The organism is Streptomyces chryseus, from assembly GCF_014650755.1.
In the GTDB taxonomy this organism is placed as follows: Bacteria; Actinomycetota; Actinomycetes; order Streptomycetales; family Streptomycetaceae; genus Streptomyces; species Streptomyces chryseus.
Genome location: NZ_BMVO01000014.1, coordinates 114,057 through 170,361, shown reverse-complemented (window position 1 = coordinate 170,361; position 56,305 = coordinate 114,057). Strand labels below are relative to the sequence as shown.

At 72.4% G+C, this 56,305-nt stretch carries 53 protein-coding genes and 1 riboswitch (2 of these 54 only partly in view); of the genes, 27 read left to right on the top strand and 26 right to left on the bottom strand.

The genetic code is table 11. The features are described from left to right. A protein-coding gene (cdgB, locus tag IE185_RS21430) for a diguanylate cyclase CdgB (RefSeq protein ID WP_138896237.1) crosses the window boundary here: on the top strand, positions 1-1,040 show its 3' portion. It extends 628 nt beyond the left edge of the window; 1,040 of the gene's 1,668 nt are visible here — the last part of the coding sequence; its start codon lies off the left edge, out of view; the stop codon is at positions 1,038-1,040. 110 nt (positions 1,041-1,150) lie between these two features. Then, the gene (locus IE185_RS21425; protein WP_138896238.1) at positions 1,151-2,155 is read left to right on the top strand and encodes a CBM35 domain-containing protein; all 1,005 of its coding nucleotides are present in this window, start codon (positions 1,151-1,153) and stop codon (positions 2,153-2,155) included. Between the two features lie 64 nt (positions 2,156-2,219). On the opposite strand, the gene IE185_RS21420 is transcribed toward IE185_RS21425, so the two are convergent. The 5 genes from IE185_RS21420 to IE185_RS21400 form a co-directional block, all read right to left on the bottom strand. After that, entirely contained in the window at positions 2,220-2,630 is a 411-nt protein-coding gene (locus tag IE185_RS21420) for a hypothetical protein (protein WP_138896239.1), read from the bottom strand. 81 nt (positions 2,631-2,711) lie between these two features. Then, entirely contained in the window at positions 2,712-3,560 is an 849-nt protein-coding gene (locus IE185_RS21415; RefSeq protein WP_138896240.1) for a class II fructose-bisphosphate aldolase, read from the bottom strand. A gap of 34 nt (positions 3,561-3,594) precedes the next feature. Then, on the bottom strand, positions 3,595-4,521 hold the full coding sequence (locus IE185_RS21410; protein WP_138896241.1) for a 1-phosphofructokinase family hexose kinase: 927 nt from the start codon (positions 4,519-4,521) through the stop codon (positions 3,595-3,597). A 169-nt stretch (positions 4,522-4,690) separates the two neighbouring features. Further along, positions 4,691-5,836, bottom strand: coding sequence for an N-acetylglucosamine-6-phosphate deacetylase (nagA, locus tag IE185_RS21405; protein ID WP_138896242.1), 1,146 nt, complete (start codon positions 5,834-5,836; stop codon positions 4,691-4,693). Continuing rightward, the gene (locus IE185_RS21400) at positions 5,836-6,807 is read right to left on the bottom strand and encodes an ROK family protein (protein ID WP_138896243.1); all 972 of its coding nucleotides are present in this window, start codon (positions 6,805-6,807) and stop codon (positions 5,836-5,838) included. Before IE185_RS21400 ends, nagA begins: the two co-directional genes overlap by 1 nt. A 249-nt stretch (positions 6,808-7,056) precedes the next feature. On the opposite strand from IE185_RS21400, the gene IE185_RS21395 reads away from it, so the two are divergent. The 3 genes from IE185_RS21395 (at position 7,057) to otsB (ending at position 9,513) form a co-directional block, all read left to right on the top strand. Beyond that, positions 7,057-8,271 (top strand): ABC transporter substrate-binding protein, encoded by a 1,215-nt coding sequence (locus IE185_RS21395; RefSeq protein ID WP_138896244.1) that lies wholly within the window; start codon positions 7,057-7,059, stop codon positions 8,269-8,271. Positions 8,272-8,301: 30 nt separating this feature from the next. Beyond that, positions 8,302-8,565 (top strand): DUF3263 domain-containing protein, encoded by a 264-nt coding sequence (locus IE185_RS21390; RefSeq protein ID WP_138907166.1) that lies wholly within the window; start codon positions 8,302-8,304, stop codon positions 8,563-8,565. A gap of 78 nt (positions 8,566-8,643) precedes the next feature. Continuing rightward, positions 8,644-9,513, top strand: coding sequence for a trehalose-phosphatase (otsB, locus tag IE185_RS21385; RefSeq protein ID WP_189715758.1), 870 nt, complete (start codon positions 8,644-8,646; stop codon positions 9,511-9,513). A 59-nt stretch (positions 9,514-9,572) separates the two neighbouring features. On the opposite strand, the gene IE185_RS21380 is transcribed toward otsB, so the two are convergent. Together IE185_RS21380 and IE185_RS21375 are read right to left on the bottom strand one after the other, a co-directional pair. Continuing rightward, on the bottom strand, positions 9,573-10,967 hold the full coding sequence (locus IE185_RS21380) for an alpha,alpha-trehalose-phosphate synthase (UDP-forming) (protein WP_138895609.1): 1,395 nt from the start codon (positions 10,965-10,967) through the stop codon (positions 9,573-9,575). Between the two features lie 67 nt (positions 10,968-11,034). Then, a complete protein-coding gene (locus tag IE185_RS21375) occupies positions 11,035-11,985 on the bottom strand; it encodes a glucosyl-3-phosphoglycerate synthase (RefSeq protein ID WP_138895610.1) in 951 nt (316 codons plus the stop codon). 176 nt (positions 11,986-12,161) lie between these two features. After that, positions 12,162-12,289: riboswitch (SAM riboswitch) on the top strand. Between the two features lie 17 nt (positions 12,290-12,306). Between IE185_RS21375 and thrC the strand changes: the two genes are divergently transcribed. From thrC to IE185_RS21350, 5 genes are all read left to right on the top strand, one after another. Then, entirely contained in the window at positions 12,307-13,605 is a 1,299-nt protein-coding gene (gene thrC / locus IE185_RS21370) for a threonine synthase (protein WP_138895611.1), read from the top strand. Continuing rightward, entirely contained in the window at positions 13,602-13,877 is a 276-nt protein-coding gene (locus IE185_RS21365) for a MoaD/ThiS family protein (RefSeq protein WP_138895612.1), read from the top strand. The genes thrC and IE185_RS21365 overlap by 4 nt, the downstream gene beginning before the upstream one ends. A 410-nt stretch (positions 13,878-14,287) precedes the next feature. Then, a complete protein-coding gene (locus tag IE185_RS21360) occupies positions 14,288-14,491 on the top strand; it encodes a cold-shock protein (RefSeq protein ID WP_005315736.1) in 204 nt (67 codons plus the stop codon). 317 nt (positions 14,492-14,808) lie between these two features. Beyond that, entirely contained in the window at positions 14,809-16,431 is a 1,623-nt protein-coding gene (gene groL, locus IE185_RS21355; RefSeq protein WP_138895613.1) for a chaperonin GroEL, read from the top strand. A gap of 195 nt (positions 16,432-16,626) precedes the next feature. Further along, positions 16,627-17,799 carry a S8 family peptidase gene (locus IE185_RS21350; protein ID WP_138895614.1) on the top strand — a complete coding sequence of 391 codons (1,173 nt, stop codon included), beginning with the start codon at positions 16,627-16,629 and terminating at the stop codon, positions 17,797-17,799. Positions 17,800-17,871: 72 nt separating this feature from the next. Here the strand turns inward: IE185_RS21350 and IE185_RS21345 are convergent, their stop codons facing one another. After that, positions 17,872-18,132, bottom strand: coding sequence for a DUF397 domain-containing protein (locus IE185_RS21345; protein WP_138895615.1), 261 nt, complete (start codon positions 18,130-18,132; stop codon positions 17,872-17,874). After that, a complete protein-coding gene (locus tag IE185_RS21340) occupies positions 18,116-18,955 on the bottom strand; it encodes a helix-turn-helix domain-containing protein (RefSeq protein WP_138895616.1) in 840 nt (279 codons plus the stop codon). The genes IE185_RS21345 and IE185_RS21340 overlap by 17 nt, the downstream gene beginning before the upstream one ends. 115 nt (positions 18,956-19,070) lie before the next feature. Here IE185_RS21340 and IE185_RS21335 point away from each other — a divergent pair, with 115 nt between their 5' ends. Both IE185_RS21335 and IE185_RS21330 read left to right on the top strand, forming a co-directional pair. Beyond that, positions 19,071-19,286 (top strand): hypothetical protein, encoded by a 216-nt coding sequence (locus IE185_RS21335; protein ID WP_138895617.1) that lies wholly within the window; start codon positions 19,071-19,073, stop codon positions 19,284-19,286. Then, positions 19,283-19,504, top strand: a complete 222-nt coding sequence (locus IE185_RS21330) for a hypothetical protein (protein ID WP_138895618.1) — start codon at positions 19,283-19,285, stop codon at positions 19,502-19,504. Before IE185_RS21335 ends, IE185_RS21330 begins: the two co-directional genes overlap by 4 nt. An 84-nt stretch (positions 19,505-19,588) precedes the next feature. Here the strand turns inward: IE185_RS21330 and IE185_RS21325 are convergent, their stop codons facing one another. From IE185_RS21325 to IE185_RS21305, 5 genes are all read right to left on the bottom strand, one after another. After that, the gene (locus IE185_RS21325) at positions 19,589-21,274 is read right to left on the bottom strand and encodes an Ig-like domain-containing protein (protein WP_138895619.1); all 1,686 of its coding nucleotides are present in this window, start codon (positions 21,272-21,274) and stop codon (positions 19,589-19,591) included. Beyond that, entirely contained in the window at positions 21,264-22,943 is a 1,680-nt protein-coding gene (locus IE185_RS21320) for a hypothetical protein (RefSeq protein ID WP_138895620.1), read from the bottom strand. Before IE185_RS21320 ends, IE185_RS21325 begins: the two co-directional genes overlap by 11 nt. Before the next feature lie 159 nt (positions 22,944-23,102). Beyond that, positions 23,103-24,635 (bottom strand): PTS transporter subunit EIIC, encoded by a 1,533-nt coding sequence (locus IE185_RS21315; RefSeq protein ID WP_189715751.1) that lies wholly within the window; start codon positions 24,633-24,635, stop codon positions 23,103-23,105. 41 nt (positions 24,636-24,676) lie between these two features. Then, a complete protein-coding gene (gene murQ / locus IE185_RS21310) occupies positions 24,677-25,624 on the bottom strand; it encodes an N-acetylmuramic acid 6-phosphate etherase (RefSeq protein ID WP_138899305.1) in 948 nt (315 codons plus the stop codon). 72 nt (positions 25,625-25,696) lie between these two features. Next, on the bottom strand, positions 25,697-26,623 hold the full coding sequence (locus tag IE185_RS21305; RefSeq protein ID WP_189715749.1) for a MurR/RpiR family transcriptional regulator: 927 nt from the start codon (positions 26,621-26,623) through the stop codon (positions 25,697-25,699). A 96-nt stretch (positions 26,624-26,719) separates the two neighbouring features. On the opposite strand from IE185_RS21305, the gene IE185_RS21300 reads away from it, so the two are divergent. After that, positions 26,720-27,079 carry a DUF8819 family protein gene (locus IE185_RS21300; protein ID WP_138898906.1) on the top strand — a complete coding sequence of 120 codons (360 nt, stop codon included), beginning with the start codon at positions 26,720-26,722 and terminating at the stop codon, positions 27,077-27,079. Further along, complete coding sequence (locus IE185_RS21295) at positions 27,076-27,342, top strand: DUF4031 domain-containing protein (RefSeq protein WP_138898907.1); 267 nt, start codon at positions 27,076-27,078, stop codon at positions 27,340-27,342. Before IE185_RS21300 ends, IE185_RS21295 begins: the two co-directional genes overlap by 4 nt. A gap of 30 nt (positions 27,343-27,372) precedes the next feature. Here the strand turns inward: IE185_RS21295 and IE185_RS33725 are convergent, their stop codons facing one another. The 4 genes from IE185_RS33725 to IE185_RS21275 form a co-directional block, all read right to left on the bottom strand. After that, on the bottom strand, positions 27,373-27,618 hold the full coding sequence (locus IE185_RS33725; RefSeq protein WP_268246671.1) for a PDDEXK family nuclease: 246 nt from the start codon (positions 27,616-27,618) through the stop codon (positions 27,373-27,375). Between the two features lie 488 nt (positions 27,619-28,106). After that, on the bottom strand, positions 28,107-29,324 hold the full coding sequence (locus IE185_RS21285) for a Cmx/CmrA family chloramphenicol efflux MFS transporter (RefSeq protein ID WP_170198421.1): 1,218 nt from the start codon (positions 29,322-29,324) through the stop codon (positions 28,107-28,109). A 75-nt stretch (positions 29,325-29,399) separates the two neighbouring features. Continuing rightward, entirely contained in the window at positions 29,400-30,065 is a 666-nt protein-coding gene (locus tag IE185_RS21280; RefSeq protein WP_138909362.1) for an HD domain-containing protein, read from the bottom strand. Positions 30,066-30,205: 140 nt separating this feature from the next. Beyond that, positions 30,206-32,500, bottom strand: a complete 2,295-nt coding sequence (locus IE185_RS21275; RefSeq protein WP_189715748.1) for a heavy metal translocating P-type ATPase — start codon at positions 32,498-32,500, stop codon at positions 30,206-30,208. A gap of 197 nt (positions 32,501-32,697) precedes the next feature. Here IE185_RS21275 and IE185_RS21270 point away from each other — a divergent pair, with 197 nt between their 5' ends. Further along, positions 32,698-33,393, top strand: a complete 696-nt coding sequence (locus tag IE185_RS21270) for a copper homeostasis protein CutC (RefSeq protein WP_189715746.1) — start codon at positions 32,698-32,700, stop codon at positions 33,391-33,393. A gap of 217 nt (positions 33,394-33,610) precedes the next feature. Here the strand turns inward: IE185_RS21270 and IE185_RS21265 are convergent, their stop codons facing one another. Next, entirely contained in the window at positions 33,611-35,701 is a 2,091-nt protein-coding gene (locus IE185_RS21265) for a HelD family protein (RefSeq protein WP_189715770.1), read from the bottom strand. 347 nt (positions 35,702-36,048) lie between these two features. Between IE185_RS21265 and IE185_RS21260 the strand changes: the two genes are divergently transcribed. Both IE185_RS21260 and IE185_RS21255 read left to right on the top strand, forming a co-directional pair. Further along, positions 36,049-36,246: a hypothetical protein gene (locus IE185_RS21260; RefSeq protein WP_189715744.1), complete on the top strand. Its 198-nt coding sequence runs from the start codon at positions 36,049-36,051 to the stop codon at positions 36,244-36,246. 80 nt (positions 36,247-36,326) lie between these two features. Further along, a complete protein-coding gene (locus IE185_RS21255) occupies positions 36,327-37,538 on the top strand; it encodes a glycosyltransferase 87 family protein (protein ID WP_189715768.1) in 1,212 nt (403 codons plus the stop codon). A 46-nt stretch (positions 37,539-37,584) separates the two neighbouring features. On the opposite strand, the gene IE185_RS21250 is transcribed toward IE185_RS21255, so the two are convergent. Further along, positions 37,585-39,240 carry a DNA repair helicase XPB gene (locus tag IE185_RS21250; protein ID WP_138898300.1) on the bottom strand — a complete coding sequence of 552 codons (1,656 nt, stop codon included), beginning with the start codon at positions 39,238-39,240 and terminating at the stop codon, positions 37,585-37,587. A 166-nt stretch (positions 39,241-39,406) separates the two neighbouring features. On the opposite strand from IE185_RS21250, the gene IE185_RS21245 reads away from it, so the two are divergent. Beyond that, on the top strand, positions 39,407-39,880 hold the full coding sequence (locus tag IE185_RS21245) for a VanZ family protein (protein WP_308432786.1): 474 nt from the start codon (positions 39,407-39,409) through the stop codon (positions 39,878-39,880). Positions 39,881-39,981: 101 nt separating this feature from the next. Next, positions 39,982-40,320 (top strand): hypothetical protein, encoded by a 339-nt coding sequence (locus IE185_RS21240; RefSeq protein WP_138898298.1) that lies wholly within the window; start codon positions 39,982-39,984, stop codon positions 40,318-40,320. 30 nt (positions 40,321-40,350) lie between these two features. Here the strand turns inward: IE185_RS21240 and IE185_RS21235 are convergent, their stop codons facing one another. Next, complete coding sequence (locus IE185_RS21235) at positions 40,351-42,888, bottom strand: helicase C-terminal domain-containing protein (RefSeq protein WP_189715742.1); 2,538 nt, start codon at positions 42,886-42,888, stop codon at positions 40,351-40,353. Between the two features lie 70 nt (positions 42,889-42,958). Here IE185_RS21235 and IE185_RS21230 point away from each other — a divergent pair, with 70 nt between their 5' ends. Both IE185_RS21230 and IE185_RS21225 read left to right on the top strand, forming a co-directional pair. Beyond that, complete coding sequence (locus IE185_RS21230) at positions 42,959-44,008, top strand: hypothetical protein (protein ID WP_189715740.1); 1,050 nt, start codon at positions 42,959-42,961, stop codon at positions 44,006-44,008. 102 nt (positions 44,009-44,110) lie between these two features. After that, entirely contained in the window at positions 44,111-44,773 is a 663-nt protein-coding gene (locus IE185_RS21225; protein WP_138897276.1) for an HAD family hydrolase, read from the top strand. Here IE185_RS21225 and IE185_RS21220 read toward each other — a convergent pair. After that, a complete protein-coding gene (locus IE185_RS21220; protein WP_138897277.1) occupies positions 44,743-44,997 on the bottom strand; it encodes a hypothetical protein in 255 nt (84 codons plus the stop codon). The two genes, IE185_RS21225 and IE185_RS21220, sit on opposite strands and share 31 nt — an antisense overlap. A gap of 191 nt (positions 44,998-45,188) precedes the next feature. Between IE185_RS21220 and IE185_RS33865 the strand changes: the two genes are divergently transcribed. Further along, the gene (locus IE185_RS33865) at positions 45,189-45,572 is read left to right on the top strand and encodes a cold-shock protein (protein WP_028811088.1); all 384 of its coding nucleotides are present in this window, start codon (positions 45,189-45,191) and stop codon (positions 45,570-45,572) included. A 7-nt stretch (positions 45,573-45,579) separates the two neighbouring features. Here IE185_RS33865 and IE185_RS21210 read toward each other — a convergent pair whose 3' ends face one another. From IE185_RS21210 to IE185_RS21195, 4 genes are read right to left on the bottom strand one after another with little or no spacing between them, the layout of a single operon-like run. Further along, a complete protein-coding gene (locus IE185_RS21210) occupies positions 45,580-46,428 on the bottom strand; it encodes a 1,4-dihydroxy-6-naphtoate synthase (RefSeq protein WP_138897278.1) in 849 nt (282 codons plus the stop codon). Then, a complete protein-coding gene (locus IE185_RS21205; RefSeq protein ID WP_138897279.1) occupies positions 46,418-47,080 on the bottom strand; it encodes a futalosine hydrolase in 663 nt (220 codons plus the stop codon). Before IE185_RS21205 ends, IE185_RS21210 begins: the two co-directional genes overlap by 11 nt. A gap of 2 nt (positions 47,081-47,082) precedes the next feature. After that, positions 47,083-47,577 carry a DUF2771 domain-containing protein gene (locus tag IE185_RS21200; protein WP_138897280.1) on the bottom strand — a complete coding sequence of 165 codons (495 nt, stop codon included), beginning with the start codon at positions 47,575-47,577 and terminating at the stop codon, positions 47,083-47,085. 27 nt (positions 47,578-47,604) lie between these two features. Beyond that, a complete protein-coding gene (locus tag IE185_RS21195) occupies positions 47,605-49,047 on the bottom strand; it encodes an MFS transporter (protein ID WP_138897281.1) in 1,443 nt (480 codons plus the stop codon). Between the two features lie 431 nt (positions 49,048-49,478). On the opposite strand from IE185_RS21195, the gene IE185_RS21190 reads away from it, so the two are divergent. From IE185_RS21190 to IE185_RS21170, 5 genes are all read left to right on the top strand, one after another. Further along, positions 49,479-50,402 (top strand): DUF3027 domain-containing protein, encoded by a 924-nt coding sequence (locus tag IE185_RS21190; protein WP_138897282.1) that lies wholly within the window; start codon positions 49,479-49,481, stop codon positions 50,400-50,402. A gap of 243 nt (positions 50,403-50,645) precedes the next feature. Continuing rightward, on the top strand, positions 50,646-53,777 hold the full coding sequence (locus tag IE185_RS21185; protein WP_189715738.1) for a sacsin N-terminal ATP-binding-like domain-containing protein: 3,132 nt from the start codon (positions 50,646-50,648) through the stop codon (positions 53,775-53,777). Positions 53,778-53,884: 107 nt separating this feature from the next. Then, the gene (locus tag IE185_RS21180) at positions 53,885-54,715 is read left to right on the top strand and encodes a DUF5707 domain-containing protein (protein ID WP_138898368.1); all 831 of its coding nucleotides are present in this window, start codon (positions 53,885-53,887) and stop codon (positions 54,713-54,715) included. Positions 54,716-54,910: 195 nt separating this feature from the next. Further along, on the top strand, positions 54,911-55,654 hold the full coding sequence (locus IE185_RS21175; RefSeq protein ID WP_138898367.1) for a calcium-binding protein: 744 nt from the start codon (positions 54,911-54,913) through the stop codon (positions 55,652-55,654). Positions 55,655-55,752: 98 nt separating this feature from the next. Beyond that, positions 55,753-56,305, top strand: partial view of a calcium-binding protein gene (locus IE185_RS21170; protein ID WP_138898366.1) — the 5' portion only. The gene runs 281 nt beyond the window's last position; 553 of the gene's 834 nt are visible here — the first part of the coding sequence; it begins with the start codon at positions 55,753-55,755; the stop codon falls past the right edge of the window.

Here is a 56,305-nt window from a genome sequence, read left to right as displayed (position 1 = left end):
GTGAGGAATCCTTCCGCCAGGCCTTCGAGTACGCCCCCAGCGGCATGGCCATCGCGGAGATGGGCGGCGACCAGCACGGCCGCCTGCTGCGGACGAACGACGCGCTGTGCCGGCTCCTGGGCCGTCCCGCCTCCGCGATGCGCCGCTACTCCTTCGCCGACCTCGTCCACCCCGAGGACATCGGCACCCTGCTGCGTACGTCGGCCGAGGGCGGCCGCGCCGAGCTGCGGCTGGCGCGCCGCGACGGGACGTACGTCTGGGTGTCGTTGCGCAACTCCGTCGTCGCGGACACGACCGACGGGCCGCGTTTCCTGCTCACGCACGTCGAGGACATCGAGGAGCGCAAGCGCCACGAGCTGCACCTGGCCCACCGCGCCTCGCACGACTCGCTGACCGGCCTGCCCAACAGCGCCGAGCTGCGCTCGCGCCTCGCAGCCCGGCTGTGCCGCCGGCCGCACTCCGTGCGCGCCACGGCGGTGGAGGCCCTGGACGCGGCGTACGGCGAACCGTCCGCGGCGGCGGTGCCCGAGCACGACTTCGACTACAACCCGCACACCGACGCGGGCTCCTTCGACCACCACGTCCACATGGTCGCGCCCACCTCGGAGGGCGCGGGCCAGGGCGCGGGCGTCGACGACGGCACGAAGGGGCTCGCCGTCCTCTTCTGCGACCTGGACGGCTTCAAGTCGATCAACGACCGCTTCGGGCACCACACCGGGGACGCCGTCCTGATCGAGGTCGCCCGCCGTCTGACGACGTGCGTGCGGGACGGGGACACGGTCGCCCGGCTCGGAGGTGACGAATTCGTCGTTCTCGCCGACGGTCTCGGCAGCGCGGACGCCGCCGACCTCGCCGTACGCTTGCGAAACGCCATCATTCCGCCCATCCGGGTCGACGGCCGGGCGGTCCGCGTCGGCGCGAGCTTCGGCATCGGCTGGGCGAGCTGCGGGATGTCGGCGGACGAGGTGTTGCAGTCCGCTGACCAGCGGATGTACGTGGAGAAGCGCTCCCGCGCCAAGGTTCACAGGCGTGCGGGCTGAGAGACCCCTCACTACCGCACTGTGGTCCACGCCAAACCTTCGGGTTGCCCGTTCGGGGTAGGCTCGCCGGGTCGGCGACGGCTGGCGAACATGGTGAGGAGTGACCAGGGATGACTGCCGCGAACAACGGCACGAGCACGCCTGAGGACGACGATCCGTTCGGCTACCTCTACGAGGACGGGCAGGCGGCGGGCGCTGTTCCGCCCCGCTCGGGCGGCTACGGCTACCCGGGTCCGGCCTCGCAGCCCGGGGTGCCCAGAACGTCGTACAACCAGGTGCGTACGGTCGGTGAGCGGCAGTACGGGCAGCAGCAGCACGGCCAGTACCAGCAGCAGTACGGCCAGCAGGTGCCCCAGCAGCAGGCGCACGGCCAGCAGAACCACAACCGGCCCAACGCCCACTACGCGGCCCCCGAGACGCAGCCCGGCGGCGCGCCCACCCGCCCGGTGGCGCACTCGCACTCCGGCGGCGTCGGCGGACGCGGTGGCGGCCCCAACACCAAGGGTCTGCTGATCGGCGCGGTCGCCGTGGTGGCAGTCGTCGTCATAGGCATCGGCATCGCCCTGCTGACCAGCAACAACGACGACGACAAGGGCGCCCAGGCCGGTGACACGGGCGGCGGCGGTTCCAGCGTCGGCCAGACGGGCAAGCCGAGCGAGGACCCGACCAAGAAGCCCGAGAAGCCTGAGGTCAGGCTGCCCAAGCAGGACGCCGCGACGCTTCAGCTCGGCGGCACGGCGACCACCGACAAGACGATCAAGGGAGCCGAGGGGCCAGACGGCCTGTACATCAACGGCTTCAACGCGGTCGGCTCGTCCATCACCTGGCAGGCGAACATCGACAAGCCCGGCGATTACCGCTTCTACATGCGGTACTCGATCCCGGCCAAGGACGCGAACGCCACCCTGACGGTCAACGGCAAGCCGAACAGCCAGCCTGTCGGACTGAAGAACTTCATCCACTCGTCCGACCCGAACTTCGCGAAGAACTGGCAGACCACCTGGGCGCCGGTGACTCTGACCCAGGGGCAGAACACGATCAAGCTCTCCTGCGAGGAGGGCAACCAGTGCGATGCGCTGCTCGACTGGGTCGAGATCCGGAAAGCGGGGCGCTGATTCTATAGGAGCAGAGTGGGCTATACCGGACCCATGGTGCCGGTATAGCCCATCCTCGGGCCGGTTAGACCCAGTCCGTGCACGAGTTCAGCATCGAATTGCCTTCGAAGCGGCCGACCTGGATTCCCCAGCCGAAGATTCCTGAGTCGTTGATTGCGTACGACGAGTAAGTCTTGTTGCCATTATTGGCGCCGTCCGTGTCGCTATGCCAAGACCAATTCTTTCTTGTGCCGTTGACGTCGGTCGTGACGAGGCGTACTCGCATGTGATGCCCATCGGCCAACGTATCGCCGTAGGTCATCTTGAAGTCGATCCGGTCGTCAGCTCCCCACCAGTCAGCGACCACTTGCCCCCACGCGCCGGTCGTGCTGCACGCGGCCATCTCATCTACGTCGGCTTGGGCGGAGTTCGATGTCGTCAGCACAAGGGCAATGCTTGCTGTGCTAATTCCGGCCATCCGGATTATGCGGGCCATTGGAGAATGTGTCATGTGCATGATTCTACGCTAGTTTGATCTTTTGTAAGCCACTTTCCAGACTCCCGGCCAACATGCACCTCAGCCCATCAGCCCCAGGAAGTGCGCCACCGTCCCGGTCATCGCCTCGCGAGCCGGGACGATGTACTTCCTGGGGTCGACCGCTCGCGGGTTCGCGGTCAGGTACGCGCGCACCGCGCCCGTGAAGGCGGTGTTCAGGGCCGTGCCGACGTTGATCTTGACCATGCCGGCCGTGAGGGCCCGCCGGATCTCCTCGTCCGGTACGCCCGACGAGCCGTGCAGCACCAGCGGCACCGGTACGGACTCGCGCAGCGTGGCGATCAGGCCGTGGTCCAGGGCCGCCGTGCGGTCCGTCATCGCGTGCGAGGAGCCGACGGCCACGGCGAGGGCGTCCACACCGGTGTCCGCCACGTAGGCCGCCGCCTCGGCGGGGTCGGTCCGTACGCCGGGGGCGTGGGCGTCGAGCGGGGGCTCGCCCTCCTTGCCGCCGACCTTGCCGAGCTCCGCCTCGATCCAGATGCCGCGCTCGTGGCCCCAGCGGACCGCTTCGGCGGTGGCCTTCACGTTGTCGCCGTACGACAGCTTCGAGGCGTCGAACATCGCCGAGCTGAAGCCCGCCGGGTGCGCCGCGCGCAGCAGTTCCACCGACTCGACGTGGTCGAGGTGGAGCGAGAGCGGGGCGGACGAGGCGCGGGCGACGGCCGTGGCCGCCGCCGCGACGGCGGTGAGATCGCCGCCGTGGAATTTCACCGCGTTCTCGGAGATCTGGAGGACGGCGGGTGCTCCGGCCCGTTCCGCGCCGGCCGCGATGGCCTCCGCGTGCTCCAGCGTGATGACGTTGAAGGCGGCCAGGCCGTGGCCCGATTCCCGGGCGGTGGTGACGAGTTCGCCGGTGCTGACGAGTGGCATGCGATCCCCTGGTGCTGGTGGTGGGAGTGCTCGGTTACGCCGCCGTGGCCTGCGCGGTGACTTCGACCCGTGACAGCAGGTCTTCGTACGTCGCCGCGTCGAACTCGCCCGCCGCCGGGGCCAGTACGGTCGCCGCCGACAGCGCCACCGCCCGCGCCAGGCGCTGCGGCCAGGGGAGCCCCTCGACCAGCCCGGAGAGCAGCCCGGCCACGGCCGAGTCGCCCGCGCCCGTCGGGTTGCCCCGCACCTTGGCGGGCGGGGCGGCCCGCCACAGGCCGTCGGGGGTGGCGGCGAGCATGCCGTCCGGGCCGAGCGAGGCGACCACGGTGTGCGCGCCCCGGCGGCGGGCGTCGTACGCGGCGCGCAGCGGGTCGCGGGAGCCGGTGAGCCGGGCGAGTTCGTCGGCGTTGGGCTTGACCAGATCCGGGCGGGCGGCGATGCCCCGGCGCAGGGGTTCGCCGCTGGTGTCGAGCAGCACGGGGACGCCGGCGGTGCGCGCGCGGCGGATCAGTTCCGCGTACGCGCCGACGTGGATGCCGGGGGGCAGGCTGCCGCAGAGGGCCACCGCGTCGGCGTCGCCGAGGAGTTCGGCGTACGTGGTGAGGAAGGCGGCCCACTCCTCGGGGGTGACCGCCGGTCCGGGTTCGTTGAGCTGGGTCGTGTCGCCGGTGGCGGCGTCGACGACGGCGACGGTGCGCCGGGTGCGGCCGGCGACGGGGACGAGCGCGTCGACGGGGGGCAGGGGGGCGAGCAGGTCGCGCAGGACCGCGCCGCAGGGGCCGCCGGCGAAGCCTGTCACCACGGTTTCGTGACCGAGGGCCGCCAGCACGCGGGCGACGTTCAGGCCCTTGCCGCCGGGGCGTTCGGCGACGTCGGTCACCCGGTGGGAGGCGTGCGGGGCGAGGGCCGGGACGCGGTAGGTGATGTCGAGTGCGGTGTTCAGCGTGACCGTCAGGATCACCTGTGCCACCCCCGGGGAAAGGCGCCTTGGGAAAGCGCCTACCGTCTGCCGTCTGTCGTCTGTCGGGGCGATCATGCCAAAAAGAAAGCGGTTGGCCCAGGGCTCCGGGCCAACCGCTCCGTGTCGCTTTGATATCAACTGATGGTGAAATCACCCCACTTGGGGCTACTTAGGGTTCAATCACCCAGGCCCCCTTGCGCATCACGCCCTTGAGGGTGAAGTCCGCGTCCAGTACCACCAGGTCCGCGTCCTTGCCCGGCTCCAGCGAGCCGACTCGGTCGTCGACGCCGAGGAGGCGGGCGGGGTTGGCGGAGACGGACCGTACGACGTCCTCGACCGGGAGGCGGTCGATCGTCACCGCGCGCTTGAAGGCCGTGTCGAGCGTGAGTGTGGAGCCCGCGATGGAGCCGCCGTCGACGAGGCGCGCGACGCCGTCCCTGACCTCGACGGCGAGCGGTCCGAGGTCGTACATGCCGTCGCCGAAGCCCGCCGCGTCCATCGCGTCCGTGATGAAGGCGACCCGGTCCGCGCCCGCCCGGTGGTACGCCAGCTCCAGCGCGGCCGGGTGCAGGTGGGTGCCGTCGTTGATCAGCTCGACGGTGATCCGCTCGTCCTCCAGGAGCGCGGCGATCGGGCCGGGCGTGCGGTGGCCGAGGGCGGGCATCGCGTTGTAGAGGTGCGTGGCGACGGTCGCGCCCGCGTCGATGGCCTCGACCGTCTGCTCGTACGTCGCGTCCGTGTGGCCGATCGCGGCGATCACGCCGTGCTCGGCGAGCAGCCGCACCGAGTCGATGCCGCCGGGCAGCTCGGTCGCCAGCGTGACCATCCTCGCCGTGCCGTGCGCGGCGTCGATCAGCTTGCGGACCTCCGCCGGGTCGGGGTCGCGCAGCAGGTCCTCGCTGTGCGCGCCCTTGCGGCACGGCGAGATGAAGGGGCCCTCGAAGTGGATGCCGGCCAGGTCGCCCTGCTGGACCAGTTCGGAGAGCAGCGCGGCCTGCCGGGCGAGCACGTCCATCTCGCCGGTGACGGTGGAGGCGGCGATGGTGGTCGTGCCGTGCTCGCGGTGCGTCCGTACGCCCCGGAGCACGTCCTCGGCGGTGCCGGAGGTGAAGGAGGCGCCGCCGCCGCCGTGCACGTGCATGTCGACGAAGCCGGGCACGATCCAGTGGCCGGACAGGTCCACGGACGGGGCGTCCGCCGGGGCGGCGCCGGCGATGCGGCCGCCCTCGACGATGACCCGGCCGTTGTCCACGGTCCCGGTCGGCAGCACCACCCGGGCGCCGGAGAGAACCTTGCTTGCAGCGCGTCCGGCCATCAGGCGGGTACCTCCGTGGCTTCTTCTGTGGCGTGCGGGGGGTCCGCGGCGTTGGTGGCGAGAAGGTCCCAGGCGAGGAGCCCCGCGCCCAGGCATCCGGCGGTGTCCCCGAGGGCCGCCGGAACGATGAGGGGCAGCTTCTGGAACGTGACGCGCTCCGCGACGGCCGCCCGCAGGGGTGTGAACAAGGTTTCCCCGGCCTCGGCCAGTCCGCCACCGATGATCAGCGTGCGGGGGTCCAGGAGGGTGAGCGCGGTGACGAGCCCGTCGGCGAGCGCGCCGATGGCGTCCAGCCACACCGCGCGGGCCCGGGGGTCGCCCGACTCGACGGCCTTCGCGCAGGCGGCGGCGTCGGCGTCCGGGTCGCCGCAGGCGGCGGCCCAGGCGGCGGACACGGCGGAGGCGGAGGCCAGGCGCTCCAGGCAGCCGCGCTGGCCGCAGCCGCACGGGATGCCGCCGGGGCGTACGACGATGTGGCCGATCTCGCCGGCGTAGCCGTGGGCGCCGGACTCGATGACGCCGTTGATGCCGATGGCGCCGGCGATCCCGGTGCCGAGCGGTACGAACAGGAACCGGTCCGCGCCCCTGCCCGCCCCGATCCGGCCCTCGGCGAGGCCGCCGGTGCGTACGTCGTGGCCGAGGGCGACCGGCACGCCGTGCAGCCGCTCGCCGAGCAGGGCACGCAGGGGTACGTCGCGCCAGCCGAGGTTGGCGGCGTACACCGCGATGCCGTTCTCGGCGTCGACGATGCCGGGCACGGCCACACCGGCGGCCGAGGCGCTCTCGCCGTACCGCTCCTCGCCGTACGCCCGCAGCTCGGCGGCGAAGCCGGTGATCGTCTCGACGACGGCCTCGGGCCCCCGCTCCCTGCCGGTGGCCCGGCGGGCCTCGTGCAGCAGTGCGCCGTCCGCGCCGACCAGCGCGGCCTTCATCCCGGTGCCGCCCACATCGAGGGCGATGACGTGTTTCACGGGAACAGTCTCGCGCGTCGACCCTGGAAAGGTCTAGTCCACTCGCGGGTCCTGTCGCGTCCGTGTCGTCACCCCGCCGTCGCGCGGGCGTTGAACGGCGTTGCACAAGTGAGACCGCACTGGTGTAGACCGCTCACCGCGGCCTGGGGGAAAATCACAGCTCATACGTATGTAGGACAACGAATCGGGTGGGAAAGAGCTGTGCACCGGCGTTTCTTGGGTTTGACCGCGACAGTGGTAGCACTGGGCATGACAGTGGCCCTGGCGGGTTGCTCGAGCTCGGACGGCGGTGACGTCACACTCAAGTTCGTCGCGGCGGACTACGACCCCGAGGGCGGCGACAGCACCCAGCGGCACTGGGACGGTGTCGCCGAGGCTTTCGAGGCCGAGAACAAGGGCATCAAGGTCGACGTCACCATCCACGACTGGAAGGACGTCGACCGCGAGGTCGCCGAGATGGTCGAGGCCGGCCAGGCCCCCGACATCGCCCAGATCGGTGCGTACGCCGACTACGCGGCCGACGGCAAGCTGTACTCGGTCGACGAGATGCTCTCCATCCCCGTCCAGGCCAACATGCTCGCCCCGCTGGCCGAGGCGGGCGAGGTCGGCCGGGTCCAGTACGGCATACCGTTCGTCGCCAGCACCCGCCTGCTCTTCTACAACGAGAAGCTCTTCACCCAGGCCGGCCTCGAACCCCCCAAGACGTGGGACGGGATCGAGAACGCCGCCAAGGCGCTCAAGGAGCGCGGCGTGAAGTACCCGTTCGCGCTGCCCCTCGGCAACGAGGAGGCGCAGGCCGAGACCATGATGTGGATGCTCAGCAACGGCGGCGGCTACACCGACTCGGTCGGTACGTACACGATCGACTCCGAGCAGAACGTCGAGGCCTTCAGCTGGCTGAAGGACACCCTCGTGGGGGAGGGGCTGACCGGCCCCGTCGCCCCCGCGAAGCTCGACCGCAAGCCCGCCTTCACCGCGTTCGCCAACGGCGAGGTCGGCATGCTCAACGGCCACCCCTCGCTCCTCCAGCAGGCCGGGAAGAAGGGCGTGGAGGTCGGGATGGTGCCGCTGCCCGGACCCAAGGGCAAGGCGCGGTCGAGCATGGGCGTCGCCGACTGGATGATGGGCTTCAAGCAGAACGGCCACGCCGGTCAGATCGGCAAGTTCCTCGACTTCGCGTACAGCGACGAGAACGTGCTGAAGTTCGCCGACGAGTACGACCTGCTGCCCGTCACCGTCTCCGCCTCCGAGGCGATGAGCGCGGACCCCGCGCACAAGAACCTGTGGCCGTTCCTGGACGCGCTGCCCGAGTCGACCCTCTACCCGGTCGGCAAGACGTCATGGGCGAAGGTCAGCGAGAGCGTCAAGAAGCAGATCGGCACGGCCGTCGGCCCCGACGGCGACCCGACCGGGACGCTGACGGCGATCGGCCGCGAGGCGTCGGCGCTGGAGAACGCCGAGTAGGGCGTTCCGGCGCCGCTCTAGACTGCTGATATGTCTTACGCCCCGGACGAGCCCACCGACACCCCCGCCGGCGGGCTCGGCGAGCGGGATCGTGCCGTGCTCGCCGTGGAGCGGCGGTCGTGGCCGGGGCCCGGGGCCAAGGAGCGGGCGGTACGCGAACAGCTCGGCATCTCGCCCACCCGCTACTACCAGCTCCTCAACGCCCTGCTCGACGATCCCCGCGCCCTGGCCCACGACCCCGTCACGGTCAACCGCCTGCGCCGGGTCCGCGACGCCCGCCGCGAGCGCCGCTGAGCGGTGGCCGGCGGGCGCGCGGCCGGTGGTCGCGGGGCCCGGTGCCGAGCGGAGCCGCCGCAGGTAGGGTCAGGGGGCATGGGCAGCCAACCGCAACCGCAACCGCACCCCCTGCCGACCGCGTTCACGCCCGCGACCCCCGCCGGCCGTGAGGGCCTCGCCGCGCTGCTGGCCGCGCCGGACCGGGCACTGATCGCCCTCGACTTCGACGGCACGCTGGCCGACATCGTCCCCGACCCGGAGCAGTCCCGCGCCCATCCCGGCGCGGTGGAGGCGCTCGCCGCCCTCGCTCCCCGGGTGGCCTCCGTCGCCGTCATCACCGGCCGGCCGGCCGGTGTGGCGGTCCGCTACGGCGGCTTCGCCGGAGTCCCGGGGCTCGAACACCTCGTCGTACTCGGCCATTACGGCGCCGAGCGCTGGGACGCCGTCAGCGGGACGGTCCGCGCGCCCGCCGCGCACCCCGGCGTGCAGGCCGCACGCGCCGAACTCCCCGGATTCCTCGACGGCATCGGCGCGTGGCGCGGCTCGTGGATCGAGGAGAAGGGGCAGGCCGTCGCCGTGCACACGCGCCGCGCGGAGGACCCGGTGCGGGCGTTCGAGTCGCTTCGCCTGCCGCTCGGGGAACTGGCGGCCCGCCACGGCCTGATCGTGGAACCCGGCCGTCTGGTACTGGAGTTGCGCCCGCCCGGCGTCGACAAGGGTGTGGCGCTCGCGGAGTACGTACGGGAGGTGGGGGCGGGCTCGGTCCTGTACGCGGGGGACGACCTGGGGGACGTCGCCGCCTTCTCGGCGGTCGAGAAGCTGCGTACCGAGGGGATCCCGGGCCTGCTGGTGTGCAGCGGGAACGAGGTCCCGGCGCTGGCGGACCGCGCGGACCTGGTGGTGGACGGCCCGGCGGGAGTCGTCGCGCTCCTGTCGGCACTGGCGTCGCCCCCGGCCGGCGGCTGACGGCGGGGGCGCCGGACGGCTGGGAGGGGGTCGCTCACCGGATGAAGCGGCCCCCGCGCCTACGCCTGCCTCAGCGCCGCGAGCTGGTCCAGGAACCACGCCGTCGGAGGCAGCGCCGTGGACGCCGCGGCCAGGCGCTTCGTGCGCTGTGAGCGTTCGGCGGGGTCCATCGTCAGCGCCTCGTGCAGCGCCGCCGCCGTCGCCGTCACGTCGTACGGGTTCACGACGAGCGCGTCGGCGCCGAGCTCCTCGTACGCCCCCGCCTCCCGCGACAGCACCAGCGCGCACCCCGCGTCCGAGACGACCGGCACTTCCTTGGCCACCAGGTTCATGCCGTCCCGGATCGGGTTGACCAGCGCCACGTCGGCCATCCGGTACGCCGCGAGCGAGCGCCCGAAGTCGTCGTCGAGCTCCATCAGCACCGGCAGCCAGTCGTCCGTCCCGTACTCCGCGTTGATCTCGTCGGCGAGCCGCCGCACCGCGGCCGTGTACGCGCGGTACACCTCCAGGTCCTGCCGCGAGGGGTAGGCGAAGGCGATGTGCACGACCTGCCCGCGCCACTCGGGCCGGTCCGCCAGCAGCTGCCGGTACGCGAGCAGGCCGCGGACGATGTTCTTGGACAGTTCCGTACGGTCCACCCGCACCACGGTCCTGCGCCCGTCACCGACCCGCTCCCGCAGCCGGACCATCCACTCGTTCACGTCCTCCTGGTGCGCCCGCTCCCGCAGGAAGTCCGCGTCCGCGCCCAGGCCGTGCACCCCCACCGCCGTACCGTCCAGCGCGTCCGCGCCCAGCACGTCCACCGCGCACGCGGCGAACGCGTCCGCCCAGCGGCGGGTCAGGAACGCCACCCGGTCCGCGCCGAGCAGCCCCCGCAGGAGCTGTCGCGCGATGTCGTCCGGCAGCAGGCGGAAGTAGTCGACCGGCGCCCACGGCGTGTGCGTGAAGTGGCCGATCCGCAGGTCGGGGCGCAGCTCGCGCAGCATGCCCGGCACCAGGCACAGGTGGTAGTCCTGCACCAGCACCGCCGCGCCCGGCGCCGCCTCGGCGGCCAGCGCGTCGGCGAAGGCGCGGTTGTACGTCTCGTACGCCGCCCACTGCCGCCGGAACTCCGCGTCGAAGGCCGGCTCCAGCGGCGTCTGGTACAGCATGTGGTGGACGAACCACAGCACGGAGTTCGCGATGCCGTTGTACGCGTCGGCGTGCACCCCGGCGTCGATGTCGAGCATCCGTACGCCCGCGGTGCCCGTCCCGCGCCGCACCGCCTCCCGGTCGCCGTCGCCGAGCGCCGCGCACACCCACAGCGAGTCGGCGTCCGACCCGATCGCCGAGAGGCCCGAGACGAGCCCGCCGCCGCCGCGCTTGGCGGCCAGCGTGCCGTCCTCCTGGAGCGTGTACGAAACCGGGCCGCGATTGGAAGCGACGAGAACCTGTGCAGCGCGCTCGGAGACCATGTGGCGAACCTAGCCCGTCCGGGAAGCCCTCAAACGTGCGTACGGCTCACACCGGCCACAGCGGCGCTCACGCCACCCGCCGTGTCGCGTACTCGTCGATCTCGCACATCGGCGGCCGCTCCTCCGTGTCGACCGCGTGCGTCCGCGGTACGAAGCCGAGCCCGTCCGAGCTCCGCTCGAACTGCGTCAGCGCCGGCCGCACCAGGTTGCCGCGCGAAAGGCGCAGGTGGGCCGTCCGGTAGATGGTGGCGGCCATCCGCCCCAGGGCCTGCCCGTCCTGGTGGCGGTGTTTGCGTACGCCGACGTCGACCTGGGCCAGCGCGTCGAGGCCGACCGTGTGGAGGGAGTCGACGAGCAGCCCCAGTTCCACTCCGTAACCGACCGGGAAGGGCAGGCGTTCGAGCAGCGAGCGGCGTACGGCGTACTCGCCGCCCAGCGGCTGGACGAAGCCGGCCAGCTGTGGCCAGTGCAGGTTGAGGATCGGGCGCGCCACCAGTTCCGTCACCCGCCCGCCCTGACCTGTGGCCTCGCCCAGCGGCCGGTCGTACATCGCCTTCACGAAGTGCACGTCGGGCTCGGTCAGGAGCGGTCCGACGATGCCCGAGACGAAGGAGGCGGAGAAGTCCTTCAGGTCCGAGTCGATGAAGCACACGATGTCACCGTCCGTGACGAACAGTGACCGCCACAGCACCTCGCCCTTGCCGGGCAGGGCCGGTATCCGGGTCAGTACGGCGTCCCGGTGCACGACCCGCGCCCCCGCGGCCGTCGCGACCTGCGCCGTGCGGTCCTTCGAGCCGGAGTCGAGGACGACCAGCTCGTCCACCAGGGGCACGGCCTCCATCAGCTCGTGGCGTATCGCCGCGACGATGTCGCCGACCGTCTCCTCCTCGTCGAGGGCGGGCAGCACCACGCTGACGGTGAGGCCACGCCGCGCCTTGGCCGCGACCAGCCGGTCCAGCGGCCGGTCGGCCGTGGACCAGGACCGCAGGTCCAGCCAGCGTTCCACCTCTTCCAGCACGAGCTTTCTCCCTCGTCCGGCGAGCCGTGGCACGACCCGTCTGTGATCCATCTCGCGGTGCGGACGACTGTCTCAACCGTCCGGGGGTTCGGTTACAGTCTTGAACAACGCGGAGGACCCTCGCATCTCGGGGGGCCCGCGGGACAAACGCGCCGGGTCCAGATCCGGTGCCACAGCGCTCATCCAGAGGGACAGAGGGAACGGCCCGTTGAAGTCCCGGCAACCATTCCGCCGACCGCGAGGTAACGGTGGGGACGGTGCCAATTCCGTCTCACGGCGAAACGCGCCGTGGGGAAGATGAGGAGAAAGGGCCTCGCCACCATGGCTGTGCAGTCTGCTGAAGCCGATGCAAGCACCACTAATTCTCTGCCCGTAGACCTGGGTCCCGCCACCGCGCTGTCCTGTCGCGAGTGCGGAGAACGATTCGAACTCGGCCCGATCTTCGCGTGTTCTTCCTGTTTCGGCCCTCTTGAGGTGGCCTACGAGCTGCCCCTCGGCGACGCCGAGCGCCTGCGCAAGCAGATCGAGGCCGGACCGGACAACATCTGGCGCTACGCGCCGCTGCTGCCCGTGCCCGCCGACGTGGCCTCCAAGCCGAGCCTGAACCCGGGCTTCACCAAGCTCGTCAAGGCCGACAACCTGGCCCGCGAGCTGGGCGTCACCGGTGCTCTGTACGTCAAGGACGACTCCGGCAACCCGACGCACTCCTTCAAGGACCGTGTCGTCGCGATCGCCGTCGAGGCCGCCCGCGCGTTCGGCTTCACGACGCTCTCCTGCTCCTCCACCGGCAACCTGGCGGGCGCGGTCGGCGCCGCCGCCGCGCGCGCCGGTTTCCGCTCGTGCGTGTTCATCCCGCACGACCTGGAGCAGGGCAAGGTCGTCATGGCCTCCGTCTACGGTGGCGACCTGGTCGGCATCGAGGGCAACTACGACGACGTCAACCGCTTCTGCTCGGAGCTCATCGGCGACCCGCTGGGCGAGGGCTGGGGCTTCGTCAACGTCAACCTGCGCCCGTACTACGGCGAGGGCTCCAAGACCCTGGCGTACGAGATCTGCGAGCAGCTCGGCTGGGAGATCCCGGACCAGCTCGTCATCCCGATCGCCTCGGGCTCGCAGCTCACGAAGATCGACAAGGGTCTGAAGGAGCTCATCGCCCTGGGCCTCGTCGAGGACAAGCCGTACAAGATCTTCGGCGCCCAGGCCGAGGGCTGCTCGCCGGTGTCGGCGGCCTTCAAGGCCGGGCACGACGTCGTACGGCCGCAGAAGCCGAACACGATCGCCAAGTCGCTCGCGATCGGCAACCCGGCCGACGGCCCGTACGTCCTGGACATCGCCCGCCGCACCGGTGGCGCGGTCGAGGACGTCGACGACGTGCAGGTCGTGGAGTCGATCAAGCTGCTGGCCGAGACGGAGGGCATCTTCGCGGAGACCGCGGGCGGTGTGACCGTCGGCGTGACGAGGAAGCTCATCGAGGCCGGGCTGCTCGACCCCTCCCTGACCACCGTCGTGCTCAACACGGGCGACGGTCTGAAGACCCTTGAGGCGGTCGCCCCGACCACGGGCCAGTCCGCCGTCATCCGCCCCAACCTGGAGTCTTTCCGAGAGGCTGGCCTCGCATGAGCGTCAACGTCCGCATCCCGACGATTCTCCGTACGTACACGGAGGGCAAGGCCGAGGTCGCGGCCGAGGGCGCGACCCTCGCCGAGGTCATCGCCGATCTGGAGAAGAACCACGCGGGCATCGCGGCCCGTGTCCTGGACGACCAGGGCAAGCTGCGCCGCTTCGTCAACGTCTACGTGAACGACGACGACGTGCGCTTCGAGCAGGGCCTGGAGACCGCCACGCCGGACGGCGCCGGCGTCTCCATCATCCCGGCCGTCGCCGGAGGCTGACCGCGCGTCACGCCGATTGCCCCCTCCGCCATAGAAGCGGAGGGGGCAATTCTGCATGGTTGAGCGCGGTACAGTTGGGGAAGCCCCCTCCACTGCCTGTGCCGCGCGCATATGAGAATGCGGCGCCGCGCGACGAGAAGCAGTCAAAGTACCGGACCGAATTGCCCGCCCATGTGTGGCTTGTCCGGACCGACTTGCCCGGGAAAGCTGAGAGTTATTCGCTTTCGCGCCTTCCTCCACGCCCAGATTTCTCGTCGGATTGACCTGTTGCAGAGGGCAGTTGGGCAGATACATTCAGCGGCGGTCGACGCGTTCCGGCGCACGCCCTCTCCTGTCGGAGGGCGGAGGAGTCTGACCCAGGACCTGCGAAGTGCGGTTCTGTGCAAGGGCCAGTAATAGGGGAGTTAGGCATGGCTCAGGGCACCGTCAAGTGGTTCAACGCGGAGAAGGGGTACGGCTTCATCGCGGTCGACGGTGGTGCGGATGTTTTCGTCCACTACAGCGCGATCCAGATGGACGGGTACCGCACCCTTGAAGAAGGTCAGCGAGTCGAATTCGAGATCTCGCAGGGCCAGAAGGGTCCGCAGGCGGACATGGTCAAGCTCGCCGTCTGATCTCGGCGCGACCGGCCACCGACGCACTCACGCATGAAGGGTCTGTACCCCGCACCGGGTACAGGCCCTTCGTGCGTGCCCCGGGCGGGCAGCGGTCTTGTGTCCACATCCGAGGGGGACGCTTGCACTCGAAGGGGTCGAGTGCTAATCATTGGCGGTAGCACTGTTAGCACTCTCCCAGTGAGAGTGACAGAAGGACCGGGCCGGTGAGGCCCGCAGGCCGGGTGGGACAAGGAAAACCACCAGGCAGGCAGGCCGTCCGTCGCGGGCGCCACTCGGTCCGGAGAATCCACCCCAGTCCGGGAGGACCACTTCACATGGCCAAGATCATCGCGTTCGACGAGGAGGCACGGCGCGGTCTCGAGCGCGGGATGAACCAGCTCGCCGACGCCGTCAAGGTCACCCTCGGCCCGAAGGGCCGTAACGTCGTCCTCGAGAAGAAGTGGGGCGCCCCCACGATCACCAACGATGGTGTTTCCATCGCCAAGGAGATCGAGCTCGAGGACCCGTACGAGAAGATCGGCGCCGAGCTGGTCAAGGAAGTCGCGAAGAAGACCGACGACGTAGCCGGTGACGGCACGACGACCGCGACTGTCCTCGCCCAGGCTCTGGTCCGCGAGGGCCTGCGCAACGTCGCCGCCGGCGCCAACCCGATGGCCCTCAAGCGCGGCATCGAGAAGGCCGTCGAGGCCGTCTCCGCCGCTCTCCTCGAGCAGGCCAAGGACGTGGAGACCAAGGAGCAGATCGCTTCGACGGCCTCCATCTCCGCCGCCGACACCCAGATCGGCGAGCTCATCGCCGAGGCGATGGACAAGGTCGGCAAGGAAGGCGTCATCACCGTCGAGGAGTCGCAGACCTTCGGTCTGGAGCTTGAGCTCACCGAGGGCATGCGCTTCGACAAGGGCTACATCTCGGCGTACTTCGCCACCGACATGGAGCGCATGGAGTCGTCGCTCGACGACCCGTACATCCTGATCGTCAACTCCAAGATCTCCAACGTGAAGGACCTCCTTCCGCTGCTGGAGAAGGTCATGCAGTCGGGCAAGCCGCTGCTGATCATCGCGGAGGACGTCGAGGGCGAGGCGCTGTCCACGCTCGTCGTCAACAAGATCCGTGGCACCTTCAAGTCCGTCGCCGTCAAGGCTCCGGGCTTCGGTGACCGCCGCAAGGCCATGCTCGGCGACATCGCCATCCTCACCGGTGGCACCGTCATCTCCGAGGAGGTCGGCCTCAAGCTGGAGAACGCCGGTCTCGACCTGCTCGGCCGCGCCCGCAAGGTCGTCATCACCAAGGACGAGACCACGATCGTCGACGGCGCCGGTGAGAGCGACCAGGTCCAGGGTCGCGTCAACCAGATCCGTGCCGAGATCGAGAACTCCGACTCGGACTACGACCGCGAGAAGCTCCAGGAGCGTCTGGCGAAGCTGGCCGGCGGCGTGGCCGTCATCAAGGCCGGTGCCGCCACGGAGGTCGAGCTCAAGGAGCGCAAGCACCGCATCGAGGACGCCGTTCGCAACGCGAAGGCGGCCGTCGAAGAGGGCATCGTCGCCGGTGGTGGCGTGGCGCTGCTGCAGGCCACGGCCGTCTTCGAGAAGCTCGAGCTCCAGGGCGACGAGGCGACCGGCGCCAACGCCGTGAAGCTCGCGCTGGAGGCCCCGCTCAAGCAGATCGCCGTCAACGGTGGTCTCGAGGGTGGCGTCATCGTCGAGAAGGTGCGCAACCTGCCGCTCGGCCACGGTCTGAACGCCGCGACCGGCGAGTACGTCGACATGATCGCCGAAGGCATCATCGACCCGGCGAAGGTCACGCGCTCCGCTCTGCAGAACGCCGCGTCCATCGCCGCGCTGTTCCTCACCACCGAGGCCGTCATCGCCGACAAGCCGGAGAAGGCGTCCGCGCCTGCCGGTGGCGGCATGCCGGGCGGTGACATGGACTTCTGATCCGTCAACAGGATCAGCGGTTCCATCGCCGTACTGACGTACGGACCGAGGGCGGCACTCCCACTGCGGGGGTGCCGCCCTCGGGCGTTCGCGTTCGCCCACTTCGGTGCAATTGCTCAAGGTGCTCAAACCACCACACCGAGTGATTGCGCTTGATCGTTTCTGCGTGGTGCCATCAGGACCATGCCACATCCCATGAGGATCGCCCTCGCGGCCGCCGTCACGGCCGTCCTGGCGACCGTAGGCCCCTTGTCCGCCTCGGCAGCGCCGTCCGCCCCGGCGGAGCGTTCCGACATCGCCCCCCTGCACCTCTCGGATCAACCCGTACCCGGCCAGTACCTCGTGTCCGTGAAACCGGCGGCGGACGTCGCCAGTGCGGCGAGCCAGGTCGGCGTCACCCCGCTCTACAGCTTCAAGAAAGTGATGAACGGCTTCGTCGCCAAGCTCAGCGAGGCCCAGCTCGCCAAGGTCCGCGCGGACCCGAACGTCGCGGCGGTGGAGCAGGACGCCAAGGTCACGGTGTCCGGGCCGGCCGCGTCCTGGGGCCTGGATCGCATCGACCAGGAAGACCTGCCGCTCGACGGCCGGTTCAACGTCACCGCGACCGGTGCCGGAGGCGTCGCGTACATCCTCGACACCGGTGTCGACTACGCCCACAGCGAGTTCGTGGGGCGGGCCAGGTTCGGGTTCGACGCGTTCCCGGAGGAAGGGCTCTTCGGCAGGGACTGCCAGGGCCACGGCACCCACGTGGCGGGCACCGTCGGCGGCCGGACGTACGGCGTGGCACGCCAGGCCGAGCTCTACAGCGTCCGGGTCCTCAACTGCGAGGGCACGGGCAGCAACGCCACGATGGTGGCCGGGCTCGAATGGGCCGCCTCGCACGCCGCGCGCGACCCCGCGAAGCCGGCCGTGCTCAACGGATCCCTCGGCGGCCCCAAGTCGCCCATGGTGAACGCCGCCGCCAACACGCTCGCGGCCAGTGGCGTACTCCCCGTCATGGCGGCGGGCAACGACTCGAAGGACGCGTGCGACGTCTCCCCGGCGTCGGCGGAGCGCGTGGTCACGGTCGCCGCTTCGGACCAGTCGGACGTGGAGGCGCCCTTCTCCAACCACGGCTCCTGCGTCGAGCTGTACGCCCCGGGGACGGCCATCGTCTCGGCGCGGTTCGGCGGCGGCAGCGTCGCCCTGAACGGCACGTCCATGGCCGCTCCCCACGTGGCCGGCACCGCCCTGCTCTACAACACCACCAACCCCGCGGCCACGTCGGAGGAGCTCGCGGCCTGGCTCGACACCACGTCCACCAAGAACACGCTGTCGGGCGTCACCCCGGGCACGCCCAACAAGCTCCTGTTCACGGGCGGTCTCTGACCCCCCGGACGGCGCTCTGCCCCTTCACCCCGGTCCGGGGGTGGAGGGGCAGACGTTCTCGTGTGCGTGCCGCTACCGCTGGAGATCCGTGACGAATACGGCCCATGCGGCGGTCGGGAAGACCAGGACCGGGCCGGTGGGGTTCTTGGAGTCACGGACGGGGACGATGCCGGGGTGGTCGTCGGAGACTTCGAGGCAGTTGCCGCCCTCGCCGCCGCTGTGCGTGGACTTGCGCCAGGTGGCGACCTCCAGGCAGTTGCCGCCGCTGCCGTCGCTGTAGCTGGACTTGTGCCAGGTTGCCGCGCTCAGGTCGTACTCAGGGCTGCTCTTCATACGCGTAATCCTCCGCCACTGATTCGATCAAGGCCAGGGATTCCTTGGGTGACAGTGCCATGGCCCTGACCAGATCGTAGGACAGTTCGTAGCGTGCGACCGTGGCTGGATCGTCCTCCAATCGCCCAGCCCCCAGGACTTCCAGGTAGGCGAGCGCGGGTGCGTCCTCGAAGGCCATCAGTTTGAGGGCGCCGTTCATGGCTGCGTGAGCGCCCGCCCCGAACGGCAGCACCTGAACGATGACTCTGTGGCAGCGGACCATCGCCGCCACATGGTGCAGCGCCCCCGCCATCTCCACCCGCTCACCCACCGTCCGGCGCAGTACCGCCTCGTCCAGAACCACCCACAACAACGGCTTTGTTGGGTCGTCCAGCAGGTGCGCCCGCTCCAGCCTCGCCGCCACCAGCCCGTCGATCACCTCATCCGTCGCGGTCGGCTGGTACGCGCGGAAGATCGACCGCGCGTACGGTTCCGTCTGCAGCAGGCCCGGGATCAACAGCGGCGCGTACTCCTTGATGGCCGTCGCGATCGCTTCGGCCTCGGCCGCTTCCGCGAAGTGGTCCGGGTACTTCGACTTCGTCGACGCCTGGCAGTTCCGCGCGAAGAATCCGCCCGTCTCCAGGATCTCGTCTATCTTCACGGCGTACTCCGGCATCATCCGCCGCGTACCCGCCTCCAGCTGGCCGATGAACGAGCCGCTCACGAAGAGCGGCTGGCCGAGTTCCTCCTGGGTGAGACCCACCTTCTCGCGCGCGTGGCGCAGTTCCGCGCCCAGCAGCGCGCGGGGAGAGGACGAGGGATCGAGATCCTTTGGACCGGGCATGGCAACTCCCTGTCGTACATATGGGGTTGTTGGGCCGTCTTCGCCCCCAGATTAGTGCGCGATCGGACACTCTGTGTGAGGGAAGTGAACACTCAGCGTGTGGAGGTGCCTGGACATGGTGGTGCGATCGCCGGAGCGGCTGCGGGCTGCGGAAGAAGTGGTGGCCCAGTTGCGCAAGGGCCTCGGAGTGGTCGACGTGACGCTGCCGTCGCTGCGGGTGGACGTGGTGTCGCTGGCGAGCGAGGCCCCGTATCCGCTGGTTGACCTGGGGCGTTGCAACCTGGACACCGCGATGCGGCTGGCCGCCCTCCTCCAGGCGTTGAAGCCGTGAGCCGGGAGGAGCCGCCGGAGCCGGGGGCATACGCCGTGGACGTCCGGGACGGGCGCGTGGGCCGGGTCATGGGCCGGGTGGGCACTTACGTACAGCTACGACCGCCCGGCGGCGGCAAGGAGTGGGACTGTCCGCCGGACGACGTGCGGCCGGTCGCGCTCGGGGAGGTGCTGAGAGCGCGGGTGAGAGAGATCAACGCGGAGGGGCGACTGCCGTGAGACGCGACGCACAAGAGCGGCACCCCCTGGTCCGGGGTGCCGCCCTCGACGCGGTGCGGTGCGGTGCGCGATGCGGTGGACGGGTCAGCGCACGTCGACGTAGTCGGTGCCCGACGTGCTGTTGAAGTGCTTGCTGTCGCCGACGTGACGGAAGGTCCAGGTGCCGTCCTTGACGGCCTTGGTCTTCAGGGTGATCTTGCCGTTCGACGCCGGCCTGCCCCACGTGACGTACGACCACTTCGTGGAGCCCTTGGCCTGGAAGTACAGGTCGACGGCCTTCCCCCGGTACGCCTTCCACCCGCTCCCGGACTTCTCCTGGAGCACGCCCGTCACCGTGACCGTCTTGCCCTTCGTCACCGGCTCCGGACCGGCGTTGACCGAGGTGACCCGGGTCGCGGTGCGGGTGAGGTGGTGGGCCGGGCCGAAGCTCTCGGCGTACGCGTCGGTGACCGGGTGGTGCACGCGGTAGTAGCCGCCGTCGCTGCCCTTGGCCGACAGGGAGAACTCCCCGCTGTAGTACGCCGTCTTCGCCGAGGCGACCTTCGTCCAGCCGGTCCGGCCGTCCTTGGAGTGCTGCAGTTGTACGGGCTCCTCGGCGAAGCGGGCCTCGCGGTCGTAGACGGCCGCGACCGATCCGGTGACGGTCACCTTGTGGTCGGCCGCGAGGGTGGAACGGACACCGCGCAGCGCGGACTCGACCGGTACGGCGAGCGCCCCGGTCGCCTCCCCGCTGACGTAGAACTCGGCGGGCTGTGCGCTCCAGCCGCTGAGGCTGAGGCCGGTGGCGCCGGTGAGCGTGGCGGTGAAGCGGCCGTCGGCGTCGGTCCTGACCGTCTTGGGGGCGGTGGGGCCGCTGCCGCCGCCGTACCGGAAGCCGACGGAGATGTCGGTGCCCTCGACCGGGGTGTTCGCGGCGCCGTGCGTCACGCGGCCGGTGACGGTGGCCGCGTCTCCGGGCAGCAGGCGCGCCCGGTCGGCCCTGGCGGTCACCTTCACGGTGTACGGCGTGATGCTCAGACCCGCGTGGACCGCCGCGGAGCCGTGGGCCGTGGCGGTGTTCGCGGTGTGCGCGGCCCTGAGGTTCGCCCAGCCCCGGATTTCGATCTCGGGGCTGGTGACCGCGCCCGAGGCGTCCGTCACGGCGGTCACCGAGGCGGCGGGCTCCGGCTTGTCCCCGGTGTACGTACGGAAGAAGGTGACCGTGGCGTTGTCGAGGGGCACCAGATCGCCGCTGCCGGGCTGCTCGCCCATGAGGGTCGTCCGCAGCCGCAGCCGGGGGTTCTCGCGGTTCGGGTTGTTCTCCTGCTTCAGCTCGCCGAACCTCGGGGTGAGAGTGAAGTCGAGTACGCCCGCGTCCTGCCGGGTGGTGGTGTTGCCCTTGCTGTCCTTCGCGGTCACGTCGATCGCGTACCGGCCGAGGGCGGGAATGGCGCCCCGGTCCTCGGTCAGCTTGAGCATCGCGCTCTCGGGGACCCGGAAGCGGCCCTTGTCCCAGGACTGTTCGGTCAGGGCGGGGACCTCGGTGACGACGTCGGCGCCGCTGCGGATGCGCGCGGAGACGGAGACGATGTCGGCCCCGGTGGCGTCGGTCCAGGCGCTGACCGAGAACAGGCCGCGCCGGTCGCTGTCGGTGACGGCGCGGCCGATGCCGACCGGTGCGGCGTCGGCGGCGTGGGCGGTGCCCGGGCCGAGGGTGACCGTGCCCAGGGCGAGCAGCGCGGTGGTGGTGAGCAGCGTGAGGCCGCGGGTGGCTGTGCGCTCAGCGGACATTGACGTACACCTTCTTGGACTCGGTGTAGAAGTGCTTGGCGTCGGGTTCGAGGACGACGACCCAGTCGCCGTCCGCGTAACCGGCGCCCTTGAGGCTGTACTTGCCGCCGCTGGTGGTCTTGCCCTTGGAGACCCAGTACCACTGGTTCTCGCTCTTGGGCTTGAAGACCAGGGTGACCTTGGCTCCGCCGTATCCCCGCCACTTGCCGTCGGTGTACCGCTGGAGCGTGCCGGAGGCGGTGAAGGAGGCGTTCTTGGCCGGGCGGGTGTTGCTGATCTTGAACGACGCGAACTTGGTGGCGGTACGGCAGACCCGCACGGGCGTGGAGGTGCCGCCGACGAAGCGGTCGGTCTCGGCGTGCGCGACGCGGTAGTGCGCGTTGACGAAGCCGCCGGTCTCCAGCGTGAAGGAGCAGCCGCTGCCGTTGCCGTCGTACTGGGTCGTGCCCTTCTTGAGTTCGGCCCAGCCGTCGCGGCCGTTCGCGGAGGACTGGAGGACGACCTTCTCGTTCTCGCAGTACGCCGCGGCGAACTTGCCGGTGGCCTTGAGGGCGCCGTACGCGTCGATGGAGATCTTGACGCCGGTGAACTTGAACTTCTGGGGCACGGCGACCGAGCCGAGGGCCGACGGGGCCTCCTGGAGGAAGGCGCTCGGCTTCAGGAAGGTGTGCACCTCGGTCGTGCGGGTCGCCTTCGCTCCGTAGCCGAAGGTGCCGTCGGCGGCGGTCTTCGCGCTGCCCATGAGGCCGGGGACGGTGGGCGTGTAGTGGTCCGGGGCCTGGGAGGCGGACACCACGGTCTCGCCCGCGAAGGGCTTCCAGCCGTCGGCGGTCAGCCGCTCGGCGCGCCCGGTGACCCGGACGGAGTCGCCGGACTGGACGCGCTTGCTGCCGAGCTTGGCGGTGATGCGGTACTTGGTCCGCTCGATCGGGAGCGCGTCGATGTCGAGGGCGTTGTCCGGGTCGGTGTCGGCGGCCGGCTGCACGACGGTCGCTTCGACGCCGGTCATGGGTGCGACCGGGGTGGCGGTCAGCGAGAACGCGCCGGCGGCGTCGGTCATGACGATCGACGTGACCGTCTTGTAGACGCCGTTGCCGTTCAGCGCGTACTGGATCGCCACCCTGGTGCCGGCGCGGGCCGGGGTGCGCTCACCGGTGCGCGGGTCGTAGGTGGTGGCCGTGCCGCTGAGCACGGCGGTGCGGTGGTCGTAGTCGAGCGACGCGCGGTCGAAGGCGGCCTTCTCGACTCCGGTGCGGAGCTTGTAGCTGTACGTACCGTCCGGGGCCTGCCAGCGCTGGACCTTGCCGCCGGGCAGTCGGTAGGTGACGGCCACCGGGTAGTCGCCGAGGGCGGTTCCCTCGGGCAGGGCGGGCGCGTCGGTGGTGGCCCAGCCGTAGGTGGAGCCGGTCGATTCCCAGGTGAGGTCGTCGGTCGAGGCGAGCACCTCGGCGCCGGGCTGCTCCGACGCCAGGATGTCGACCTTGACCCACAACGCCTGGGCGGCCAGGGCGACGTTGAGCCGTCCGTCGTCGAAGGTGGTGACGCCGGCGACGTCCGCAGCGGGTGCGGCATGGGCGGCTGGAGCCGTCACCAGGGCGGGAACGGTCAGGCCCGCCGCGAGGGTGAAGACCGCTGCCGCGCGTACGGCGGCATGCGAAAGAGGGCGCACTGGGCGCATGTACGGGACCCCCCACAGGTCACATGGCGGCGTCGGAAGCCGGAAGAAGTGGCGACGGCCGCGAAGACGATCGAGTGATCGTGTCAGCGCAGAATAACGGGCCACTCCCCAAAAGGGGAGCGACCCGTGTGAATTGTGGTGAGGAAGTGATCAGAGCGATGCGGGTGTCTTCTCCGGGGCGCCCGGAGCGGGCGGGGTGGGGCCGCCGGAGGCGGCGATCAGGCCGGTGCCGGTGTCGTCGTCCGCGTTCAGGTCGGTCAGCATCTGCCTGCTGAAGCCGAAGAAGTACGTGGCGAGGAACCCGGCGGCGTAACCGACGGCCAGCCCGGCGGCGTACACCGCGACCATCACGCCCATGCCCTGGTTGCCGGCCAGGAGGGGGAACAGGGCCCAGCCGGACGGGCCGATGGCGGTGGAGCCGACCGAGTCCCCGAGCTGGTTGAACAGGCCGACGAAGCCGCCGCCGAACGCGCCGCCGACGCACGCGGTGACGAACGGGCGCCCGAGGGGCAGCGAGACGCCGTAGATGAGGGGCTCGCCCACGCCGAGGAAACCGGCGGGGAGCGCGGACTTGATGGTGCGTCGGACCGAACCGTTGCGGGGGAGGCGGACGTACACGGCGGCGGCCGCGCCGACCTGGCCCGCGCCGGCCATGGCGAGGATCGGCAGGAGGACCGTGAAGCCCTGCTGCTCGATGAGGGTGGTGTGGATCGGGATGAGGGCCTGGTGCAGGCCGAGCATGACCAGGGGCAGGAACAGGCCGCCGAGCACGAAGCCGGCCGCCGCGCCGCCGGTCGCCAGCAACCAGTCCGCGAAGTCGCCGATGGCGGTGGAGATCTCACCGGCCACGAACATCAGGCCGAAGACGGTGACGAGGCCGGAGACCAGGACGGTGAGGGTCGGCGTGACGAGGACGTCGAGGGCCTCCGGGACCCACCGGCGGCACCACTTCTCGACGTACACCGCGAGGACCGCCGCGCCGAGCGCGCCGAGGACGCCGCCCTGGCCGGGCGAGAGCGACTGGCCGAACGCGTCGATCTTGGTGACGCCCGGGAAGACGATGATGGCGGCGACCGCGCCGCCCAGGATCGGCGTACCGCCGAACTCCTTCGCGGTGTTGAGGCCGACGAAGACGGCGATCAGGGCCATGAAGCCGGTGGCGATGGCGGCGAGGGCGGGGGTGACGGCGGGGAGCCATCCGAGGTTGACCATCAGGCCGTTGAAACCGGCGATGATGCCGCAGCCGATGAGGGCGGGGATCAGCGGGACGAAGATGTTCGCGATCCTGCGCAGGAAGAGCTTGAAGGGGGTGGCGTTCCTGGCCTTCCGCTCGGCCCTGATCGCCGCCCCCTGCGCGGCGAGCCCGTCGGCGGTGAGTCCGTCGGCGGTGAGGGGGGCGGGTGGCGCGGCCGGGGCCGCCGCGCGTTCCTCCGCGACCAGGGCCTCGAACTCCGGGGTGACCCGGGCGACCGTGCCGGGGCCGAGGACGATCTGGTACGTGGTGTCCTCGACCACGCCCAGGACGGCGGGGAGGGCCGCCAGCCGCTCGTCCTGGACCAGGGAGCGGTCGCGCAGGCCGAGACGCAGGCGGGTCATGCAGTGGGCGATGGAGGTGACGTTCCCCGCGCCTCCGACGAGCGGAAGGATCGCGGCGGCGGTGGCGCGGTTCTTGTTCTCTGTCATGGTGCGTGGTGCCTTGCTGTGCGGGGGTGGTACGTCCCAGTTCAGGGCGTACGGGCCGCCGCGGCGCGGAGCGCCACGCGCAAGTGGCCGCGCGCTTCGTCGAGGAGTGTGGCGGCGGTGGGGCCGTCGACCGCCCCGAGGATCACCAGGATGGCGTTCTTCACCTCTCCGCCGGTGGCGGCGAGCGCGGCCTCGATCTCCGGGTCGGGCGCGCCCGTGGCGAGCGCGACGATGCGGCGGGAGCGGGCGCGCAGCTTCTCGTTGGAGGCGCGTACGTCGACCATGAGGTTTCCGTACGTCTTGCCGAGCCGGATCATCGTGATCGTCGAGATCATGTTCAGGACGAGCTTCTGGGCCGTGCCGGCCTTGAGGCGGGTGGAGCCGGTGAGCAGTTCGGGGCCGACGACGATCTCCAGGCCGTGCTCGGCGGCGGCCCCCAGCGCGCTGTCCTCGTTGCACGACAGGCCGATGGTGAGGGCGCCGGCGCGACGGGCGTGCTCGACGGCGCCGATCGCGTACGGGGTGCGGCCGGAGGCCGAGATGCCGACGACGGTGTCGTCGGCGGTCAGGCCGAGTGCGTCCAGGTCGGCCGCCGCGAGCTCCTTGGAGTCCTCCGCGCCTTCCACCGCCTTGATCATCGCGGAGGGTCCGCCGGCGATCAGGCCGACGACCTCGGCGGGGTCGGTGTTGAAGGTCGGCGGGCACTCGCTCGCGTCCAGCACGCCGAGCCGTCCCGCCGTTCCGGCGCCCAGGTAGATCAGCCGGCCGCCGCGGGCCATCCGCGCGGCGGTGGCGTCGATGGCGGCGGCGATCTGCGGGAGCCGGGCGGCGACGGCCTCGGGGACGGAGCGGTCCTCGCCGTTCATGATGCGGGCGATCTCGGCGGTCGGAAGCCGGTCGATGTCGGCGAGCTCGGGACGGAAGGCCTCGGTGGTGAGGGTGGCGAGCTGGGCGCGCAGTGCGCCGTACGTCGGAGAGGTGGAGGTCATGAGGAGTGCGGCTCTTTCTCGTCTACTGCGGATCGCGGGTCCGTACTGCTTCGCGTGCCCGAGGACGCTGGGCTAGCGGCTGGTGCCGCGGGGCGTGTGGCGGTGGGCCAGCGCCTCGTAGGAGGCGGCGAGGGCGGGGGCCGCCGTCTCGTACGTGCGCTGGGCCACGCCTATGAACAGGCAGTCCACGACGAGCAGTTGGCTCGTACGGCTGGACATGGCCGCCGGGCGCAATTCGCTCTCGCGGGCGGTCGACGTGGTGAGGACGTGGTCGGCGTACTGCGACACGGGCCCGTCCGGGCGGCCCGTGATCGCGACCGTGGTGGCGCCCCGGTCGAAGGCGACGCGCAGCGGCTCGATGGCGTCGCCGGTCGAACCGGAGTGCGTGATGGCTATCGCCACGTCGCCGGAGCGGAGCTGGACGGCGTTGGTGACGGCGAGGTGCGGGTCGGTGTGGGCGTGTGCGATCAGGCCGATGCGCAGCAGCTTCTGGGCGAGGTCCATGCCGACGAGGGAGGAGGCGCCGACGCCGTAGATGTCGATGCGGCGGGCTGCGGCCAGGGCGGTGACGGCCGCGCCGAGCTGGACGGTGTCGAGGCCGGCGGCGGTGTCGGCGAGGGTCTGCTGCTCGTCGTACGCCAGCTTCGCCACGACGTCCGCGATCGGGTCGTCGACGGCGATGTCGGCGGTCACGGCGGGCGCGCGGCCGGACTGCTGCTGGGCGGCGAGTCCGGCGAGCGCCAGGCGCAGGTCACGGTAGCCGGGGTAGCCGAGGAGGCGGGCGGTGCGGACGACGGTGGCCTCGCTGGTGCCGGTGAGCTCCGCGAGGCCGGTGACCGTGAGGGCGGCGCAGCCGGCCGGGTCGGCGGCGACGGCTTCCGCGACGCGCTGCATGGAGCGGGTCATGGAGGGGGCCAGGGTCCGGACCTTGGCCGCGAGGGCGGCGGGGGCGGGCGGGGCGGAGGCGCTGGTGAAACTTTCCTTCACGGGGTTGGTCACAGGTGAAAGATATTTTCGGCTGGCGCGGGCAGTCAACCCCGTGTTCCGTGCGGTACGGGCCGAGGGCGCCCGGGTGCGGCGCGCGACAATGGCTGTATGGACCCGATTCCCTCCCCCACGGAGCAGGCGCTGCACGTCGCCCGAGCCCTGGTCATGGCCGACCTCACGGCCCGTGACGTGGCCCGGGCGGACGTCGTGTCGCTGGTCGAGGACGCGATAGTGCACCGCCGCTGGTGGGTGGAGCAGTGGCCCGCGGGGGTCGCGTTCGTCACGGGCCTGATCGCCCAGGACGTACAGGACGCCCTGCTGGAGAAGTACGGCCGCTGGCCGATCTGCCCCGTGTGCACCGACGCGGAGCCGCACGCGCTCGCGGTCGAGCCGGAGCTGGGGCCCGATCCGCACTGGGTGTGCTCGAAGGCGGCCGTGATCGTGGCGCCGGTCGGCAGCCTGCGGTGACGGTCTACATCGACCCGCCGACGTGGCCGGGACACGGCCGGATGTGGTCGCATCTGGTGAGTGACGTCTCGTTCGAGGAGCTGCACGCGTTCGCGGCCGCCATCGGGTGCCCGCCGCGCGCCTTCGAACGCGACCACTACGACGTGCCCGACGTGCGGTACGCCGACGCGGTGGCCGCCGGTGCGGTGGAGGTGGGCTCGAAGGAACTCGTACGCCGGATCACGGCGGCGGGACTGCGACGGCCGAAGGGACGGCCGGCGTAGGGCGGCCGCACCCGGAACGGACGGTCTGTCTCAGACGACGAAGCCTGCGGTGTCCAGCTCGCTACCGAAGGGCTCGGGCAGGGCGACGGGTTCCCCGAACGGCTTGCGCAGGCCGGTCCGGTACATGCCGTTGCGTGGATCGGAGAAGAGGGTGACCGCCGGACCGCCTTCGTCGTAGCGATCGATCAGCAGGTACAGCGGGACATCCCCCTTGGCGTACGCCTTCTGCTTGGCCGACCGGTCGTGCGAGGCGTTGCCCTTCGAGGTGATCTGCACCGCCAGTGCCGCCTCTGCCGAGGCCAGCGGGGGCCTTCTCCTTCTTCTTCGCGCGTTCCACGATCAGTTTTGTCGGGACTACGACGAGGTCCGGGATGTAGAGCCGCTCCTGGCGGTAGATGAACAGACCGAGGGTCTGGAAGACCTCCCAGTCGTCGGGCAAGGTGCTGCGCAGCGCCCAGTGCACCCGCGCCGCGATGAGATTGTGTCCGTCGTCCGGCGGCGGCACCAAGGTGATCAGCCCCTCGTCGATCTCGGCACGCCACCCCTCCGGCACGTCCAACTCCTGCCACGTTTCCAGCAGGTAGTCCCACGACGGCGTGTCATCCGACGGCATGTCATCCTCCGACAGCTCGGGCTCGACCAGTGCGGCGGTCATCGTGAGGTCCCCCTTCTGTGGCCCTGTCAGGGCGAACGCAGGGCGCGGGGACCACGCGCGCGGCCGGCTTGCCTCAGCGTCCCACGATCGGGTGAGCGACGCACCGGTCTCAGAGCCGTTCGGCGCGTGCCGTCTCCGGGGCGTGCGCCTCCGAGCCCGTCACCACGCGCGAGCCGGCGCCCACCCTGCGGTGCAGCCGCAGCGAGAACGCCACCGCCACCAGCGCCAGTACCGTCATCGCCGCGCCCGCCCACGCCGTCGCGGCGAAACCGAAGCCCGCGTCGATCACCGTGCCGCCGAGCCACGGGCCGCCCGTGTTGCCCAGGTTGAACGCCGCCGTGGTCGTCGCCCCGGCCAGGGTCGGCGCCACGCCCGCGACGTTGAACATCCGGGCGTTGAGCGCCGGCGCCGTGTAGAACGCCGAGAGGCCGAGCAGGAACGACAGGGCGACCGCCACCACCGCGCTGGAGGCGAAGAGGGCCAGTACGACGAGGAAGACGGTCGACGCCGCGATACCGCTGATCAGTACGCCGAAGAGGTGCGCGTCCGCGACCCGGCCGCCCAGCGTCGTCCCCACCAGCGCACCGATGCCGAACAGCGCCAGAACCGTCGGCACCCAGCCCGCGTCGAGGCCCGCCACGTCCGTCAGCAGCGGCGCGAGGTAGCTGAACGCGCAGAAGACGCCGCCCGCCGCCAGCGCCGTGATCGTGATCGCCAGCCAGACCTGGCCGTCGCGGTAGATCGCCAGCTCCCGCTTGAGCCGCGGCTTCTCCGCGGGGAGCGGGATGCGCGGGATCATCGTCATGACGCCCACCAGCGCGAGCGCCGAGGCCGCGCCGACCGCCCAGAACGCCGACCGCCAGCCGAGGTGCTCGCCGAGGAACGCCCCGGCCGGCACGCCCAGCACGTTCGCGATGCTCAGCCCGCCGATCATGACGGCCATCGCCCGCGCCCGCGCGTCCACCGGCACCATCGCGATGGCGACCGCCGCCCCCACCGCCCAGAACCCGGCGCACGCGAACGCGCTCACGACGCGCGAGGCGAACAGCAGCTCGTACGAGGGGGCCAGCGCGCCGACGACCTGCCCGAGGCCGAAGACCGTGATCAGGGTGATCAGGGTCGTACGGCGGGGCAGGCGCAGCGTCGCGACGGCCAGCAGGGGCGCGCCGATCACCATGCCGATGGCGAAGGCCGAGATCAGGAGCCCGGCCTGCGGGATCGAGACGTCCATGTCGGCGGCGATCGGCGGCAGCAGCCCGGACAGCATGAATTCGCTGGTGCCGAGGGCGAAGACCGCCAGGCCGAGGATGTAGACGGCCAGGGGCATACGGGTGCGTCGGTCGGCGGAGTCAGGCATGACAGGCAAGAACACCGCCGCCGGCGCTCGCATTCCCCCCCTGTCTCAGACGGTGAGCAGGTCCAGTTCCGCCGCCAGGTTCTGCCGCGCCCGCGCCTCCCACTCGGCCTGCCCATGCGGCGTACGGAACAGGGCCGGCAGCTCCAGGAGCTGGCGCAGCACCGCCGCACGGCCTTCGCGGAACGCGTCGTCGGGCACGAAGCCGTACTCCTCGCGGACCGCCGCCGCGTAGGCGGCGTACGACGCCGGGGCCGAGGCCAGGATCGCGAGGTCCGCGTCGCACAGGGCCTCGCCGTTGGCGTCGTGCGGGGCGGGGTCGTGGCCGGCGGTGAGGCGGACCAGGCGGGCGACCTCGGCCGTACGGGCCTCGTCGAGACCCAGCTCGGCCAGCGCGCGCTCGGCGAGGAGGGCGCTGCGCTCCTCGTTCTCGGAGCGGTCGGGGCGGTAGACCGCGTCGTGGAACCAGGCGGCGAGGCGGACGGCCGCCGGGTCGTCGGCGTGCCCGGCCAGCGTGTCGAGGTGGCCGAGGACCGCGACCAGGTGGTCGGTCGAGTGGTAGCGGCGCTGCGGCTCGGCCCAGCGGGCGAGGAGGTTCTCGGCGTACGGGCGGGGGTCGGCGGACAGCTCGCCGGCGGCCGGGAGCGTGTCCAGCCAGCGGCGGACCAGGTCGTCGTGCCCGGGGTGCGGCGGGGTTGCGGCCGTGGCGTTCATGGACGTCATTGTGCCGCGTGGCGCGGCCGGGCCGGTGGGGTCCGGGCATCCCGTGGCCCGCGCACGCGCCGAACCGCCCCGGTGCGAAGGCCGGTGGCATGCCGGGGCTTCGTACGGGGGCGGTGCGGGGGCCCGGGTCCTCAGCCGGTGGCGGCCTTGAAACCGCGCAGGCGCAGCGAGTTGCCGACGACGAAGACCGACGAGAAGGCCATGGCCGCTCCGGCGATCATCGGGTTGAGGAGGCCGGCCGCGGCCAGGGGGAGGGCGGCGACGTTGTAGGCGAACGCCCAGAAGAGGTTGGACCTGATGGTGCCCAGCGTCCTGCGGGACAGGCGGATCGCGTCGGCCGCGGCGAGCAGGTCGCCCCGTACCAGCGTCAGGTCGCCCGCTTCGATCGCGGCGTCGGTACCGGTCCCCATGGCCAGCCCGAGATCGGCCTGGGCGAGTGCGGCGGCGTCGTTGACGCCGTCGCCGACCATGGCCACGCTCCGCCCCTCGGCCTGGAGCCTCTTCACGACGTCCACCTTGTCCTCGGGCATGACCTCCGCGAAGACCTCGTCGATGCCCACCTCGCGGGCCACCGACTCGGCGACGGCCCGGTTGTCGCCGGTCAGCAGGATGGGCGTCAGGCCGAGCGCGCGCAGCCTGCGGACCGCCTCGGCGCTGGTGTCCTTGACCGCGTCCGCGACCTCCAGCACCGCGCGGGCCTCGCCGTCCCAGGCCACCGCGATCGCGGTACGGCCCGCCGCCTCCGCGTCGGCCCTGGCCCGCTCCAGCGCCACGGGCAGCTCCATCGCCCACTCGGCGAGCAGCCTGGTGCGGCCGACCAGGACCGCGTGGCCCTCGACGACGCCCTGGACGCCGAGTCCCGGCACGTTCGCGAAGTCCTCGGGGGTGGGCAGGGGGCCGCCCGTCCGCTCGACGGCGCCCGCCGCCACGGCCCGGGCGATCGGGTGCTCGGAGGCGTGCTCCAGGGCGCCCGCCAGGCGCAGTACCTCCGTCTCGGTGGTGGTGGGGGCCGTGTGGACGGCGAGGAGGGTCATCCGGCCGGTGGTGACGGTCCCGGTCTTGTCGAGGACGATCGTGTCGGCCCTGCGGGTGCTCTCCAGTACTTCGGGGCCCTTGATCAGGATGCCGAGCTGTGCGCCGCGACCGGTGCCGACCATGAGGGCGGTCGGGGTGGCCAGGCCCAGTGCGCACGGGCAGGCGATGATCAGCACCGCCACGGCGGCGGTGAACGCGGCGGTCAGTCCGGCTCCGGTGCCGAGCCAGAAGCCGAGGGTGCCGAGCGCCAGGGCGATGACGACGGGGACGAAGACGGCGGAGATCCTGTCGGCCAGGCGCTGGGCGGCGGCCTTGCCGTTCTGGGCGTCCTCCACGAGCTTGGCGATGCGGGCGAGCTGGGTGTCGGCGCCGACCCGGGTCGCCTCGACGACCAGGCGGCCGCCGGCGTTGAGGGTGGCGCCGGTGACGGTGTCGCCGGGGGCGACCTCGACCGGCACGGACTCGCCGGTGAGCAGGGCGGCGTCGACGGCGGAGGTGCCTTCGACGACCGTGCCGTCGGTGGCGATCTTCTCGCCCGGGCGGACCAGGAAGCGGTCGCCGACGGCCAGCCGGTCGGTGGGGATCGTCTCCTGCCGGTTGCCGCCGTCGCGCAGTACGGTCACGCTCTTGGCGCCCAGCTCCAGCAGCGCCTTCAGGGCCGCGCCGGCCTTGCGCTTGGAGCGCGCCTCGAAGTAGCGCCCGGCCAGGATGAACGCGGTGACGCCGGCCGCCGCCTCCAGGTAGATGTTCCCTGCCCCGTCACCGCGCGAGACGGTCAGCTCGAAGGGGTGCGTCATGCCGGGGGTGCCGGCGGTCCCGAAGAACAGGGCCCACACGGACCACAGGAAGGCGGCCGACGTGCCGACCGAGATCAGGGTGTCCATCGTGGCCGCGCCGTGCTTGGCGTTGGTCCACGCGGCGCGGTGGAAGGGCCAGGCCGCGTACGTCACGACAGGGGCGGCCAGCGTCAGGGACAGCCACTGCCAGTACTCGATCTGGAGGGCGGGGACCATCGCCATCGCGACCACCGGGACGGCGAGAAGGGTCGCGGTGAGCAGCCGCCGGCGGAGGGGCAGGAGTTCGTCGTCGGCGGCCGGTTCCCGTGCGGGGCCGCCGGGCGGGGGATCCGTGCGTACGGGGGGCGGCTCCTTGGCGGTGTAGCCGGTGGCTTCCACTGCCGCGACCAGGTCCGCCACGGTGACGTCCGTGCCCCGGTAGGTGACCTTGGCCTTCTCGGTGGCGTAGTTGACGGTGGCTTCCACGCCGTCCATCCGGTTCAGCTTCTTCTCGACGCGCGCGGCGCAGGAGGCGCAGGTCATGCCGCCGATGGCGAGTTCCACCTCGGTTTCGGGGCTGGTGCGGGCGGCGGGGGCGGCTGGCGTGGTGGGCATGTGCGCTCCTCGGACTGTGGGCTACTTATACCCCCCGGGGGTATCTGTTCATCCTATGTATACCTCCGGCGCCGGGTCCGCGCAAGGCGTCCGGTGGGGTGGTTGCCGCGCCGTGTTGATGCGCCGGCGGGGTCCGGGCCCTAGGGTGGGAGATTGGACTAGACCTGTAGTCGCCGCTTCTCGAGGAATGGGGTCCTATGAACAACCGTGCGGTCCTGGAGGTGATCGCCCTCGACGCGGAGGACGCGATCGCGGCCCGGTCGGGAGGGGCGGACCGGCTGGAGCTGGTCACCGACATGGCTGCGGACGGCCTGACTCCGTCCCGCGAGACCTTCGGGCGGATCCGTGCGGCGGTGGACATCCCGCTGCGCGTGATGCTGAGGCTGGCGGACGGATTCCTCGCGGGGGACATCGAGGAGCTGGTGCTGGCGGCCCAGGGGATGCGCGCGGAGGGGGCCGACGAGTTCGTACTCGGGTTCCTCGACGCGGAGGGGAACCCCGATCTCGTCGCCGTCGAGCGCGTGGTGGCGGAGATCGAGGGCTGCCGGTGGACGTTCCACCGGGCGATCGACCGGGCGGCGGACCGCGACGCGCTCCGCAAGCGGCTCGCGGAGCTGCCGGGGCTGGACACGTACCTGACCGCCGGCGCGCCTCAGGGCGTGGACGCGGGGCTGCCGGTGCTGGTGGCCGAGGCGGCGGCTGGGAGGCGGGGGGCGCCGGGGTACCTGCCGCAGCTGCTGGTCGGCGGCGGGCTCCGCCTGGACCACCTTCCGGCGCTGCGGGCCGCCGGGATCGACGCGTTCCACATCGGTGGCGCGGCTCGGCCGGGAGGCTGGGCGACGCCGGTTTCCGCCGACGCGGTACGGGAGTGGCGGACGACGCTGGACGGGTAGGGGGGCGGGGGTGGGGCGGGCTGGGTGGGGTGAGGTGCGGGTGGCGCGACGCCGCTGCGCGGGGCCTTTCCCCACCCCGCCCCTTCCCGAACCGGGGCAAGCCCCGGCCCCCGAACGCCCTACGGGCGTGTCCTCAAACGCCGGACGGGCTGGCTCCGGTGCCGATCGGTGGCCCCGTTCGGTCCTCGGGCGGCGCTGAGCGATACGGAGGTGGGTGTCAGGTCAGGGCCGTGGGCAACGGGGCCGCGTGGACGACCGCGAGGCCCGAGACCGCACGGGTCAGCGCCACGTACAGGCGGCGCAACCCGGTCCGCTCGTCCGGCTCGCCCGACACCACCGCCGCCGGTTCGTCCAGTACCACGTAGTCGTACTCCAGGCCCTTCGCCAGCGACGCCGGCACCAGCGTCAGGCGGGACTCCGCGGTCGTCTCCTCGCCGGGCGAGAGGTACGCGTGGCCCGCCGCCGTCAGGGCCGCCGCCAGTTCCCCGATGCGCGCGTCCGCCGCGATCAGGCCCGTCGACCCCTCGTTGCGCAGCGCCTCGGCGCACGCCTCCACCACCGCGCCGGGCAGGTCGGCGGCAGTCACCTGACGTACCGCCAGCGCCCCCGCGCTCTCCCGTACCGACGACACCGGCGCCAGCCCCGGCGAGATCACCGGCAGCAGCCGTGACGCGTACGCGATGACGTCGCGCGGCACGCGGAAGCCCGCCGTCAGCTCCTCGACCGCCGCCTCCGGCTTGCCCAGGTGCCGCAGCGCCTCCGCCCAGCTCGCCGTGGCCCACGGCGTCGTCCCCTGGGCCAGGTCGCCCAGTACCGTCGCCGAACCCGTCGTGCAGCGGCGGCCCACCGCCCGGTACTGCATCGGTGACAGGTCCTGGGCCTCGTCGAGCACGACATGCCCGAGCGAGTGCGTACGAGAGATCAGGTCCGCCGCCTCGTCCAGCAGCACCACGTCCGCCGCCGACCACTTCGCCGACTTCACCGACCGGGCCGGCTTCGCCCACAGGATCCGCTTCTGCTCCTCCGCCGACAGCACCCCCTGCGCGTGCTCCGCCAGGAAGTCCGCGTCGGACAGCAGCCGCAGCACCAGCTTCGCCGGGTCCACCGCCGGCCAGATCGCCTTGACGGCCGCCTTCACCGCCGGATTCCGCGCCACCGCGTCCTGCACGCGGTCGTCCGGCGCCTCGCCGGCCTGCTCCATCCGGACGAGCACCGCGTGCGCGATGCGCTGCGGCAGGGCGTCGCGGGCGGCCCCGTAGCGGATGTCGCGGGCCAGCAACTCGCCGACCATCTCCTCCAGTTCGTACGCCGGGACCCGCCACCTGCGCGACCCGCGCACCACCATCACGGGCTCGGTGAGCACGGCCGTGACGTGCGAGCGCAGCGCCCTGCGCAGCACCTCCGCCATCCGCGCGTCGCCCTTGATGACGGCCGCGTCCGCCTCGTCCGCGCCGCGCACCTCGCCGTGCACCGCCACCAGGTCGTCGACCGTCGCCTGCCTGACCTCCAGCTCGCCGAGCGCGGGCAGGACCTGCTCGATGTAGTGGAGGAAGGACTTGTTGGGGCCGATGACCAGCGTTCCGGTACGGGCCAGCCGGTCCCGGTGCGCGTAGAGGAGGTACGCGACGCGGTGCAGGCCCACCGCCGTCTTCCCGGTGCCGGGACCCCCCTGAACGCAGACGCTGCCGGACAGGCCCGACCGTACGATCTCGTCCTGCTCGGGCTGGATCGTCGCCACGATGTCCCGCATCGGGCCGACGCGCGGGCGCTCGATCTCCGCCTGGAGCAGCTTGCTGGTCCGCTCCGCCTCCGCCGGGTCGGACAGGTGCTCGTCCTCGTACGCCGTGAGCTCGCCGCCCGTGTAGCCGAAGCGGCGGCGCAGGCCGACGCCCAGCGGGTCCTTCTTGGACGCGCGGTAGAACGGCTGGGAGACGGGGGCGCGCCAGTCGATGACCATGGGGTCGCCGTCGGCGTCGTGGACGTGGCGGCGGCCGATGTAGAAGCGCTCGCCCTCCGCGCCCTCGGCCTCTTCGGCGCCGACGACGTGCAGGTAGTCGAGGCGGCCGAAGAAGAGCGGCGTGTGGGAGAGGTCGGCGAGCGACTTGATGCGGTCCTCGATCTGGGCGCCGAGGACGACGGCGTTCACCCAGTTCGCGGTGACGTCGCGGATGTCGAGGGCCTCCGCGTCCTCGCGCATGGCGCGCAGCGCGGCGCGCGAGGCGGTGAGGTGGGCGCGTTCGCGGCCGAGGGGGCCGGTGGAGTCGGCGGGGGCGTCGCTGGGGGACGTGGCGGGGTCGGGCGCGGGCACGGTCTTGCCTCCGGAGGGGTTCACGTGGGTGTCGCGCGGGATCACGTACGGGATCACGGCGTGGCCGGCCGGTTTCCGTCCGGGCGGCGGCGCTCCGAAGAGGGAGGCGGGAAGACCGGGGATTGTAGTCGCGGGGGCGGGGAGGGGGCCAATGGTTTTCTCGCGGCCGACGGTTCCCAGCGCCGAGGCGGATGCGGACGGCAGCAGGGCCGGACGCGTCCGCCACCGGTGGCCCGTCCCCCGAGATCGTCTCGGGGTTCCGGGTAGGTCCCCGGGAGGAGACCGGCGGCCGGAAGTTCAGACCGCAGGCCGTTGTGTGTGGAATGCCCGGAATTCATCATGGAGGTATGACTTCACTGACGTTCACCCCAGGCCCGTCCGCCCCCCGCCCCTCCCCACCCGTCGCCGGCGCCACCGCCATGGAGGGGCGGCCCCGCCCCCGGCTCGGAGAAGCCCTGCGCGCCGCCAAGGTGTTCGTGGGCGCCGCGTTCCGCGTGGCCGTCCTCGGGGAGTACGCACAGGAGGCGGGCGTGAAGCGCCGCTGACCCACGCGCCCTGATCCACTAGGGTCGCGGCCGTGGAACAACGGAGCGTGACCCCTCGATCACCGGCCGTACCGGCCCGGATGCCCGCCGGCGTCCTGCTCGCCGTATCGCTGGCCGCGCTGGCCACGCTGTGCGTACTCCAGCACATCCCCATGGCCGACACCCTCGTCTACCGGGCGGAAGGTGCGGCCGTCGCGAACGGCACCGACCTGTACGGGTTCACCGTCACCCAGTGGCAACTGCCCGCCACCTACCCGCCGTTCGCCGCGATCCTGTTCGTGCCGACGACCTGGCTGCCGCTCGGCGCGCTCAAGGTCGCCTTCGCCGTCGGCAACACCGCGCTCCTCGCGCTCCTCGTGCATCTCTCCTGCCGTTTCGCCCGGCTGCCGGCCGGACCCGCCCTCGTCGTCGCGGCCACGGCGCTCGGCGTGTGGCTCGAACCCGTCTTCCAGACGATCGTTTTCGGTCAGATCAACCTGGCTCTCGCCTGCCTCGTCCTGTGGGACCTGACCCGTACGGACGACGCGCTCGGCAAGGGTTTCGCGCTCGGGGTCGCGGCGGGCGTCAAGCTCACGCCCGCGATCTTCATCGTCTACCTGCTGCTGACGGGCCGGGTGCGCGCCGGGCTCACCGCCGTCGCCTCGCTGACCGGCACGGTGCTGCTCGGCGCGCTCGTACTGCCGCATGCCAGCGTGGACTTCTGGACCCGGCGGATCTTCGAGACGGGACGGGTCGGCAAGCCGTGGATCGTCGACAACCAGTCGCTGCAAGGGCTGTTGGCCCGCCTCCTGCACCGGCCCGAGCCGGGCGCGGTGTGGCTCGCGGTGGCGGCGCTCGTCGCGGCGGCCGGGCTGTGGGCCGCGCGCCGGGCGGCGGGCGAGGGGCGCGAGACGTGGGGCGTGCTCGCCGTGGCGGCGACCGCGCTGCTGGTGTCGCCGATCAGCTGGTCCCACCACTGGGTGTGGTGCGTGCCGCTGCTCGCGGTGCTGGTCGCGGAGGGGCGGGGGAGGGCGGCCGCGGCGGTGGCGGTCGTCTTCCTCGCGCGGCCCCTGTGGCTGGTGCCGCACGAGGGGCCGCTGGACCTTCGACTCCCCTGGTGGCAGCAGCCTCTGGCGTCCCCGTACCCGCTCCTGGCCCTCGGCCTGCTGGGGTACCTGCTGTGGCCCCGGCCGGGCCGGCGGCGGGCCCTCCTGACCGGCCCGGCCCCCGCCCGCGAGGACAACGGCGACCGCGACGGCCGCCGCAGCCGCGACGGCAGCCGCAGCGGCCTGGGAGCGCGGTCCGGTCGCTGACGAGGGGCGGGGCGGGAGGAGCGCCCCCGTCCGGCCCCGCCGGCGCCTACGCGGTGTCGGCGTCGCCCGCCATCAGTTCGTCCGCGTCCACGATCCGGTACGCGTAGCCCTGTTCGGCCAGGAAGCGCTGGCGGTGCGCCGCGAAGTCCTGGTCGATCGTGTCGCGCGCGACCACCGAGTAGAAGTGCGCCTGGTGGCCGTCCGCCTTCGGCCGCAGGACGCGGCCGAGGCGCTGCGCCTCCTCCTGTCGGGAGCCGAACGTGCCCGACACCTGGATCGCGACCGTCGCCTCGGGCAGGTCGATCGAGAAGTTCGCGACCTTCGAGACGACCAGCACGCTGATCTCGCCCTGCCGGAACGCCTCGAACAGCTTCTCGCGCTGCGCGTTCGACGTCTCGCCCTTGATGACCGGGGCGTCCAGGTGCTCACCCAGCTCGTCGAGCTGGTCGATGTACTGGCCGATGACGAGGATCTGCTGGCCCGCGAACTTCCGTACCAGCGCCTCCGTCACCTTCCGCTTCGTCGCCGTGGTCGCGCAGAAGCGGTACTTCTCCTCGGTCTCCGCCGTGGCGTACGCCAGCCGCTCGCTCTCGGTGAGGTTGACGCGTACCTCGACGCAGTCGGCGGGCGCGATGTAGCCCTGCGCCTCGATCTCCTTCCACGGCGCGTCGAAACGCTTCGGGCCGATGAGGGAGAAGACGTCCGACTCGCGGCCGTCCTCGCGCACGAGCGTCGCCGTCAGGCCGAGCCGCCGGCGCGCCTGGAGGTCGGCGGTGAACTTGAAGACGGGCGCGGGCAGCAGGTGCACCTCGTCGTACACGATCAGGCCCCAGTCCCGGGAGTCGAACAGCTCCAGGTGCGGGTAGATGCCCTTCCGCTTCGTCGTCAGGACCTGGTACGTCGCGATGGTGACCGGGCGGATCTCCTTGCGCGTACCGCTGTACTCGCCGATCTCGTCCTCGGTCAGCGACGTCCGCTTCACCAGCTCGTGCTTCCACTGGCGGGCCGAGACGGTGTTCGTGACGAGGATCAGCGTGGTGGCCTTCGCCTGCGCCATCGCGCCCGCGCCGACCAGCGTCTTGCCCGCGCCGCAGGGCAGGACCACGACGCCCGAGCCGCCGTGCCAGAAGCCCTCGACAGCCTGCTTCTGGTACGGGCGCAGCGCCCAGCCGTCCTCCGCGAGGTCGATCGCGTGGGCCTCGCCGTCGACGTACCCCGCGAGATCCTCGGCCGGCCAGCCCAGCTTGAGCAGCGTCTGCTTGATCTGGCCGCGCTCGGAGGGGTGGACGGCGACCGTGTCCGCGTCGATCCGGGTGCCGACCAGCGGCTGGACCTTCTTCGAGCGCAGGATCTCCTCCAGCACCGGGCGGTCCGTGGTCGTCAGGACGAGACCGTGGACGGGGTGCTTGGAGAGCGTGAGGCGGCCGTAGCGGGCCATCGTCTCGGCGACGTCGACGAGGAGCGCGTGCGGGACCGGGTACCGGGAGAACTCGACGAGCGCGTCGACGACCTGCTCGGCGTCATGTCCGGCGGCCCGCGCGTTCCACAGGCCGAGCGGCGTCACCCGGTACGTGTGGATGTGCTCGGGGGCGCGCTCCAGCTCGGCGAAGGGCGCGATGGCGCGACGGCAGTCGTCGGCGCGCTCGTGGTCGACTTCGAGGAGCAGCGTCTTGTCGCTCTGGACGATGAGGGGTCCGTTCACGCGGGTTTCGGCCCTTTCTGCGGCAGGTCGGCCGGTACGGCCAAACGTCCAGTGTGCAGCATCGCGTGCGGTACGGGTCGGGACTCGGGGTAAGCGGGTGTTCATGACAGTTGAAGCGGATGCAGTGGATACGGCGCCACCACCTCGACGCTCCTGGGGGCGGGCGGTGCTGCGCGCCCTCGCGGTCGCCCTGGCCTTTGTGGGCCTCGTGCTCTTCTCGGCCGTACTGGCGCGGCTGACCCTCGCCCCGTCGCACGCGTCGGAAGCGCTGGTCACGACCAACCTGCGGCCGGGCGCGTCGCTGCGCCAGTACGCCGAGGACTACACCTTCCTCGCCGCGTGCAAGCAGATCGGCGGCAACCTGCTGCTGGGCATGCCCTTCGGGCTGCTGCTGCCGGTGCTGGTGCCGCGCTCGCTGCGGCTGCTGCGGGTGGTGGCGCTCACGGTGGTGGTGATGGTCCTGGTGGAGCTGGCGCAGGGCGCGATCGTGGAGGGCCGGGCGTTCGACGTGGACGACGTGATCCTCAACACGACGGGCGCGCTCATCGGCTACTTCCTCCTCGGCCGCCGGATCGGCCGCGCGGTGCACGCCAAGCGCGTGCCGCGCGCGAAGGGGGATACGGTGCCTTCCGGCAAGTGAGACCCGGGGGGCTCGATGACGCGTGTGCGCGGTGCGGGAACCGGCGGCCGGGCGGCGACGCCCGTGCCTGCACGATGAGGGCCGCCGTGCAGGGGATCGGCGTGGCCTTCGAACCGCCCGGCGACGGGGCGGCGGACCCGGCGGGGCCCGTCGTCCTGCGGCTGTGCGTGGACGGGAAGTGCGAGGAGCGCACGGAGCCGTCCCCGGGGGACGGCACGCCCCTGACCATGAGTACGGGTACGTCCGACGACGTACAGGGTGGGGAGCTCGACGTGCGGTTCTCGGTCGTCTCGGCGCAGGACGACCGCGTGACCATGAAGGACACCGCGAAGGTCCGGATGACGAAGCACTGGCCCAACGGCAAGGAGTGCGACGGCGAGGGCACCTGGGCGGCGTGGCTGACGGCGTCCCCGGACCAGGGGCTCGTGGTCCGCCGCTGAGGCCCGGCGCGGGGGCAGGCCCCCTGCGGCCTACGCGCTGTCCGCCAGTTCCGCCACGCCCGTGATCCGGTGCAGGGGGTACGTCCTGACCTCGTCCGCCGTGTGGTCGTACGCCGTGACGAAACCGCCCTCCACCCGCACCGGCGCGATCACGCGCTGGCTCGCCGCCCCGTCCGCGTTGACGTACCCGATCCACACCGCCGACCCGGTGAGGGCCGCGGCCTGGACCGTGGCCAGGGTCTCGGCGGCAGTGGTGCGGGGCAGCTCGCCGGGGGAGGGGGCCGCCGCCGGGGCCTCCTTGCGTACCGCCGTGGACGCCATGTCGCCCGCCCGGATCGCCCGCAGCGCCGCCCCCAGCAGCGTCTCGTCCGGCGTCGGCGGCCCCTCCGGCACCGGTACGGGCGCGGTGCGCGGCGGCGTCCGGTAGGCGTGGGCCCGGGTGATCAGCACGTCCCCGGCCGCCGACTCGGCGGCGGGCGCGAAGCCCATGCCGCGCAGCCCTTCGAGCAGCGCCGCCGGGTCGGCCTGCGCCGCCAGCACGGTCGGGGCCAGGCGTCTGAGCCCGAGGCCCTGTGACCGCTTGTCGGCGAGGATCTCGCCGAGCATCGCGTCGTCGTCGCACCGCACGTACGCCGACGCCGCCCCGACCCGCAGATGCCCGTGCTTCCTCGCCACGTCGTCGATGAGGTAGCTCAGCGGCTGAGGTACGGGCGTACGGCTGTGTTCGGCGAGGAAGGTGTGCAGGTCGGACGCGGCCCGGCCGGCGTCCAGGGCGCGCCGTACGGACGCGGGCGTGAAGCGGTACACCGTCGCCCCGCCCTTCGACTCCACGTCCGCGAGGACGTCGAGCGTGTCGGCCAGCGGACGCCGCAGCGGCCCCGGGGCGACGGCCGTGAGGTCGGCCTGCAGGAGTACGTGGTCCAGCGGCTCCGGGATCAGCGGAGCCAGCAGCGCGGCGGCGCTCGCGGCCGCCGCGGCCTCCTCGGCGCCGCTCGCCCGCGGGTGCGCGGGGCCGGCCGCCAGCAGCGCGCGGCCGTGGGAGGAGAGCGCCCCCCGGCCGGTCACGCCCAGGAGTTCCGCCTCGGTGAGCGTCCACAGGGCGATCCGGGAGCGCAGGTCGCCCGGGGTGCCGGAGGTGCCGGACGCGGACGCCGCAGCGGAGCCGGGCGCTGCCGCGCCCCGCAGCGGCCGTTCCCACCGCAGCCGCGTCAGCACCTGTTCCGGCGCCGGCGCCGCGCCCTGGGGCAGCCCGGCCAGGAGCGCGAGCACCCGGTGGCGTACCTCCGGGGCCGCCGAGCGGTCCAGGTCCGGGCCGAGCGCGGCCAGCACCCGGCCCTTGGCGTCCTGGCCGCCGACCAGGCCGGCCGTGCGGGTGGCGTGCAGCCAGGCGGTGGCGAGACGGGTCCACTGGTCCTGCGGCGGGAGGTCGAGCCACTCGTCGTACGCGGGCGTGGCGGCGTACCGCTCGGCGGCCTCGCCGTCGGACGCCAGCAGCCCCGCCGCGTAGGCGAGTTCGACCCAGAAGGCGGCCGTGTGCTCGGGCACGTCGAGCGCGGCGGCGGTCCGCTTGAGGTCGCGGACGCTCAGGCCGCCGGAGCGCAGGACGGCCGGGCCGCCCTCGTTCCAGTCCTTGAGCAGTTCCTCGACGGTGGACAGGGCCGTGTAGGCCTGGCCCGCCGCCGTGCCGTCCACAACCTGTGGACGGTACTCGTGGGCCGGCGCGACCACGGGCGGCACCGGCTCCGGCACCCGGTGGGCCCGTCCGGCCCGCAGATGCAGCGCGGCCTCGCGGGGCAGCACGACCGTACGCAGACTCGTCGGCAGCAGCAGCCCCCGGTCGCGCAGCCACCGCACGGGCGGGGCGGGGTCCGGTGTGACCTCGCCGTACGGCGGCCCCCACACCAGCCGCTCCAGCACCATCAGCGCCTCGGGCGGTGCGGTGTCGAGCAGCGCGGACATCCGCGTCCGGTCGCTGAACAGCGCCGCCAGCGCCGTGACCGCCGACACCGGGTCGTGGGTCGGCGGCAGCCCGGCGGCGGCCAGCGTCTCCTGCCAGCGCCCCGGCGACATCCCGGCGGTCGCCTCGGCCACGGTCGGGCCCAGGCCGGTGGGGGACGGGTGCGTGGGGGAGGGGGCGAGCAACTCGCGGGCGGTGCGCACCAGCCGCAGCCGGTCGTCGGCTCCCCACAGCAGCGCCTGGTCGCGCAGGGCGGCGACGGCCGCCGGCAGCGCCGCCTCGACCGCCGGGTCGCCGTCGTCGCCGGTCATCAGCGCGCGCAGCGCCTCGTACGGAGCCGGGTCGGGCGCCACGGCCAGGGCCTCGGCGGTCTGGAGCGTGAACCGGTCGAGGTGTTCCAGCGCGCGTACGACGGAGGCCCGCGTCGCCGCCCGCGTGGCGAGCTGCGACACGTCGTTCGGCACCGGCGAGAGCAGGTCGGGCCGGGCGCGCAACAGCGCGGCCAGGGACACGTCGTCGCGGCCGCGCAGGGCTTCCGCGAGCGTGCGTGGTGGCGTCGGGCCTGATCCTTCGGACACGTGCGCCTCCTGGTTGCGCTCGCCGGTCCCCATCCGCCCCACGGTAGCCGGTGTGGCGCTACCGTCGGTGCAGGCAGTTGGAGGGCAAGGGACGGACCGTCGCGTGGGGATCGAGAGCGATCAGCTCGTCTACGACTATCTGAGCCGGGTCGGCGACCTCGCTCAGCAGCACAAGTTGCCGTCGGCGGCGCGGATGCGGCTGGTGGCCGGCCTGCGCGACGAGATCGACCGGCAGCGCGCCGCGTTCGGTACGCCGGACTCCCCCGCCGCGGTACGCCGCATCCTCGGCCGGATCGGATCCCCCGACGAGTTGGTGGCGCGGGCGGCTTCGGGCGGTTCGGTGCCCGCGGGCGGGTCGGGGGCCGGGCCGGCGCCGGAGAAGGAAGCCGCCCCCGCCCGGCGGGTCGTCCTGCCGGAGCAGCGCGACACGTCGAAGAAGCGGGGCGGGTGGATTCCCCGGCCCCGGGCCCGCGACAGTGAGGCGGGCGTGCTGGAACGGCCCGCCGCCTCGCCGCCGCACCTCGCCGGCACCGACGAACTCGGGCCCCAGGGCAGCGAACCCGACTGGTGGCGCGTCGAACCGGGGCCCTTCGGACTGGGCGTCGACGTACCGGGGTTCGTCGGCGGCGTCGAGATTCCCGAAATACTCCAGCCACCTCCGGCGAAGGAGGACGAGGCGTCGGACGGCCGGGCCGGCGCGGCCGGTGCGGCCGGCGGGCAGACGCCCGCCGAGGCGGACGCGCCCCCGCGCCGCCGCCTCGCGCGGCTGGTGCGGCGTACCGCCCCGGCCGTCGTCGCCGCGCCGGCCGAGCCGGCCCGGCCGCCCGCCGACGTCCTGCTGCTGGCCGCCGCCGCGCTGCTCGTGGTGGGCGCCGCACTCGGCAACTGGCTCGCCCTGGGCGGCGGTTGGCTCCTCGCGTACGCCTCGCGGCGCATGAGCCGCGCCGAGGCGAAGTGGGCGGTGCTCGGCCTGCCGGGGCTGGTCGCCGCGGGCGGGCTCGTGTGGCTGTGGGGACGCACCGAGGGGCGGTGGGGCGAGCCGATCGCGCGCGGCGCGACGGGCGAGGCGGTGACGGACCTGTGGCCGGTGGTCGTACGGACGGCCGCCGTCGCCTCCGCGCTCTACCTGGCGTGGCGGGCGCGCAGGCGGTAGCGCCGCCTGCGCGGGTGCCGTGTCGGCGCCTTCGGCGGTGGTGCGCTCGGGCCATCGCCGTCGGTACGGTGCGGGGTGGGCCCGGAAGGCCCCGCGGGCACAATGGCCCCTATGCCTTCGCACTCCGAGAACGCCCCGACGCCTCCGCTGACGGTCGGATTCGACCTCGACATGACGCTCATCGACTCCCGGCCCGGGATCAAGGCCGCTTACGAGGCGCTCTCCGCCGAGACCGGTGCGTACATCGACGCGGACCTGGCGGTCACCCGGCTGGGGCCCCCGCTGGAGCGGGAACTGGCGTTCTGGTTCCCCGAGGACCGCGTCGAGGAGATGGGCGACCGCTACCGCGCGATCTATCCGACCTATGCGATCACGCCAACTCCCGCGATGCCCGGAGCCCGCGAGGCGGTGGCGGCGGTACGGGCGGCGGGCGGCCGGGCGATCGTCGTCACGGCCAAGCACGAGCCGAACGCCAAGCTGCACCTCGCGCACCTCGGCATCGAGCCGGACGCGGTCATCGGCTGGCTGTGGGCGGAGGCCAAGGCGGAGGCGCTGCGCGAGTACGGCGCGTCGGTGTACGTCGGCGACCACCTCGGCGACGTACGCGGAGCCCGGGCGGCGAGCGCCCTGTCCGTGGCCGTGCCGACGGGACCCTGCGACGCCGCTGAGCTGCGGGAAGCCGGCGCGGATGTCGTCCTGGACGACCTCACCGCCTTCCCGGCCTGGCTGGCGTCCTACCGCGAGGGGGCCGCGCCGCGCGCCTGACGGCGCTGTGCGGCGATCGACCTGAGCACGCCGGCGGCGGCGATCACGAAGCCCGCGCCCATCAGCATGCACACCGCGTAGGCGACCGGCGGGAAGGGCTCCGTGCCGAGGAAGAGCGGGGCCACGGTGACCAGAGTGGCCAGTGCTCCGACGAAGAAGACGATCGCGCCGGCCCGTACCAGCCGGTCACCTGCGCCGGCCTCGGCCGATTGGGTTTCAGTCATCACCGGGCCAGGGTAGTTCCCTGCCCGGAGGAACCGCCCGGCGACGTCTTGTCACCGGGCCCTGGACCATTAGCCTTGGTGGTGGCGGGTCCAATGACCCGCTGTAGTGCTATCCAGAGCCGTTTTCCCCGGGCCGAACGCATGAGCGGGACATGCCGGGGATCCGACGAGTACGAGGACGAGGACAGACGGTGCCTACCGGCAAGGTCAAGTGGTTCAACAGTGAGAAGGGCTTCGGCTTCCTCTCCCGCGACGACGGCGGCGACGTCTTCGTTCACTCGTCGGTGCTCCCTGCCGGAGTCGACGCCCTGAAGCCCGGCCAGCGCGTCGAATTCGGCGTCGTGGCCGGCCAGCGCGGCGACCAGGCGCTCTCCGTGACGATCCTCGACCCGACCCCCTCCGTCGCCGCCGCGCAGCGCCGCAAGCCCGACGAACTGGCGTCCATCGTCCAGGACCTGACGACGCTCCTGGAGAACATCACCCCGGCCCTTGAGCGCGGCCGCTACCCCGACAAGGCGGCGGGCGCGAAGATCGCCGGCCTGCTGCGCGCGGTGGCCGACCAGCTGGACGTGTGAGCGCCGGCTAGACGAAGTCCAGCGCGCGGCTGCCGAGGGGCGGAACCAGCCCCTCGGCAGCCGCGCGTGTGAGCAGCCCCCGCACCGCCGCGTAGCCGCTCTCGCCGAGGTCGGCGGTGAACTCGTTCACGTACAGCCCGATGTGCTGGTCCGCCACCGCCGGGTCCATCTCCTGCGCGTGCTCCAGCACGTACGGCCGCGACACCAGCGGGTCGTCCCAGGCCATCCGCACCGAGGTCCGGGCCGCGTCCGCGAGCTGCCGCAGCCGCTCCGCGCCCAGCGAGCGCTTGGCGATGATCGCGCCCAGCGGGATCGGCAGGCCGGTCGTGTCCTCCCAGTGCTCGCCCATGTCGGCGAGGGAGTGCAGCCCGTAGTCCTGATAGGTGAAGCGCGCCTCGTGGATGACGAGCCCCGCGTCGACCTTCCCGTCACGCACCGCCGGCATGATCTCGTGGAACGGCATGACGACGATCTCGCCGACCCCGTCCGGTACGACGTCCGCCGCCCACAGCCGGAACAGCAGGTACGCCGTCGAGCGCTCGCTGGGCACGGCCACCCGCTTGCCGGTGAGGTCCACCCCCGGCTCGCGCGTGAGCACCAGCGGCCCGCAGCCCCGCCCGAGGGCGCCGCCGCACGGCAGCAGCGCGTACTCCTCCAAGACCCACGGCAGCACGGCGTACGACACCTTGAGCACGTCGAGCTCCCCGCGCTCGGCCATCGCGTTGGTGATGTCGATGTCCGCGAACGTCACGTCGAGCGCGGGCGCCCCCGGCACCCGGCCGTGCGCCCAGGCGTCGAAGACGAACGTGTCGTTGGGGCAGGGCGAGTAAGCGATCTTCAGCGTCTCAGCGGTCATTTCCGTCCCAGCCTCTCAGTACGGGCACGAGCTTCCCGAACGCCCCGGTGAGCGCCTCCAGCGCCTGGCCGATGCGCCAGGCCGCCCGGTCGCGCGGTCCGACGGCGTTCGACACCGCACGGATCTCCAGCACCGGCACCCCGTGCCGGGCGGCGGCCTCGGCGACGCCGAACCCCTCCATCGCCTCGGCAGCGGCGTACGCGTGCCGGGCGCGCAGCTCGGCGGCGCGGGCGGCGGAGCCGGTCACGGTGGAGACGGTCAGCACGGTGCCGGTGACCGCGCCGGTCGCGTCGGCCACGGCCCGTACGAGAGCGGCGGGCGGCACGTGCTCCACCGTGCCGAAGCCGAGTGCGGTCACCGGGAGGTAGCCGTCCGGGGTCTCCGCGCCCAGATCGGCGGCGACGATCGCGTCCGCCACGACGAGCGAGGCGAGCGGGGCGACCTGTGCGAAGCCGCCGCCGATGCCGGTGGAGATCACCAGCCCGTACGGGCGTGTCGCGGACGCCAGCGCCAGCGCGGTGGCCGTCCCGGCGGCGGCAGCGGCGGGACCGACCCCGGCGGCGACGACGTCGACGTCCCGCACATCGGGCCCGAACGCGCGCGTGACCGCGTCCCGCTCTGCGGGAACCGCGGTCACGACCAGGACACGCATCGTCAGGAGGTCTTCTCCAGCTTGAAGTGCCAGATGCCGGTGAGCTTCTTGCCCTTGGTCTCGACGACGCTGACCTGCGCCTCGTCGGGGCTCGGCGCACCCGGCTGCGCTTGCTGCTGCTGGGCGAAGAAGGCGCTGCCCGGGATGGTCCGGTACGTCTTCTTGAACGGCTCCTGCTCAGCCTGCTGACCGTTGATGAAGAGCGTCCAGCCCTTGTCCGCGATTTCGGGATCGACGCCGAAGCGGACCTTGTCGTCCATGGAGACCTTGACGGTCTTCTCGGCCTTCTTGTTCAGGCAGCCCTGGAGCAGGGATTCCTTGATCGCGGCGCCGTCGTTGTAGCACGAGGCCTCGGTGTGCACCGAGTCCGTGCCGACCGTCACGGTCGCGAGCGGCGTCGGCTTGTCGCAGGCGGACAGGACGAGGAGTCCGGCCGACACGGCACCGATCACGGTGGCGGTGCGGCGGGCCTTACCAGAGAGGAGCGCAACGGTCATGGGGCGAAGGCTATCGCCCGCTCCACCTCACGCCACGCGGGGGTGCGGCGTGCCGCGCCGGGCCGCCCCCAGCAGACCCCGTACGGACAGGGCCGCGCCCGTCGCGAGAAGTCCCGCGGCGACCGCCATGCCGAGCGTGCCGTTCAGCGGCAGGGCGATCCCGATCGCGCCGCCCACCACCCAGGCCATCTGGAGCAGCGTCTCCGACCGCGCGAACGCCGACGTCCGCACCTCCTCGGGCACGTCCCGCTGGATCAGCGCGTCCAGCGACAGCTTGGCCAGGGCCTGGCACAGCCCGGCCGTCGCGCCGAGCACCGCCACCATCAGGCCGCCGAAGAACACCGCGGCGGTGACGGCCACGCCGAGCGTCAGCAGCAGCACCATGGCGATGATCATCTCCGGCCCGCGCGACTTGAGCAGGGCCCCGATCGCCGTCCCGCAGGCGTTGCCCACACCGGCCGAGACGCCGACCACCGCGAGCGACACGGCCGCGCTCTGCCCGGAGAGCGGGTGCTCGCGGATCAGGAACGCCAGGAAGAAGATCAGGAAGCCGGAGAGGGCGCGGTGCGCGGCGTTGGCCTGAAGGCCGTGCAGTACGGACGGGCCGACCGTCCGCAGACCGGGGCGGCGCGGGGCCGCCGCCGTGCTCTCGGCGCGCCCGCGCCCGCGTTCGCGCCCACGCCCCCCGGTTCCGGTTCGCTGCCCGCCGTGCCCGATCCCGTGACCGTGGTCGTGCTCCAGGAGCATGGCCTTCCGCTCGCCCTTCGCGGAGTCGACCTTGTGCGGCATGGACAGGGCCAGCGCCGTACCGGCCACGAACAGCGCGAACGCCCCGTACAGCGGCCAGGCGGGGCCGAGCTGCTGGAGCCCCACCCCGACGGGCGCGGCGATGCCCGTCGCGAGCAGCCCGGCCAGGGTCACCCGCGAATTGGCCTTCACGAGGGAGAAGCGCGGTGGCAGGAGGCGCGGGACGACGGCGCTCCGTACGACGCCGTACGCCTTCGAGGACACCAGTACGCCAAGTGCCGCCGGATAGAGCTCCAGACCGCCCGTGGCCACCGCCCCCGACATGGCGAGCGCGAGCACCGCGCGGGCCAGCATCGCGCCGGCCATCGCGGCCCGGCGGCCGTGCGGGAGTCGGTCCAGAAGGGGGCCGATCACCGGGGCGAGGAGGGTGAAGGGCGCCATGGTGACGGCGAGGTACAGGGCCACCCGGCCGCGTGCCTCGTCCGTGGGGACGGAGAAGAAGACGGTGGAGGCGAGCGCGACCGTGACCATGACGTCGCCCGCACCGTTCACGGCATGCAGCTCGATCAGCTTGCCCAGGCCCGACTCGCCCGCGCCGTGCGCGTGCGTGGCGCGGCGAATTCCCTTCGCCGTACCGGTGAAGGGCAGGTGGAGGGCGCGGCCGACCGCCCGGCCCCTCCTGCTGAGTGGACCGGATCCGTCGGACGACTGTGCGGCTGCCACCCCGCCATAGTGCCCCAACCCTCCCCGGGTCGAACGTGAAACATGGCGGGCGGCGCAGGCGAACCACCACTCCGGGCATTTGCGGACGCATCGCCGTTCCGTACCCGGATTCGCGGCGCGTTTGTGTCGCGTCTTCGCCGGATCTCTCCGTCCTTCCCGCCGCAAAGACGGGCGTGCAGGTGGGCCGGGGGCGGTGAAGGGGGTAGCGTGCGTAGCGCGCCACCGGCGGTTGTCCTCGGCCGCGCGCCTCTCCGTCATCCCGCAGAATGGGTGGTGGAAAGTGCGCCCGAGACCGAGACGGGTCGGGCGAGGCGCGGACGTCGACGCGGCCCTTCGGTCCGCTCCGCCCGCAGCTCGCACCTCGTATCTCGTACCTCGTACGGGCATCCGTTGGCGCACCCGTGAGACGGCGTAGGAGAGAAGCGAGACCTGTGAGTGCTGCGACGACGCGAAGCCGAACCCCTGACCGCCTGTGCGCCGAGGCGGTAGACCTTGCCCGGGCGGCGGCCGAGGAGGCCGCCTTCCCCGGGGTGGTCGGCGAGCATGTCTCCCTCTTCGCCGAGGGTGACCGGGTCGTCACCCACCTCTTCGAATGCAAGGAACCCGGTTACCGGGGCTGGCGCTGGGCGGTGACGGTCACCCGCGCCTCGCGGGCGAAGCTCGTCACCCTCGACGAGACGGTGCTCCTGCCGGGCCCGGACTCGCTGCTGGCACCGGAATGGGTGCCGTGGAGCGAGCGGCTGCGGCCGGGGGACATGGGTCCCGGCGACCTGCTGCCCACCGAGGCGGAGGATCTGCGTCTGGAGCCGGGCTACTCAGGCGAGGACGGGCCGCCGCCGGACTCGGCGGTCTCGGAGGAGATGGCGGAGCTCGTCGAGGCGGAGGACGCGGAGGTCGCGGGCGGAGCGCCGGCGACGCTGCCGCTGGTTCCCTCGCGCGGGTCGATCGCGGCGGTCGCCGAAGAGCTGGGCATGCGGCGGGCGCGTGTCCTGTCGCGGTACGGGCTGCACATCGCGGCGGACCGCTGGGACGAGGCGTACGGCGCGAAGACCCCGATGGCGCAGGCGGCGCCGGCGACGTGTGTGTCGTGTGCCTTCCTGGTGCCGCTGGCCGGGTCGTTGCGGCAGGCGTTCGGTGTCTGCGCGAACGAGTACGCGCCGGCGGACGGGCGGGTCGTGTCGCTCGCCTACGGCTGCGGGGGGCACTCGGAGGCGGCGGTCATGCCGAAGCCGATGCGGCCCGCGCCGCCGGTGCTGGATTCGATGGCCACGGACGCGTTCCCGCTCCGGCCGGACCCCGAGGGCGGTTCGGTCCCGGCGACCCCGGACCCCACCGAGGACTTGGGCCACTCCTGACCCTGGGCCCGGCCTGGGATCCGTTGCGCGGAGCTTTACCCCTGCCCGCCCCCGGTCAGGGAAGAGGCGGGCAGGGGAACGCGCCGCGCAGCGGCCACCCACCGCCGCCGCACCCGCGTCCGCACCGCACCGACGGGCAGGTGGCCGGCGGCGGGCCGTCGGCGCGGGATACTTGCGCCCCGTAGACACGGGTAGGCGTCAGTAGCAGGAGCCACCCGTACCCCAGGACGAGCGGAGACAAGCGTGAGCGTCAGGGCCACCGACGAGGCCGACCCCTTCGGCACGGCGCGCCTGCGGCGTGGGGTGCTCGACGCGTGGAGCGCGAGTCCCGCCCGCTTCCGCGAGGACGCCAACGCCGAGGAGGACCTCGCCCTCGGCGGCTACCGCGACCGCCTCGTGGTCGAGCTGGCCCAGAACGCCGCCGACGCCGCCGCCCGCGCCGGCGTGACCGGCCGTCTGCGCCTCACCCTGCACTCCGCCACCGCCGACGCCCCCGCGATCCTCGCCGCCGCCAACACCGGCGCCCCCCTCGACGCCGCCGGTGTCGAATCGCTCAGCACCCTGCGGGCCTCCGCCAAGCGCGAGGACACGGACGGCGCCGTCGGCCGCTTCGGCGTCGGGTTCGCCGCCGTCCTCGCCGTCAGCGACGAGCCCGCCGTACTCGGCCGGCACGGCGGCGTCCGCTGGTCCCTGGCCGAGGCCAGGGAACTGGCCGTGGACGCCGCCCAGACCGCCCCCGGGCTCGGCGAGGAGCTGCGGCGCCGCGACGGCCACGTACCGCTGCTGCGCCTGCCGCTGCCCGCCGAGGGCTCCGCCCCCGCCGGTTACGACACCGTCGTGGTCCTCCCGCTGCGCGACGGCGGCGCCGTCGATCTCGCCCAGCACCTCCTCGAAGCCATCGACGACGCGCTGCTGCTGACGCTTCCCGGCCTCGCCGAGGTCGTCGTCGAGACCCCGGACGGCGTCACCCGTACGCTCACGCGCGCCGAGCAGGACGCGTACGTGCACATCGACGACACCGCGCGCGGCGCCACCCGCACCACCCGCTGGCGCACCGTCACCCGCTCCGGCGCCCTGGCTCCCGCCCTGCTCGCCGACCGGCCCGTCGAAGAGCGGCTGCGCCCCCACTGGGCCGTCACGTGGGCCGTTCCGGTGGACAGCGAGGGCGCTCCGCAGCGGCCCCGGACCGCGCCCGTCGTGCACGCCCCGACCCCGACCGACGAACCGCTCGGCGTACCGGCGCTCCTCATCGCGTCGCTGCCGCTCGACACGACCCGCCGCCACCCCGCGCCGGGCCCGCTCACCGACTTCCTCGTGGAGCGCGCGGCCGACGCGTACGCCGAACTGCTCGGTGACTGGGAGCCGGTGTCCACCGGTACGGTCGACCTCGTCCCGGGCCCGCTCGGCAAGGGCGAGCTGGACGGCGCCCTGCGCGCCGCCGTCATCGGGCGGTTGCCCCGCGTCGCGTTCCTGGCGCCGGCCGCCCCGTCCGAGGAACTGCCCGCGCTGCGCCCGTTCGAGGCGGAGGTCGTCGAGGGCGCGGGCGCCGACACCGTGCGCGTCATGGCCGACGTCCTGCCGACCCTGCTGCCCGCCGGTCTCGAACGCCGCGCCGAGCTGCGCACCCTGGGCGTGGGCCGGCTGCCGCTGGGCGACGCCATCGAGCGCCTCGCGGGCGTCGAGCGCGACCCGTCGTGGTGGCGGCGGCTGTACGAGTCGCTGGCCGGCATCGACCCGGACCGCCTGTCCGGGCTGCCGGTGCCCCTGGCCGGCGGCCGCACCGTCATCGGCCCGCGCCAGGTCCTGCTCCCGCTGCCCGGCGCCGACTCCGGGACCGCCGCCCCCGAGCAACTCGGGCGCCTCGGCCTGAAGGTCGCGCACCCCGACGCCGCCCACCCCCTCCTCGAAAAGCTCGGCGCGCTGCCCGCGACGCCCCGCGCCGTCCTGACCACCCCGCAGGTGCGGGCCGCCGTCGCCGCCTCCCTCGACGAGGGCGGCCAGATCTGGGACGAGGACGCCCCGGACGCCGAGGAGCTCGCTGAGACCGTCCTGGCCCTCGTACGGGACGCCGACCTGTCGCCCGGCGACGAGCCGTGGCTCGGCGCGCTGGCGCTGCCCGACGAGGACGGCGAGCTGTCGCCCGCCGGTGAACTCGTCCTCCCCGGCAGCCCGTTCGCGCAGATCATGCGCGAGGGCGAACTGGCCCTGTGCGACGGCGAACTGGCCGACCGCTGGGGCGAGCAGCCGCTGACCGCCTGCGGCGTCCTGGCGACCTTCGCGCTCGTGCGCACCACCGACGTCGTGCTCGACCCGGACGAGCTCGAGCCGCGCGACGGCGACTTCGCCGAACCGGACGACGCGGGACTGCTCGACGCCGTGGACGTGTGGTGCGAGGACATCCTCGACCAGCTGCCGGAGACCTCCGTGCCGCCGGTCGCCACCGAGATCGTCGCCGTACGGGACCTGGACCTGGTGGACGACGACAAGTGGCCGCAGGCCCTCGCGCTGCTCGCCCAGCCGCCGTTGCGGGACGCCCTGACCCAGCCGGTGCGGGTCCTGCTGCCGGACGGGACGACGCAGTCCGTACGTCCGTACACCGCGTGGTGGCTGCGCGACCACCCCGTGCTCGACGGCCGCCGGCCGGCCGGTCTGCGGTCCGCGGGCGGCGACCCGCTCCTCGACGGGCTCTACACCTCGGCGGACGCCACCGGCTTCGACGACGAGCAGGTGCTGAGGGCGCTCGGCGTACGGACCTCCGTGGCGGCGCTGCTGGACGAGCCCGGCGGCGCGGCCGAACTCCTCGGCCGCCTCGCGGACCCGGACCGTACCGTCACCGCGCGCCAACTCCACGCCCTGTACGGCGCCCTGGCCGACCTCGACCCCGAACAGGTGACGCTGCCCGACGAGCTGCGCGCGGTCGTCGACGGCGAGGTGCGGGTGGTCGACGCGGCGGACGCGGTGGTCGCGGACGCCCCCGACCTGCTGCCGCTCACCTCGGGGCTGGCCCTGCTGCCGGTGGCGCCGTCCCGGGCCGCCGACCTGGCCGAACTCCTCCAGGTGCGCCGCCTCAGCGAGTCGGCGCAGGCCGAGGTGACGTCGGAGGGTGTGGAGCGCGAGGTGCCTCAAGCGGTACGGGTCCTGCTCGGCGCCGGCACCCCGCGGACGTATACCGAACATGACGAACTGCTGGCGGGCGGGGTCGAACTGGATTGGCGCCGTACGCCGGACGGAGTCGTCCACGCGGCCACACTGGAGGGCGTCGCGGCAGGTCTTGCCTGGTCAGCCGGTCAGTGGCCGCGCCGATTCGAGGTGGCGGCGCTGATCGAGGACGCGTCGCGGACGGAAGAACTTGAGCGCGACCGCTGGTTCGACTGATTTCTTGTTTACGAACTCTGTTCGAGTTCCCTACACTTCGTTCGACACTCAAAGACCCGGCCGGGGGGAAACGCGGCGGGGTCGCATACCTGTGGGGACTCACATACATGCGCATTCGTGCCACTGTGGCCGCCGTTTCCGGCGCCCTGGCCCTGTCCGCCTTCGCTGTCCCGGCCGCTCAGGCCGAGGACGCCCCCAAGGCGGGCGCTCTGTCGGCCTTCGCGGGTCAGGCTCCCGCTGACGATGTCGTCGGCGACACCCAGATCACCAACGTCGTCGTCAACGGCGGCAAGGACATCGTCCTGGGCACCACGAACCCCAAGACGATCACCGTCTCCGTGACGGCGACCGACCCGTCCGGCATCCAGGACGCGTACGTCGCGCTCTGGCACGGCGCGTCCGCCGACGACGTCGACGGCTACGTCGTCCCGAACGAGGAAGCGGCCACCTGCACCGAGAGCAGCGCCACGACCGCGACGTGCAAGCTCACGATCACGATCGACCCGCAGCTCGACCTCTACATGAACTCCCTCGCCGGCACCTGGAAGGTCGAGGCCGCCGCGCAGGGCAAGGACGAGGACTTCGTCTGGAAGGACGCGTACAAGACGCACCGCGTCCAGCGCTTCTCCAAGCTGACGGTCGACGCCTCGCCGGAGCCGGTCGTCAAGGGCAAGACCATCACGGTCACGGGCAAGCTGTCCCGCGCCAACTGGGAGACCTCCACCTACGCGGGCTACACCGCCCAGCCGGTGAAGCTCCAGTTCCGCAAGGCCGGCACCAGCACGTACACCACCGTCAAGACGGTGACGTCCAGCAGCACCGGCACCCTGAAGGCGACCGTCACGGCGGCCTCCGACGGTTACTTCCGCTACTCGTTCGCGGGTACGTCGACCACCCCCGCGGTCTCCGCGGCCGGTGACTACGTCGACGTGCGCTGAGTACGCGCACAGCACCGGGCACTGAGCGGCCCGGGCACCTGATCCACTGACCGTCGCCCCGGAGCCGCACCGGTTCCGGGGCGGCGGTGGCATCGCGGTACCCAGCACCACATCGCAGCACTTCGCTCGACACCTCACGCTCCCGGCCGGGGGGGGGGAAACGCGGCGGGAATCGTGACAACCATGGGGAAATACATGCGCCTTCGTGCCACTGTGGTCGCCGTTTCCGGTGCCCTGGCCCTGTCCGCCCTCGCCGTCCCGGCCGCCCAGGCGGACGGTGGCCACGGTGACACCGCTCTGACCGAGGTGGTCGTCAACGGCGGCAAGAACGTCGTGGTCGGCACCACCGAGGTCAGGACGTTCACCGTGGCGGTCACCGCCGCGGACGACTCCGGCATCATCGGAGCCGATCTCACCCTGAACGGCCCGGGTTTCGGCTCGCTGGAGCCCACCGACGTCGACTGCCTCGACAACACCTGCACCGGCACCTTCTCGGTCGACCCCCGTGCCGACCTGGCGTACTCCAACGAGAAGGCCGGCACCTGGTACGTCGACGCCTGGGTGGACGCGGCGGACGGCGACTACGTCTGGAAGCAGAAGTCGGCTTCCTTCAAGCTCCAGCGCCAGTCCACCCTGTCCGTCAACGCCGCGCCCGAGCCCGTCGTGAAGGGCAAGACCATCACGGTCACGGGCAAGCTGGCCCGCGCCAACTGGGAGACGTACACGTACGCCGGCTACACCAGCCAGCCCGTGAAGCTCCAGTTCCGCAAGGCCGGCACCACCACGTACACCACCGTCAGGACGGTGGCCTCCAACGGCACCGGCCAGCTGAAGGCGACCGCCACGGCGGCCTCCGACGGTTACTGGCGCTACGCCTTCGCCGGTACGACGACCACCCCCGCGGCCACCGCGGCCGGCGACTACGTCGACGTGCGCTAGGCAGCGCCCGCTCCACCCGCACCACCACATTGCGGGCCCCGCCGGGGGGAAACGCGGCGGGGCACGTATCGACTCTCAACCAATGGGGACATCAACACATGCGTATTCGTGCCACTGTGGCCGCCGTTTCGGGCGCCCTGGCCCTGTCCGCCCTCGCCGTGCCGGCCGCCCAGGCCGACCACGCCCCGAGGCCGTCCGGTCTGTCGGCGGCCCTCGCCGCCGCGCCGGACGTGAAGGCGGCGGAAGGCGACACCGAGATCACCAAGGCCGTCGTCAACGGCGGCAAGAGCCTGACCGTCGGCACCACCGCGGTGAAGACCGTCACCGCCGAGGTCACCGCGACCGACCCCGAGGGCATCTACGAGATCCACGCCGCGCTGTGGAACGGCGCGGGCAGCGACTTCGAGAACGCCAAGGGCTTCATCGGCGCCAACAGCCAGACGGGCACCTGCACCGAGGTCAACGCGACCACCACCACGTGCAAGTACACCTTCGAGGTCGACCCGCTGCTCCTGGCGAACGACACAGCCGGCACGTGGAAGCTCTGGTCCGTGGGCATCGGCGCCGACGGCGACTCCGTCACCAACGCCACCGCCGCCACCTTCAAGATCCTGCGCGCCGGCAAGCTGACGACCGACGCCTCCCCGGAGC

Excerpts from the sequence above, each read along its gene's own strand:
- IE185_RS21340 (WP_138895616.1), bottom strand. The coding sequence starts at position 18,955 with ATGCCCGGTCCAAAGGATCTCGATCCCTCGTCCTCTCCCCGCGCGCTG.
- IE185_RS21255 (WP_189715768.1), top strand. The coding sequence starts at position 36,327 with ATGCCCGCCGGCGTCCTGCTCGCCGTATCGCTGGCCGCGCTGGCCACG.
- IE185_RS21225 (WP_138897276.1), top strand. The coding sequence starts at position 44,111 with ATGGCCCCTATGCCTTCGCACTCCGAGAACGCCCCGACGCCTCCGCTG.
- otsB (WP_189715758.1), top strand. The coding sequence starts at position 8,644 with ATGGGCAGCCAACCGCAACCGCAACCGCACCCCCTGCCGACCGCGTTC.
- IE185_RS21200 (WP_138897280.1), bottom strand. The coding sequence starts at position 47,577 with ATGACCGTTGCGCTCCTCTCTGGTAAGGCCCGCCGCACCGCCACCGTG.
- IE185_RS21365 (WP_138895612.1), top strand. The coding sequence starts at position 13,602 with ATGAGCGTCAACGTCCGCATCCCGACGATTCTCCGTACGTACACGGAG.
- thrC (WP_138895611.1), top strand. The coding sequence starts at position 12,307 with ATGGCTGTGCAGTCTGCTGAAGCCGATGCAAGCACCACTAATTCTCTG.
- IE185_RS21205 (WP_138897279.1), bottom strand. The coding sequence starts at position 47,080 with ATGCGTGTCCTGGTCGTGACCGCGGTTCCCGCAGAGCGGGACGCGGTC.
- IE185_RS21315 (WP_189715751.1), bottom strand. The coding sequence starts at position 24,635 with ATGACAGAGAACAAGAACCGCGCCACCGCCGCCGCGATCCTTCCGCTC.
- IE185_RS21235 (WP_189715742.1), bottom strand. The coding sequence starts at position 42,888 with ATGGGGACCGGCGAGCGCAACCAGGAGGCGCACGTGTCCGAAGGATCA.
- IE185_RS21275 (WP_189715748.1), bottom strand. The coding sequence starts at position 32,500 with ATGCCCACCACGCCAGCCGCCCCCGCCGCCCGCACCAGCCCCGAAACC.
- IE185_RS21210 (WP_138897278.1), bottom strand. The coding sequence starts at position 46,428 with ATGACCGCTGAGACGCTGAAGATCGCTTACTCGCCCTGCCCCAACGAC.
- IE185_RS21300 (WP_138898906.1), top strand. The coding sequence starts at position 26,720 with ATGGACCCGATTCCCTCCCCCACGGAGCAGGCGCTGCACGTCGCCCGA.
- IE185_RS21335 (WP_138895617.1), top strand. The coding sequence starts at position 19,071 with ATGGTGGTGCGATCGCCGGAGCGGCTGCGGGCTGCGGAAGAAGTGGTG.
- IE185_RS21175 (WP_138898367.1), top strand. The coding sequence starts at position 54,911 with ATGCGCCTTCGTGCCACTGTGGTCGCCGTTTCCGGTGCCCTGGCCCTG.
- IE185_RS21380 (WP_138895609.1), bottom strand. The coding sequence starts at position 10,967 with ATGGTCTCCGAGCGCGCTGCACAGGTTCTCGTCGCTTCCAATCGCGGC.
- IE185_RS21345 (WP_138895615.1), bottom strand. The coding sequence starts at position 18,132 with ATGAAGAGCAGCCCTGAGTACGACCTGAGCGCGGCAACCTGGCACAAG.
- IE185_RS21395 (WP_138896244.1), top strand. The coding sequence starts at position 7,057 with ATGACAGTGGCCCTGGCGGGTTGCTCGAGCTCGGACGGCGGTGACGTC.
- IE185_RS21420 (WP_138896239.1), bottom strand. The coding sequence starts at position 2,630 with ATGGCCCGCATAATCCGGATGGCCGGAATTAGCACAGCAAGCATTGCC.
- IE185_RS21270 (WP_189715746.1), top strand. The coding sequence starts at position 32,698 with ATGAACAACCGTGCGGTCCTGGAGGTGATCGCCCTCGACGCGGAGGAC.
- IE185_RS21425 (WP_138896238.1), top strand. The coding sequence starts at position 1,151 with ATGACTGCCGCGAACAACGGCACGAGCACGCCTGAGGACGACGATCCG.
- IE185_RS21350 (WP_138895614.1), top strand. The coding sequence starts at position 16,627 with ATGAGGATCGCCCTCGCGGCCGCCGTCACGGCCGTCCTGGCGACCGTA.
- IE185_RS21360 (WP_005315736.1), top strand. The coding sequence starts at position 14,288 with ATGGCTCAGGGCACCGTCAAGTGGTTCAACGCGGAGAAGGGGTACGGC.
- IE185_RS21280 (WP_138909362.1), bottom strand. The coding sequence starts at position 30,065 with ATGAACGCCACGGCCGCAACCCCGCCGCACCCCGGGCACGACGACCTG.
- IE185_RS21260 (WP_189715744.1), top strand. The coding sequence starts at position 36,049 with ATGACTTCACTGACGTTCACCCCAGGCCCGTCCGCCCCCCGCCCCTCC.
- IE185_RS21390 (WP_138907166.1), top strand. The coding sequence starts at position 8,302 with ATGTCTTACGCCCCGGACGAGCCCACCGACACCCCCGCCGGCGGGCTC.
- IE185_RS21415 (WP_138896240.1), bottom strand. The coding sequence starts at position 3,560 with ATGCCACTCGTCAGCACCGGCGAACTCGTCACCACCGCCCGGGAATCG.
- IE185_RS21220 (WP_138897277.1), bottom strand. The coding sequence starts at position 44,997 with ATGACTGAAACCCAATCGGCCGAGGCCGGCGCAGGTGACCGGCTGGTA.
- groL (WP_138895613.1), top strand. The coding sequence starts at position 14,809 with ATGGCCAAGATCATCGCGTTCGACGAGGAGGCACGGCGCGGTCTCGAG.
- murQ (WP_138899305.1), bottom strand. The coding sequence starts at position 25,624 with ATGACCTCCACCTCTCCGACGTACGGCGCACTGCGCGCCCAGCTCGCC.
- IE185_RS21180 (WP_138898368.1), top strand. The coding sequence starts at position 53,885 with ATGCGCATTCGTGCCACTGTGGCCGCCGTTTCCGGCGCCCTGGCCCTG.
- IE185_RS21285 (WP_170198421.1), bottom strand. The coding sequence starts at position 29,324 with ATGCCCCTGGCCGTCTACATCCTCGGCCTGGCGGTCTTCGCCCTCGGC.
- nagA (WP_138896242.1), bottom strand. The coding sequence starts at position 5,836 with ATGGCCGGACGCGCTGCAAGCAAGGTTCTCTCCGGCGCCCGGGTGGTG.
- IE185_RS21325 (WP_138895619.1), bottom strand. The coding sequence starts at position 21,274 with ATGTCCGCTGAGCGCACAGCCACCCGCGGCCTCACGCTGCTCACCACC.